This window comes from bacterium (assembly GCA_041649255.1).
Taxonomy (GTDB): domain Bacteria; phylum Hydrothermota; class UBA3073; order JACQXS01; family JAQTXJ01; genus JAQTXJ01.
In genome coordinates, this window is record JBAZNK010000007.1 from 57672 (window position 1) to 115342 (window position 57671).

General features: G+C 36.7%; 48 protein-coding genes (2 of these 48 cut by a window edge). 29 read left to right on the forward strand and 19 right to left on the reverse strand.

The window, feature by feature from the left end; translation table 11 throughout:
* Together WC614_06160 and WC614_06165 are read right to left on the reverse strand one after the other, a co-directional pair.
* On the reverse strand, positions 1-26 hold the start of the coding sequence (locus tag WC614_06160; protein ID MFA5032583.1) for a T9SS type A sorting domain-containing protein. Its footprint begins 1414 nt before the window's first position; 26 of the gene's 1440 nt are visible here — the first part of the coding sequence; the start codon lies at positions 24-26; its stop codon lies beyond the left edge, outside the window.
* Between the two features lies 1 nt (position 27).
* On the reverse strand, positions 28-2310 hold the full coding sequence (locus tag WC614_06165; GenBank protein MFA5032584.1) for a T9SS type A sorting domain-containing protein: 2283 nt from the start codon (positions 2308-2310) through the stop codon (positions 28-30).
* Between the two features lie 297 nt (positions 2311-2607).
* On the opposite strand from WC614_06165, the gene WC614_06170 reads away from it, so the two are divergent.
* The 12 genes from WC614_06170 (at position 2608) to WC614_06225 (ending at position 15164) form a co-directional block, all read left to right on the forward strand.
* A complete protein-coding gene (locus tag WC614_06170; GenBank protein MFA5032585.1) occupies positions 2608-4197 on the forward strand; it encodes an FG-GAP-like repeat-containing protein in 1590 nt (529 codons plus the stop codon).
* Between the two features lie 174 nt (positions 4198-4371).
* Positions 4372-5439, forward strand: coding sequence for a GTPase HflX (gene hflX, locus WC614_06175; GenBank protein MFA5032586.1), 1068 nt, complete (start codon positions 4372-4374; stop codon positions 5437-5439).
* A gap of 328 nt (positions 5440-5767) precedes the next feature.
* The gene (locus WC614_06180; GenBank protein MFA5032587.1) at positions 5768-6604 is read left to right on the forward strand and encodes a hypothetical protein; all 837 of its coding nucleotides are present in this window, start codon (positions 5768-5770) and stop codon (positions 6602-6604) included.
* Positions 6605-6912: 308 nt separating this feature from the next.
* Positions 6913-7569: a TetR/AcrR family transcriptional regulator gene (locus tag WC614_06185; protein MFA5032588.1), complete on the forward strand. Its 657-nt coding sequence runs from the start codon at positions 6913-6915 to the stop codon at positions 7567-7569.
* Positions 7570-7584: 15 nt separating this feature from the next.
* Positions 7585-8919, forward strand: a complete 1335-nt coding sequence (locus WC614_06190) for a TolC family protein (protein ID MFA5032589.1) — start codon at positions 7585-7587, stop codon at positions 8917-8919.
* Positions 8920-8929: 10 nt separating this feature from the next.
* Complete coding sequence (locus WC614_06195) at positions 8930-9337, forward strand: hypothetical protein (GenBank protein ID MFA5032590.1); 408 nt, start codon at positions 8930-8932, stop codon at positions 9335-9337.
* A 76-nt stretch (positions 9338-9413) separates the two neighbouring features.
* On the forward strand, positions 9414-10175 hold the full coding sequence (locus WC614_06200) for an efflux RND transporter periplasmic adaptor subunit (GenBank protein MFA5032591.1): 762 nt from the start codon (positions 9414-9416) through the stop codon (positions 10173-10175).
* A 212-nt stretch (positions 10176-10387) separates the two neighbouring features.
* A complete protein-coding gene (locus WC614_06205) occupies positions 10388-11296 on the forward strand; it encodes an ABC transporter ATP-binding protein (protein ID MFA5032592.1) in 909 nt (302 codons plus the stop codon).
* Positions 11297-11521: 225 nt separating this feature from the next.
* On the forward strand, positions 11522-12454 hold the full coding sequence (locus WC614_06210) for an ABC transporter ATP-binding protein (GenBank protein MFA5032593.1): 933 nt from the start codon (positions 11522-11524) through the stop codon (positions 12452-12454).
* 159 nt (positions 12455-12613) lie between these two features.
* Positions 12614-12784, forward strand: a complete 171-nt coding sequence (locus WC614_06215; protein MFA5032594.1) for a hypothetical protein — start codon at positions 12614-12616, stop codon at positions 12782-12784.
* Positions 12785-12874: 90 nt separating this feature from the next.
* The gene (locus tag WC614_06220; protein MFA5032595.1) at positions 12875-14020 is read left to right on the forward strand and encodes an ABC transporter permease; all 1146 of its coding nucleotides are present in this window, start codon (positions 12875-12877) and stop codon (positions 14018-14020) included.
* Between the two features lie 7 nt (positions 14021-14027).
* Complete coding sequence (locus WC614_06225) at positions 14028-15164, forward strand: ABC transporter permease (protein MFA5032596.1); 1137 nt, start codon at positions 14028-14030, stop codon at positions 15162-15164.
* A 224-nt stretch (positions 15165-15388) separates the two neighbouring features.
* Here the strand turns inward: WC614_06225 and ruvX are convergent, their stop codons facing one another.
* The 16 genes from ruvX to WC614_06305 all read right to left on the reverse strand — a co-directional run bounded on the left by ruvX (position 15389) and on the right by WC614_06305 (position 37666).
* The gene (ruvX, locus tag WC614_06230) at positions 15389-15799 is read right to left on the reverse strand and encodes a Holliday junction resolvase RuvX (GenBank protein ID MFA5032597.1); all 411 of its coding nucleotides are present in this window, start codon (positions 15797-15799) and stop codon (positions 15389-15391) included.
* A gap of 55 nt (positions 15800-15854) precedes the next feature.
* Positions 15855-16559, reverse strand: a complete 705-nt coding sequence (locus WC614_06235; GenBank protein ID MFA5032598.1) for a TrkA family potassium uptake protein — start codon at positions 16557-16559, stop codon at positions 15855-15857.
* Between the two features lie 15 nt (positions 16560-16574).
* Positions 16575-17912 carry a TrkH family potassium uptake protein gene (locus WC614_06240; protein MFA5032599.1) on the reverse strand — a complete coding sequence of 446 codons (1338 nt, stop codon included), beginning with the start codon at positions 17910-17912 and terminating at the stop codon, positions 16575-16577.
* 168 nt (positions 17913-18080) lie between these two features.
* Positions 18081-19511: a TldD/PmbA family protein gene (locus tag WC614_06245; GenBank protein MFA5032600.1), complete on the reverse strand. Its 1431-nt coding sequence runs from the start codon at positions 19509-19511 to the stop codon at positions 18081-18083.
* A 282-nt stretch (positions 19512-19793) separates the two neighbouring features.
* Entirely contained in the window at positions 19794-20375 is a 582-nt protein-coding gene (locus tag WC614_06250; GenBank protein ID MFA5032601.1) for an RnfABCDGE type electron transport complex subunit A, read from the reverse strand.
* 3 nt (positions 20376-20378) lie between these two features.
* Entirely contained in the window at positions 20379-20999 is a 621-nt protein-coding gene (locus WC614_06255; GenBank protein MFA5032602.1) for an electron transport complex subunit E, read from the reverse strand.
* Between the two features lie 59 nt (positions 21000-21058).
* The gene (locus WC614_06260) at positions 21059-21691 is read right to left on the reverse strand and encodes a hypothetical protein (protein ID MFA5032603.1); all 633 of its coding nucleotides are present in this window, start codon (positions 21689-21691) and stop codon (positions 21059-21061) included.
* A 657-nt stretch (positions 21692-22348) separates the two neighbouring features.
* Complete coding sequence (locus WC614_06265) at positions 22349-27742, reverse strand: FlgD immunoglobulin-like domain containing protein (protein MFA5032604.1); 5394 nt, start codon at positions 27740-27742, stop codon at positions 22349-22351.
* Positions 27743-28101: 359 nt separating this feature from the next.
* On the reverse strand, positions 28102-28383 hold the full coding sequence (locus WC614_06270) for a GIY-YIG nuclease family protein (protein MFA5032605.1): 282 nt from the start codon (positions 28381-28383) through the stop codon (positions 28102-28104).
* 150 nt (positions 28384-28533) lie between these two features.
* Complete coding sequence (locus tag WC614_06275; GenBank protein ID MFA5032606.1) at positions 28534-31233, reverse strand: tetratricopeptide repeat protein; 2700 nt, start codon at positions 31231-31233, stop codon at positions 28534-28536.
* Positions 31234-31575: 342 nt separating this feature from the next.
* On the reverse strand, positions 31576-31803 hold the full coding sequence (locus WC614_06280; protein ID MFA5032607.1) for a type II toxin-antitoxin system HicA family toxin: 228 nt from the start codon (positions 31801-31803) through the stop codon (positions 31576-31578).
* Positions 31800-32012, reverse strand: a complete 213-nt coding sequence (locus tag WC614_06285; GenBank protein ID MFA5032608.1) for a type II toxin-antitoxin system HicB family antitoxin — start codon at positions 32010-32012, stop codon at positions 31800-31802. Before WC614_06285 ends, WC614_06280 begins: the two co-directional genes overlap by 4 nt.
* Before the next feature lie 568 nt (positions 32013-32580).
* Positions 32581-34353 carry a FlgD immunoglobulin-like domain containing protein gene (locus WC614_06290; GenBank protein MFA5032609.1) on the reverse strand — a complete coding sequence of 591 codons (1773 nt, stop codon included), beginning with the start codon at positions 34351-34353 and terminating at the stop codon, positions 32581-32583.
* Between the two features lie 22 nt (positions 34354-34375).
* Positions 34376-34534, reverse strand: coding sequence for a hypothetical protein (locus WC614_06295; GenBank protein ID MFA5032610.1), 159 nt, complete (start codon positions 34532-34534; stop codon positions 34376-34378).
* A gap of 214 nt (positions 34535-34748) precedes the next feature.
* On the reverse strand, positions 34749-35030 hold the full coding sequence (locus WC614_06300) for a GIY-YIG nuclease family protein (GenBank protein ID MFA5032611.1): 282 nt from the start codon (positions 35028-35030) through the stop codon (positions 34749-34751).
* A gap of 197 nt (positions 35031-35227) precedes the next feature.
* Positions 35228-37666, reverse strand: a complete 2439-nt coding sequence (locus WC614_06305) for a tetratricopeptide repeat protein (protein MFA5032612.1) — start codon at positions 37664-37666, stop codon at positions 35228-35230.
* Positions 37667-38150: 484 nt separating this feature from the next.
* Between WC614_06305 and WC614_06310 the strand changes: the two genes are divergently transcribed.
* From WC614_06310 to WC614_06385, 16 genes are all read left to right on the forward strand, one after another.
* The gene (locus WC614_06310; protein ID MFA5032613.1) at positions 38151-39863 is read left to right on the forward strand and encodes a glycosyltransferase family 39 protein; all 1713 of its coding nucleotides are present in this window, start codon (positions 38151-38153) and stop codon (positions 39861-39863) included.
* Between the two features lie 202 nt (positions 39864-40065).
* On the forward strand, positions 40066-40851 hold the full coding sequence (gene rfbF, locus WC614_06315; protein MFA5032614.1) for a glucose-1-phosphate cytidylyltransferase: 786 nt from the start codon (positions 40066-40068) through the stop codon (positions 40849-40851).
* Between the two features lie 40 nt (positions 40852-40891).
* On the forward strand, positions 40892-41887 hold the full coding sequence (locus WC614_06320) for a GDP-mannose 4,6-dehydratase (protein MFA5032615.1): 996 nt from the start codon (positions 40892-40894) through the stop codon (positions 41885-41887).
* Positions 41877-43451, forward strand: a complete 1575-nt coding sequence (locus tag WC614_06325) for an N-acetylneuraminate synthase family protein (GenBank protein ID MFA5032616.1) — start codon at positions 41877-41879, stop codon at positions 43449-43451. Before WC614_06320 ends, WC614_06325 begins: the two co-directional genes overlap by 11 nt.
* Positions 43452-43477: 26 nt before the next feature.
* Positions 43478-44059, forward strand: coding sequence for a hypothetical protein (locus tag WC614_06330; GenBank protein ID MFA5032617.1), 582 nt, complete (start codon positions 43478-43480; stop codon positions 44057-44059).
* Positions 44052-45956 carry a thiamine pyrophosphate-binding protein gene (locus WC614_06335; GenBank protein ID MFA5032618.1) on the forward strand — a complete coding sequence of 635 codons (1905 nt, stop codon included), beginning with the start codon at positions 44052-44054 and terminating at the stop codon, positions 45954-45956. The genes WC614_06330 and WC614_06335 overlap by 8 nt, the downstream gene beginning before the upstream one ends.
* Positions 45957-45974: 18 nt before the next feature.
* On the forward strand, positions 45975-47069 hold the full coding sequence (locus WC614_06340) for a radical SAM protein (protein MFA5032619.1): 1095 nt from the start codon (positions 45975-45977) through the stop codon (positions 47067-47069).
* A 31-nt stretch (positions 47070-47100) separates the two neighbouring features.
* On the forward strand, positions 47101-48072 hold the full coding sequence (locus tag WC614_06345) for an NAD(P)-dependent oxidoreductase (GenBank protein MFA5032620.1): 972 nt from the start codon (positions 47101-47103) through the stop codon (positions 48070-48072).
* A gap of 12 nt (positions 48073-48084) precedes the next feature.
* The gene (locus WC614_06350; GenBank protein MFA5032621.1) at positions 48085-48579 is read left to right on the forward strand and encodes an NUDIX domain-containing protein; all 495 of its coding nucleotides are present in this window, start codon (positions 48085-48087) and stop codon (positions 48577-48579) included.
* A gap of 28 nt (positions 48580-48607) precedes the next feature.
* Positions 48608-49627, forward strand: a complete 1020-nt coding sequence (locus WC614_06355) for a radical SAM protein (GenBank protein MFA5032622.1) — start codon at positions 48608-48610, stop codon at positions 49625-49627.
* Between the two features lie 191 nt (positions 49628-49818).
* Positions 49819-50682, forward strand: coding sequence for a radical SAM protein (locus WC614_06360; protein MFA5032623.1), 864 nt, complete (start codon positions 49819-49821; stop codon positions 50680-50682).
* 161 nt (positions 50683-50843) lie between these two features.
* A complete protein-coding gene (locus tag WC614_06365; GenBank protein MFA5032624.1) occupies positions 50844-51755 on the forward strand; it encodes a radical SAM protein in 912 nt (303 codons plus the stop codon).
* A gap of 158 nt (positions 51756-51913) precedes the next feature.
* Positions 51914-52879 (forward strand): glycosyltransferase family 2 protein, encoded by a 966-nt coding sequence (locus WC614_06370; GenBank protein ID MFA5032625.1) that lies wholly within the window; start codon positions 51914-51916, stop codon positions 52877-52879.
* 58 nt (positions 52880-52937) lie between these two features.
* Entirely contained in the window at positions 52938-53333 is a 396-nt protein-coding gene (locus WC614_06375) for a GxxExxY protein (protein MFA5032626.1), read from the forward strand.
* 11 nt (positions 53334-53344) lie between these two features.
* Positions 53345-54655, forward strand: coding sequence for a lipopolysaccharide biosynthesis protein RfbH (rfbH, locus tag WC614_06380; protein ID MFA5032627.1), 1311 nt, complete (start codon positions 53345-53347; stop codon positions 54653-54655).
* 220 nt (positions 54656-54875) lie between these two features.
* The gene (locus tag WC614_06385) at positions 54876-55613 is read left to right on the forward strand and encodes a FlgD immunoglobulin-like domain containing protein (GenBank protein MFA5032628.1); all 738 of its coding nucleotides are present in this window, start codon (positions 54876-54878) and stop codon (positions 55611-55613) included.
* Between the two features lie 64 nt (positions 55614-55677).
* On the opposite strand, the gene WC614_06390 is transcribed toward WC614_06385, so the two are convergent.
* The gene (locus tag WC614_06390) at positions 55678-57327 is read right to left on the reverse strand and encodes a hypothetical protein (GenBank protein MFA5032629.1); all 1650 of its coding nucleotides are present in this window, start codon (positions 57325-57327) and stop codon (positions 55678-55680) included.
* Positions 57328-57494: 167 nt separating this feature from the next.
* Here WC614_06390 and WC614_06395 point away from each other — a divergent pair, with 167 nt between their 5' ends.
* On the forward strand, positions 57495-57671 hold the 5' end (the start) of the coding sequence (locus WC614_06395) for a MoxR family ATPase (protein MFA5032630.1). The gene runs 798 nt beyond the window's last position; 177 of the gene's 975 nt are visible here — the first part of the coding sequence; the start codon lies at positions 57495-57497; its stop codon lies beyond the right edge, outside the window.

Genomic DNA, 57671 nt, shown 5'->3' on the forward strand with positions numbered 1-57671 from the left:
TAATATAAAATAAATGATTTTTTCATGTTATTTCATTAAAATTAGTTTTTTGGTCTCTTTGTAGTTCCCGGATTGAAACTTCGCATAATAAATCCCCGTCGCCAATCCCTTGCTTGAAAAATTGATGTTGTAATTCCCCGCTTCTTTTTCCCCGTTCACTAATGTCTTTACTGCTTTACCTGAAACATCATATATCTTCAACGAAACTTTGCTCTTCACAGCCAACTGGTAATTAATCACCGTTGATTGAACAAACGGATTTTGACTTGCCCTGAGCGTAGTCGAAGGGGGGGTAATTTTTGAACTTTCTTCTACCCCTACGTAATCTTTAAGTACCCAAACCCCTCCCGAATTAATACAACCAACATATACCAAACTATTCTGAGAATTAACTGCAATGTGTTGTGGGTTTTTCCCGACAGAAATTGTTTGCACTAACGTATTGTTAGCCCCTTTAATTACCGAAACAGTGTTATCCGAATTTGATACATAGATTTTGTTTATTCTTTGATTTATAGAGATATTATTAAGACGGGAACACGAAGTAGTGGGTATGCTTATTGTATTAATAATCGAATCGGTTGCTCCATCAATTGTTGAAACCCAGCCATTATATCCTACTACGTAGATTTTATTCATAAGAGAGTTTAAACAAACATCGAAACATCCGGCCCCAATAGATACCATATCAACGACTAAATTGCTAACCCCGTCAATTACGGAAAGAAAAGAATTTGACCTCGCTATATAAATTTTATTCGTAACCGGGTTTACATACATGTTCTGGGCATATCCGGTACTATTTATTGCACTAATAACGGAATTAGTTGCCCCATCAATCACTGAAAGATTAGCTCCACTTTGGTTCGCTACATAGATTTTATTTGTGTTTGGATTTACACATATACTAATAGGCTGAGACCCAACGCTTACTGTGGTAATTACCGAATCGGTCGTTCCGTCAATTACCGAAACGTTGTTACTAAAATTATTTGCTGCATAGATTTTGTTCGTATTCGGGTTTACGCATATACCACTGGGATTACTTCCTACGGCTACCGTATCAATTACTGAATTATTTGTCCCGTTTATTACAAAAACGTTATTGCCGGGCCAATTTGCTACGTAGATTTTATTTGTGTTTGGATTTACACATATACCTTTGGGATAAACCCCAACAGTTAATGTGGCAACAACTGAATTATTCGTCCCGTCAATTACTGAAATATTATAACTCCCACAATTTACTACATAAGTTTTATTTGTAACCGGGTTTACACAGATATTGGAAGGCTTATATCCTACATTTACTTTTTCAATAATTGAATTATTTGTCCCGTCAATAACTGAAACAGAGTTGCTGCTTTGATTTGCTACATAGATTTTATTTGTTCTCTGATTTACATAAATACCCCAGGGGCAAGTCTCAACAACTATACTATCAACAACAGAATCAGTAGCCCCGTTAATTACTGAAACACTATTACCATTCCCATAATAAATTCCCTGCGCTACATAAATTTTATTTGTAACTGAGTTTACACAAATACCTTCAGGGGTACTTACGGCTATTGTTTTAATGACAGAATTATTAGTCCCATCAATCACTGAAATCTTATTATACGAATTATTTGACGCATATATTTTATTCGTGATTGGATTTGCGCAGATACTCACAAAACCATATCCAATATCTATGGTGTCAATAACTGAATTAGTCCCCCCATTAATTACTGAGATAGTGTGTCCGCCTGTAACATATATTTCATTTGTATTTGTATTTACACATATACCCTCAGGCCTATATCCAACACTTATTACGGCAACCAATGAATCTTTTGTCCCGTCTATTACGGAAATACTCTTGTTATCACCACTATTGTTATCATAATTTGTTACATAGATTTTATGCGTAACCGAATTCACGCAAATACTGCTGTTCTTATTGTGTACACCCATAGCTATTCTAGCAATAATTGAACCATTTGTTCCATCAATTACTGAAACATTTCGGAATTTATAATCGCTTAAGAGAAAATTATAGCCCGTGTCTACCGTATAAATTTTATTTGCAATTGTATCTACAGCTATTGCATTTGGGATTAATCCATTCCCTGTTTTTGGGCACAACAGTATACTGTCAAGTGTTACAACTTCTTGGTTTTTTTCAGAAGATGTTTTCAGGTTATTTCGGGTTCTAACTTCCTGGTTCTTTTTAGAAAACGTTATATCTGCATTAGCCCAACCTATTAGGGCAACTAAAATTCCCGACATTCCAATTATTATCCCTCTATAGTCTTTTCTTCCCATTTGTTCCTTTTGTCAGATAAAAGAAGATTACTACTACTAATTTAATATTTTATCCAATTTTGTCAAGCGGAAAAGTTTAGTAAAGAAATATAGACGAATCCTCAAAATTTGTCCCCCCTATTTCTAACATATTCCTTTTTCTCTCTTTTTTAACCATTTTCTTAATAGGGTGCAGTATACTATCTATACCGTCTAAACTTTCTGTTATCTATTTTTCAAAATTCCCTCTTGACAATAAAGGTATAGAAGAGTAGTTATAACATAGAAATATTTTGTTAAAATAAACAAGGAGAATTTATGAAAAAAGAAATGTTTGCTGTTGGTTTTTTGTTTGTATTTACTAATCCGGCAAGTTGTGCATACTTGCCATGGCCTATGCTTATGGGAAATCCCCAGAGAACCGGATTGTTTGTTGCTCAAAACGGCGAACGTGGAACAATGGACAGCGCATGGGTTAAATGGAAAAATGATACCTTCCCGTGCATATCTTCTTCTCCTGCTATTGGTGATGTGGATACCGATGACATAGTGGAAATAGTGGTCGGCGGAGAAGATGGAGTTTTGTACGCAATTAATGGGGGAGATGGTCAAATTAAATGGAGTAAACAGTTAGGAAGTGCATCTACTTACACTTCAGGCCCGGCAATAGGCGATATTGACGGAGATAGCGCAATAGAAATTCTGATAGGTGACCGTAACGGCATTCTTTATGCTGTCAAAGGAGATGGTTCTGCAATTAAATGGTCACGTAAAGTAGGAAACGAATTGTCTTCGTCTCCTGTCATCGGAGATGTTGATGGCGATACGAATACCGTTGAAGTGGTTGTAAATACGATTGATTCTACTAAATGTTTTATAGGCGCTACCGGTGCTGCAATGTGGACGTCACATACCGGGGAAACCGGAGGCACTAACGTTTATAGCTCTCCTGCAATTGGTAACGTAGATGGTAATCCCGGTACGGAAGTTATTATAGCGAGTAACGATGAAACGGTTTATGCCCTTAATGGCTTAACCGGAGCAACCGTATGGAGATGTTCAACCGAATATTGTGGCGTGAGCGGGACTCCGTCATGGTTGATTTTTGTGCCGACTTTAGGCGATATTGATTTGGACGGAATAGTAGAAGTTGTCGTGCATCATAGTTCTTCTATTTATATAATTAACGGCCAAAGCGGGGCGCTTATATTGAAAAAAAATTATGGAGTGCTTGCCGGAATCGGTGTAAATGAAGGCGTAAGTCTTGGAGATATCGCTAATGATAGCCGCCTCGAAATAATTATGAGAAACAATGGAATTAGGGCGCTGGATGAAGCTATGGGAACGGAGAATTGGAGCTACGCTTTCCCTACGTCACAGACGATTGGTTCCATCCCTATACTCGCAGATGTTGACGGTGACAGTAAACTTGAAGTTATAGACGCAAATCACGTAGGCTGGTTTGCCTGTCTAAGTGGAGAAGATGGAAGTTTGAAATGGGAATTACATGTTCTCAATAATGATGTTCACCCGACACACGGAATAGGAGATATAGATGGTGACGGCTGTGTGGAAATTGTAGGCATAGGAAACGATGGTCCCGTTTATGCCATAGAATCCAATTGCCCGACACCGGTTGAAGAAAAAACGACAAATATTGAAACCGTTGACTTAAATGTTATTTATCAAAATAACAAACCCGTGATGCTTTTAAGTATAAACCAATTATCAAACGTATCGCTTAAAATTTACGATGTTGCCGGAAATTTAAAACAGTTTGTATATGAAGGAAATTTGGGCAAAGGAAGTTATAGTTTTACCACAACTATCCCTAAAAATGGTATTTATTTTGTCTGCGCTAATATTGGCGGAAAAGCCTTAACTAAAAAAATTGTGCTGCTAAAATAAACTGTTTGCTGTTCTTTATCTGTGTGAATCTATGCTTGCCCCAGGTATGGCGGGACTAAAATTCTCTCTGTTTTTGTTCTCTGCGTTCTCAGCGACTCTGCGGTGAAAACTCTGTTGTCTGTTTTTGAAAGATTTCCTTGACTATACCTTTAATCCCATTATACTCAAACAAAAGTGCTAAACGAAAGACTATTTCTTGTTGGTGTTATAACTCAAAAAGAAGATAAACAGGAAAAGATTGACCTCCTTAATGAACTCGTTGATTTAGGCAAAACCTCCGGCGGCGAAGTCGTAGAAAAAATAATCCAGCGCAGGGAAAAAATTGACCCCCGTTATTTTATCGGAAAAGGTAAAGCCGAAGAACTTGCCAAAATCGCCGAAGAACTCAACATCAATATTTTTATTTTTGATACGGAACTTTCCGGTATTCAAAAAAGAAACCTCGAAGAAATTACAAACAGAAAAGTATTGGACAGAACAGAACTCATTCTTGATATCTTCTCGAAACACGCTAGTACTATGGGCGCTAAAATTGAAGTCGAAATTACCCAGCTTAAATACAGCAGGTCAAGGTTAACCGGTAAAGGTATTGAAATGTCAAGACTCGGCGGAGGTATCGGGACAATGGGCCCCGGCGAAAAAAAACTCGAAACTGACCGTCGTAAAATAAAGGATAGACTCCATACCCTTAATAAAAAATTGGAAATGATAGAAAAAAGCAGAATAGTCCAATCAAATCAACGCAGGTCTCTCAGACGAGTAGCCCTTGTAGGATACACGAATGCAGGGAAATCAACTATTATGAACAAACTTACCCGTTCAGATTTGCTCGTGGAAAATAAACTTTTTTCTACCCTTGATTCCACGACACGAACTCTTATGGGGCCGAATCTGGAAAAAGTTCTTGTTACGGATACCGTAGGCTTTTTAAGAAAACTGCCTCACGAACTCATCAACTCGTTTAAGTCTACGCTTCAGGAAGCGATTGAATCGGATTTGCGGTTGCACGTTGTTGATATTTCTCATCCTAATTGTGAGGAACATCTTGCCGCGGGAAATGCCCTGCTTGAAGAACTTGGCGTAATAAAAAGACCTATGATTTATGTCTTTAATAAAATAGATAAAGATGCTTTTCTCGTTGAAACGTTTAAACTTAAATATCCCGATGCATTGTTCATATCTGCTCATCAGGATATACAGCCTCTAAAAGACGCTATCTTCTCCTTCTTCAGCCTCACCTGATTTGTTCCCTGTTTCCTATTGGTTCTCCTTTTTGTCATTCTGAGCGTAGCGAAGAATCTCGTTTGTACTTTTTATCTTTCTGTTACTGTCTAATCTCGTACAATCTCTTGCAAAATATCTGCTAGCTGCTTTTATTTTCGTATCTTTCTGTTATCCGTTTTTTAATCTTGTTTATCTGTGTGCAGAATTTTTTGTTCTCTGTTTTTCTAATTCGTTAATCTTTTTTCAATCCGCACTCCCTGCCTACCGACAGGCAGGAAAAATCCCCAATCCCAAATTGGAATTCCGCACTTGACAAAATTTTTTTAATAAAGTATGCTACCAAAATATGGGTTTTATAATTTTATTTGCCGGTATTATTACCTCTATTTACGATTATAATTCTCCCGCAAATATTGATATCGGTTTACGTTTTAGTTGTCTCTATGGCGGAATGGCAGAAAGAGAATTGCAATACGTATGGAGACATTTTGATTCCCCTGTGAATTCTGGCGTGTTTACTCAAACTTATGGCGATAGCGGTGTATATGCTATAACAGGGGAAGATGCAAGGAACAATACTATATCGTCTGCCTTTATGCCTGAAGTCGTAATGGAACTTAATTTTCCCGGGAGAGCAGGAGGGATGGAATTATCCTGTGGTTTCTACAAAACAGGCTTTAGGATATGGGATGCAGATACTGTTGCTAAAGCTGCTCCTCCCCGAAATGGATTTGTAGAAATTACCGAGGGGTATGATGTGATTTCTATCCCCGTATCTTTTGTGGCTAAATATTTTGTCTATAACCAGCAACCGTTTACTTCTGTATGGATAGGTGGAGGACCTTTTTCTGCGTTCAATGTATGTAACCCGATAATGGATACTACATCTGATATATTTCTTCACGGAAAGTTTTCGTCGGTTTATGGAATTTCCTTAGGTGCCTGCTGGAGACAGAGTTTGGTGCCGATTTTGTCTGCGCTTGAAAAACCGATTGAAACGTCAAATATGTCTAAACTATGCTTTACCGTTGGTTTTTTATTTGACTATGTTACCTTAGCTACGGCAGATATTGAAGGTCAGGATGCGCAGGCGAGTTGGAGAGACGAACTTTACGAAAGCGTAGAATATAATCGCTGGGATATAAGAGCTTGGATTGGCTTCAGTTATAGCCTCATCCGCTAATCCTTTTAATCTTAGAATTCCTTTTTTTATGTTTGCGCGTCTCTATATCACCATGTGAATTTTTTACTCATTCTTCTCTGCGCCCTCTCGGGGAAACTCTTCTGTATTGTGTCCTCTGTTTGCAGTTTGTTTTACTCTCGACTTTCTGTTCTCAGTACTCTCTGTTTTTCCTCTGCGACTCTGCGGTGAATATTCTTTTGTTTAGTTTTCTGTATTTTGTTTTCTTTTTGTAGTTTTTTATTTAGTACAAAAAATCTCTTGACAATTTCTTATTTATGAATTAACCAATTGGTTAGTTAATAATCGAAATGGCTAATAATACTAATACGAAATACTCAACAAAAGAAAAAATCCTTAAATACGCTATTAAGGAGTTCCTTGAATACGGCTTCTACGGCGCTCGTATGCAGAGAATTGCCGACAAAGCAAAAATCAATAAAGCAATGCTATTCTACTATTATAAAAACAAAAAACAAATATATAAAGAAGCTTTGATAAGTATTTTTAAAACGGTTATTGAAAACCTTATTAATATAAGCGATGAAGATGTGTCTATTGAAAATAAAATAAAAGAAATTATAGATATTTATGTTGATTTTGCTTCTAAAAACCCGGATTACCTGCGTCTTGTTCAATACGAGTTCAGCCGTGGAGGAAAAGATTTTACAAAATATAACATACTGAAAGATATTTCAAAATCACAATTCTTTCCCCTTAACCCCGATACCGGTAACATATTTAAATACTTTGATAAAAAAATGAAATCAGGCGAGATAAGAAGTATTAATTTAGCTCATCTGATAATAAGTATTGCCGGGCAGGTAATGGCATCCTTTTTTGCAAGACCGCTGTTTGAAGCTATCGGCGTATATAAACCTTCCGACTTTGATAAATTTATAAAAGAAAGAAAAGAATTTATAGTCAAATTAGTACTTGATGGTATAAAACCTTCCTGCCGTGGGTAGGAAAGAGAGGTGAAAATGAAAAGAGTTCTTTACTTATTTCTATTTATACTATTTCCAATGCTTTCTTTCTCTAAACCCATTACCCTTGATGACTGCTTAAATAAAGCAATGAAAAACAACCCCGATATTATGAAAACTCAAAAAGAACTTGATGCCATAAGCTCAAAAATCTACCAGGCGAAAACTTATTTCCTGCCTACCCTTAGCTTAACCGGTCTTTATACCCATTTAAGTAAAGAGCCTCCTGCTTTTGATTTTAAGTCTTTCTTCACTCCGGGAGCCACAATTCCGCAAATAGCAGGAAATCCTTTATTGCAATATGCGCACCAAAACAACTACAGTGGCGGACTTAAACTAAACCAACCTTTATATCTGGGCGGACGGAATATGGCAGTGCTTAATTCTTATAAATCGGAATATAAAATAAAATCCGCCGAACTTGAAATGTCCAAAACGAAACTGAAAGTTGATGTCACAAAAGTCTTCTACTCCATCGTCCTTTCAAAAGAAATGGAAAAATTGATACAGGTGACAATAACTACCCTCCAAAAACATCTTGATTTGGTAAGGGAATTTGTTAAAAATGGTACTGCTACGGAATATGATTCCCTGAAAACGGAATCCCAACTCTTTTCCTGGCAGCCAAGACTCATAAAAACCCAAAGAGAAATGAAAACCGCAACCAAACAACTCGCTTTCCTTATAGGCGAAGAGATTGAAGATAGCCTTGTCATTGAAGGCGAATTAAAATATCATAATTCCGAATCGGAAATATCCCTGAAAGATGCAACGGATAAAGCCCTTGAAAACAGGTCTGAAATAGTGATTGCGCAAGAAATGAAAAAAATAAATAACGATATCAGGAATATGAAAAGAGCTTCTGTGCTCCCGCAAGTTGCTTTCCAGTATAATTATAACTTAATGGATAAAGATGCGGATTTTACTTTTAACGCGGATAACTGGGAAAACTGGTGGGATATAAGAATTCTCTTCAACTGGGAGTTTTTTGCCTTCGGAAGACATAGAGCTGAAATGAAGGAATATGACTTTAAAAAACAAGAATCCGACATAAATATTTCCTCTATTGAAAAGAGAATAAAAATTGAACTTGAAAATGCGTTCGATTATAAAAATGAAAACCAAATAACGCTTTCCCTGTGGGAAAAGAATATTGACGTTGCGAACAGGGCTTACGATATAGCAAACGATAATTATAAAAACGGGACAATGACAAATATGGATGTCCTTGATTCACATATCGCTCTGGCAGAAGCAAAGTTCCAATACCTGAAAGCTCTGTATGATTATAAAATTTCCTGCGCAGAATTAAATAGAATAATCGGTTATTAAATAGAGGAAAATGAAAAATAAAATAAAGTATTTGTTGTTCCTATTCATTCTTGGGATATTAGTAACCGGATGTGGCGATAAACCAGCGCCTCCTAATGATACTTATAATCTTGGGGGGGATGTGTGGTGGGGTACAAATAAAGTAGCCAACACACTTGTTGAAATGACAAGATGGATGAGTAATGATACAACTATTCCAGATGGTGCGCATATAAAAATAGATACTAGTGTTACTGCTTCAAGTTCAAGTTATTTAGGTAGTTATGATTTCTGGTATTTTTGTTATGAAAATGATAACGGGTATGGGCTAGATATGCAATATAAAGTTCGTGCAAAAGACAGTACCAACGCATGGTCATCTTTTCAGGTTGGTTCAATAAAGCCTAACGGAAATGTAACGGTAGATTTCCATTTATAAGCGGCTTTTAAAAAATGGAGATTGAGGGTAGGCAAGGCTTTAATGCCTTGCCCAATATAATAAAAAAGGGGGAAAAATGGGAAAAGGATTATATTTTCTAACTATAATTCTGATGTGTGTTTGTAATGGATGTAAAGAAAAAGATTACATAGAAGCTTCCGGTACCATAGAAATCAAGGAACTTGACGTTGCGTCAAAAATCGCCGGCAGGGTTACAAAAATATACGTTCAAAAAGGAGATAACGTCGAAAAAGATAAAATACTTGCGGAAATTGACGACAGGATAATTAATGCCCAATACGATGAAGCAAAAGCCGTTTATACTCAAGCAGAGGAAGACTTCAAAAGAGTCTCTGCTCTCTATAAGTCAAATTCCATACCCAAGCAGAAATATGACCAGTCAGAAGCTTTCTATAACCAGATAAAAGCAAAACTGACCCAGGCAGAAATAATGAAAGAAGAAACTAAAATAAAAGCGCCGTGGGACGGGACAATAATTAACAAATATGTAGAAGAAGGAGAACTTATATCCCAGCTTGCCCCCCTGTTTACGCTTGGCGATATGAAAGAAGTTAAACTTACCATATATATGCCGTTGAAAGAAATGGAAATAATAAAAGTCGGAGATGAAGCCGAAATCAGAATAGATGCCTATAAAGACAGAACTTTCAAAGGCAAGATTACTTACATATCCGATAAGGCGGAATTTACGCCCAAAAATATCCAGACAAAAGATGAAAGAATAAAAGAGGTCTTTGCAATTGAAATATCTCTTTCAAATGATGAAGGAATATTTAAACCCGGTATGCCTGCAGACGCAAGACTAAAGAAAAGATAAAATTAAAATGGAAAAAAGAAACTACATTACCACGAAAAACTTTTAAAACACACGGGTAGGGGCGGGGTGACGTCACCCCGCCTACCCTAGCTATGGTGGAAAGAACAGATAATAGATTGAGGACACAGAGGGGGAAGAATGCAGATTTTGGATTGTGGAATAACAGAGAGATTCTTCGCTACGCTCAGAATGACAAATTAGGGTAGAATAATATGAATACTGTATCAGTTAAAAATTTAACTAAGTTTTACAATAAACATAAAGCCCTTGACGATATATCTTTTGATATAAATACGGGAGAAATATTCGGCATAGTAGGTCCTGACGGCTCGGGAAAAACAACCCTTCTCAGAATACTTACGGGTATTCTTGAAAAAACGTCCGGAAAAATATCTATAATGAACTTTGATATTGATAAAGATTGCGAAAAAATAAAATACCATACGGGATATATGTCACAAAAGTTCAATCTCTATCCTACGCTTACCGTTGAAGAAAATATAAAATTCTTTGCAGGAATCTTTGGAGTCTCGCCACAAGAATATAAAGATAGGGGAGAGTACCTTCTAAATTTGACGGGACTTGCAAATTTCAAAACCAGACAGGCAAAAAACTTGTCCGGAGGGATGAAACAAAAACTTGCCCTCATCTCTACCCTTATTCATAAGCCCGATGTTCTCATACTGGACGAACCTACGCTTGGCGTTGACCCCGTTTCAAGAAGGGATTTCTGGCAAATACTACAGGAATTTTCACAGAAAGGGACTTCTATAATCGTTAGCACTTCTTATATGGATGAAGCTGAATTGTGCAATAAAATAATACTCCTTTTTGAAGGTAGGATTATAATCAAAGGTAATCCTGTTGAAGTGAAAAAAATGGATAACACGGTGATGGAACTTACCCCGGTTGAAGGAAAAAACATAGATGAAAAAGTAATTAAAAACGTAGAACCTTTTGTTGTGGATATTTCCTTCAAAGGGGAAAAAATAAGAGTAATACTTAAGAAAGATGGGAAAGAAGCGTTTACAAAGGAGTTTAGTAAATTGTTTCATATAAACGAAATATCCCCGTCAATAGAAGATGTGTTTATGAGAGCGATGGGAAATGATAAATGCTGAATAAAAAGAGAGTGGAAAAAACGTTAATCGTATATTCGTTAAAAGTTATTCGGGATATGGAGAATTTTGGATTTTAGTCCGCCTGAGGCGGACTGGATTTTGGAATGAATGAAAAAATTGTAGGGCAAGGTGGAATTTATCCCGCTCTGGCGGGAGCCTTGCGTATTTTGAATAAATACATTTATTAAGCGTTCGGTTAGTAGTGGGCAGCAAAAAATAATAACTATGGAAAAATATAGCATAAAAGTCCAAAACCTGACGAAAAAATTCGGGACGTTTACGGCGGTAGACGATATCTCCTTTAACGTAAAAGAAGGTGAAATTCTTGGATTCCTTGGACCAAATGGCGCAGGCAAAACCACGACGATAAAAGTGTTATGCGGGTTGCTTATCCCGACAAAAGGAGAAGTATCCGTAGAAAATTACGATATAAAAAAAGATGTTGAAAAAATAAAAACAATTATCGGGTATATGTCACAAAAATTCTCGTTATATACGGACCTTACTGTTTATGAAAATATAAAATTCTATGCCGGGATATATGGTGTCGATGGGGAAGAGGCAAAAATAAAAGAAATCATAGAAATGCTCGATATAGAAGAATATAAAAACACCATAACTGCCGAACTTCCCGCGGGAATTAGACAAAGAGTCGCTCTTGCAACCGCTTTTATTCATACTCCTAAAATCCTGTTCCTTGATGAACCGACTGCCGGAGTTGATCCCGTATTAAGAAGAAAATTCTGGGCAATAATAAAAAAATGGGCGCAACAAGGCACGACTATACTCGTTACTACCCATTATATGGATGAGGCGGAAAATTGTAATAGAATTGCGTTGATAAACCAGGGGAAACTTGTCGATATTGGCGAAATAGATGAAATAAAAGGGAAATTCATAAAAGGAAACATTCTATGCGTTGAACTTTCCGAAAACTATGTAAAAGAATTTAATACGCTGAAAAAAATAGAAATGCCCGTAAAAGACATATCCTTGCACGGCTCTATTGTCCATATTATACAGGATATTGATATTGAAGAAGCAAAGAAAAAAATAAAAGATTTTTGTAAAACTAAAGAAATAAAATATAAAAGTATCTTTGAAGATAACCCTTCGCTGGAAGATATCTTCATAAACCTTATCAGGAAAAAGAACTAAAAAAATGTTTATCACGAAAGTTCTAAAAACACGAAAGCACGAAGAAAAGACAGTTTTTGATGAACTCTCAAGCAAAATTATAAATTTAAATATGTTTTTCGTGACTTTCAGAATTTCTTTGTTTTTTCGTGGTAGAAGTAATAGATAAAAGGATTTAAAATGGAAAATAAATACATTACCACGAAAGTTCTAAAAACACGAAAGCACGAAGAAAAGACAGTTTTTGATGAACTCTCAAGCAAAATTATAAATTTAAATATGTTTTTCGTGACTTTCAGAATTTCTTTGTTTTTTCGTGGTAATATGTTTTTTGTGGTAAGAATAATATGAACAATGTACTTGTAAATTATTTGTTTTTCGTGTTTTCTATAATTTCTTTGTTTTTCGTGGTAGAAACTTTACAATAGAAGGTAAAATAAAATGCTAAATTTTCAGAGAATATACGCTTTATTTAAAAAAGAATTCGTGGAAATTGTAAGGGATAAACGATCTCTTGTTATAGTCTTTATAATGCCCATAGTAATGATTCTTATTTATGGCTATGCCGTAACCTTTGACATTAAAAATATTGATATAGGCATAATAGACAGGGATAACTCATCCTTATCAAGAGGATATATAAACAAAATAGTCAGCTCGGGATACTTTATTCCTTACGAAAATGCTTACAACAATATGGATGAGAATATCAAAGCATTAAGAAGAGAAAGAATAAAAGTCATAGTAGTAATACCTTCGGATTTTAGTTTTAACCTGAAAAAGGGAAAAGATGTAAAAATACAATATATTGTTGACGGCAGTATAGCGAATACGGCAATAATCGGTGTCGGGTACTTGCAGGTTTTAACTTCTAACTTTGCAAATAATATTAAAATGGATTTCGTCAAAAGCAAAGGCATAAATTCCAAAAAATTCCCCTATATATCGCCGGAAATAAGAGTCTGGTATAACCAGGAACTCAAAAGCGCTAATTTTGTAGTACCGGGACTTATCGCAATTATAATGATGCTTGTTGCTGCTTTGCTCACATCTTTAACGATAGTCAGGGAAAGAGAAAACGGCACTTATGAGGAAATAATGTCAACGCCTGTGACTTCTGCAGAATTGATTATCGGCAAACTTACACCTTATATTATAATAGGCATTATAGATGTCTTGCTCGTCACTTTCTTTGGAATATTGTGGTTCCATGTGCCTTTCAGGGGGAATATAGTTACGCTTTTGTTCTTTTCTTTCCTCTTTATCTTATGCGCGCTCGGTATGGGTATGTTAATGTCCAGTATAGCCAAAAAACAGGAAGAAGCCATTATGATGACGTTTTTCTCTACCCTGCTCCCTTCTATCCTTTTGTCAGGCTTTGCCTTCCCTTTAGAAAGTATGCCTAAAGCTATACAGGTATTTTCATATTTTGTGCCTGCAAGATATTTCTTGAACGTTTTGCGGTCTATCTTCCTTAAACAGGACGTTACTATTTTAATGCTTTATAAAGAAGCATTGTTTTTAATGGCAGTTAGTGTCTTTTTCCTTGTTGTTTCTGCAAGGGTAATTAAAAAGAGAAAGATTTAAGCATAAAATGAAAACAAGCAAAAGCAGAATATTGAAAATATTTCAAAAAGAAATCCTGCATATAATAAGGGGACGTATGCTGCCGCTTCTTGTAGTTGCGCCAATCCTTCAGATGCTTGTATTCGGGTATGTCGTTACGACGGAAATTAAACATATCTCCATAATGGTAGTGGATAGGAGTTTGAGCTCTTATTCAAGACTTCTGATTTCTAAGTTTTCCAATGTAGAATATTTTGACCTGAAATCCGTCTCAAAAGATAAAAATGATATACAAATGGCTTTAACTAAAGGTGATGTGAAATGTGTTTTAAGCATACCTGAAAATTTTGAGGAGAAAATAAAAAAAGGAGAAAAAACGAGTTTGCAGTTTATTACCGATGGAAGCAACTCCAATGTCGGCAGCGCAGCAATTAATTACGGTTCAATTATAATTTATAATTTTTCAAAAGAAATCTTTAGTGATAAAATGAGACAGTTCGGAAACATTATAGGTCATATCCCTGATATAACTATTGAAGAAAGAATATTGTTTAACCCGGAACTCAAAAGCACGGATACGATGATACCCGGGATTATCGGGCTTATACTTATAATAGTTACAATGGTTATCGCCTCTCTTTCTCTTGTTAAGGAAAAAGAATACGGGAACATAGAACAACTTATCGTTACCCCTATAAAACCTTACGAACTTCTTCTGGGAAAAATTATCCCGTATATAATAATCGGCCTTATAGATGTCGTGTTTATAACGGTTGCAGGAATCCTTATGTTTCATGTGCCTTTCAGGGGAAATATTCTGCTTTTGCTTCTTCTTTCTTTGCTTGCGATATTCGTAAATCTTGGTATCGGCACTTTCATATCGACTATTTCCGCGACTCAACAGCAGGCAATGATAAGCGCAATGTTCTTTATGCTTCCCAATATGCTCCTATCGGGGTTTATCTTCCCGATAAAAAATATGCCCCAGATTATACAATATATAACCTACATAATGCCGTTGAGATATTATATTGTAATATTAAGGGGTATATTCTTGAAAGGATTGACCTTTATGGAATTACTGCCCGAAGTAACGGCGCTTTTCATATATGGGCTTGTCGTCTCCGTACTTGCCCTCAAAAAATTCAAAAAAACGGTAGGTTAAACCAACTAGCTCTAATTCTTTTTAATTACCCCGTCCTTTAGGACGGGGGAAAGTCAATCAAAAATATTCTCTCGGGCTTTAGCCCAAAACAGTTTGTTTATGTTTCTGTTTGGCTGATTTCAGTTTTTGGGCAGAATACTATCTTTTCCGTCTAATCCTGTAAATCCTGTCCGAATTTATTTTAGTGTTTTTATTTCGCGTTTTTGTGGAAAAAACTCTCCTGCCTACGGCAGAGAAGCAAGATATTCTTCAAGTATCAGCGTAGCGGCATACTTATCTATGTTCCCTTTTTCTTTAGATGGATGTTTTCCGAGGTCTTTCAATATGTTTTCTACATCTACGGTGCTGTATCTCTCATCCCATAATTCAACATTGATATTGAATTTAAGTTGAATCGCTTTCGCGAATTCTCTTGCTTTTGTAGTGGTTTTGTCATCTTTCCCATCCGTTCTCAATGGAAGCCCGACAACTACCGTTTTGATATCATATTGTTGAAATACTTCTTCCAACCCTTCCCATAATTTCTTGCTTTCCAGAGTTTTCAACGGTTCAACCATTTTGAATCCCGGTATTGAAATCGCTAACCCTATCCTCTTTTCCCCGTAGTCAATTGCAAGAATTCGTTGTTCGGGCATAAAATAAATATTATGGATTTGGTTAGAAAATTAAAATATAGATATTCGGATAAAATTATTTTATCTTGCCTAATCGTTCTATATCTTTATTTGACCCGATTATTACAAGTCTGTCGAATTTTATCAACTCGGTTTTTGGGGATGGTGCAATTATAATATTCTCGCCTTCCCCGGTGGGCTCTAATTTTCCGTCTTTTCTTATTTGGATTTGTCCCTGTTTTCTTTTTATTGCTATAATCTGTACCCCATATTTTGTTCTTATTTCCAATTTTTCAATGTTGCGGCCCACAAAAGTATCCGGCACTTCCGTTTCTACTATCGAATAATCAGGCGCAAGTTTTATATGCTCAAAAATATCCGGTTCAATAAGCCATTCGGCTACCTTTTCGCCCATTTCCTGCTCGGCATAAATTACTCTTGTTGCGCCTACTTTTTCCAATACTTTTCCTTGTAATGGTGTAGTCGCTTTTGTAATAACAATTGGCACGCCTAATTCTTTTAAAGAAAGCGTAACCAGTATGCTTGAAGAAATATCGTCTCCCATTCCGACAATTGCTGCATCTACTGCGGCTACACCGCTTTCCTTAAGTGCTTCTATATCCGTTGCGTCCATTTCAAGCGCTTTTGTTACTAATTCTGCCGCCTGTTCTACTTTTTTACCGTCTTTATCTATGCCTATTACCTGCATTCCTTTTTTGATTAAAGCATTTGCTACTGCCATTCCAAAATTTCCTAATCCAATAACTGCATATTGTCCCATAATTCCTCCGTCCCTTTATCCTACCAAAACTTCATCTTTTGGATATTTTATTATTTCTCTTTCCGGTAATGGTAAAAATAGTGTTCCTACAATAATTGGCCCCACTCTGCCAATTAACATAGTTATAATAAGAACTATTTTACCTATATCAGTAAAATCATAAGCAAGACTGCAATAGGGATTAATTTTTGACCCCATTGACAAACCTACCGTGCCAAATGCAGATACGTCTTCAAAAACAAGAGCAACAAACGACTGCCCTTTCTCGGAAAGGGTAAGTATCATTATACCTGTAATCACGACCAGTATCGCCGTAAACGTAACGGCATAAACTTTTTCAATATTCACGTGCCCCATCTTTCTGTTGAAACAAACTATATCACGTTTTTTCTTCATAAACGCTACCAAACAAAGCCATATAGTTGCGGCGCTTGTCGTTTTTATACCTCCACCGGTTCCCCCGGGAGATGCTCCGATAAACATTAAAATTATAGTGAGCAAAAGGGTTGCGGATTGGTAATTTCCTACGTTAACTACCTGAAACCCTGCTGTCCTTGGAGTAACGGACTGGAAAAAGGATGCCAGAATCTTCGTCTTTACGGGAAATGCCCCTAAAGTTCCTGACCATTCAAATGCAAGAACCCCGATTATTCCTATACCTAGCAATATTAGAGTTGTAATTATAACGAGTTTTGCATTTAGATCAAGCCTTTTCTTGTGAAGTATATTCTCCCTTATGTCTTTCCATACAACGAAACCTAATCCCCCGGATATAATAAGAAACCCTATTGTTAAAACGATTACCGGCGAGTCTACGAAACTACATAAATTATCTGAAAATAACGAAAACCCTGCATTGCAAAATGCGCTTACCGAATGGAATATACCTTTAAAAATAGCTCCGGGAATTCCTTTTACTGCAAAATAAGTACTTAATATAACGGCTCCTATTAACTCGAAAGTTACCGTAATTTTAATGAGTTTTACCATAAATTTTTGTATCTCACCCGAAGAATATCCTATGGATTCTTCCGTTAAAGTGGTTTGTCGAACGGAAAACCGTCTTCTAAGTAGGAAAAACAATAATGCCGCTATGCTCATATATCCTATACCGCCTATTTGTATTAACAAAAGCATAACTATTTGCCCAAAAGTGGTAAAATCGTTGGGAGTATCTTTAATATTAAGCCCGGTTACACACACGGAAGAAACCGCGGTAAATAAACCATCTACAAAACTACATTCTTTTCCCTGGGGAGAGGAAATTGGTAATGTAAATAATATGCCGCCTACCAGTCCCAAAGTTAAAAAACCAATGAAAATAATTTTAGAAGGAGTAAACCATTTAACCATATATATTATTAACTTGGTATGCTAGCATAATAAAGAAACAAGTCAAGAAATAGTGTGTGTATAACGCAATTAGATTGTTTTGTGAGTGTAACTTAAGCTTCCCTGCCTACCGTCAGGCAGGCAGCTTGAGTCTCTGTAGCTTTAACTTAAGCTTCTATGTGTGGACCCTTATTTCTTCCTGAATATTCCCGTTTTTACGTTTCTGAATCTTGCCGGTGTAGTTCCATGCCCAACAAACATTGTTTGTCCCGGTTCGCCTTTCCCGCAATTTGTTACACCGTGTATTTGCCAGTAATCGGCATTACAGATTGCATCACAATTTCCCCAGAATTCGGGTGTATATCCTGTATAAGTAGCATCTTTTATTGCCCCACACAATTTTCCGTTCTTTATCTTTTGTGCATATTCTGTTCCAAACTGGAAGTTTTCCCGCATATCGTCTATACTCCAGGATTTGTTGGATTGTAAAAACAAACCGTCTTTTGTATCTGCAATAAGGTCTTCAAGTTTCCAGCTGCCGGGTTCCATATTTACGTTTGTCATTCTTATTATGGGAATGCGGTCCCAACCGTCTGCTCTCATGGCGCCTGAACTATTTCTCCCAATTATAGAAGCCGATTCACGTGAAGATAAATATCCTACGAATATACCATTTCTTATTATAGGAGTAACTTGAGCAGGCACGCCTTCATCGTCCCATCCCGCCGTTCCTAACCCGTCTTTTGTCATAGCATTTGCCGTTATGTTTACGATTTCAGACCCGTATTTGAATTTATCCAACTTCTCTGTAGTAACAAAAGAAGTTCCCGCATAAGAAGCTTCCGTTCCAAAAACTCTGTCAAGCTCAACCGCATGCCCGATAGATTCGTGAACCTGCAGCACAAGCTGTTCGCTGTCTAATATTATCGTATTGCTTCCCGAGGGGCAGGGTTCCGCAGTTAACAATTCACAAGCTTCTTTCTGGACGCGGGGTGCATTTTCAACTAATTTTAAGTCACGTACAAACTCGTACCCGGATGTTCCATAATTTCCATAGGAACGGTTTTGCATTTCCCCGTCTTTTATGGCTATGGCATTAATCCCTCCACCGGAAACTAAAACCGTCTGCTCTATAAATGAACCTTCGGTTGAAGCAAATATCTTGTAAATACGTCGAAAAGTAAGATGCGAGGAAGATATTTTAACGTTTTCCTTTCGTAAAATCTTATCCGCTTCCAGTAATAATGAAATTTTCTCTTCGAAAGATAACTTAAACGGGTCTTCTTTGTAAGGAGTGGTGTATTCACCGGTAACGGGCTTAACTCCGGACAATTTTACCCCGGTAACGTTTTTTGCAAGAGACGAGGCTTTTGCTATGTCAATGGCTTGTTTCATAATATTGTCTATACCGGCGTTATCCATTTTGAAACTGCTTGCAAATCCCCAGCTTCCGTTTAATAAAACACGAATTCCGAATCCCAAATCTTCCGAACTACTTATGGCTTCAACTTGCCCGTTCTTTACCATCATACGTTCGGAATTTTCTAATATAACCCTAACATCCCCGTATTCAATATTTTTCGGGAATTTTGACACTACGGATTTAGCAAAATTTTTCATAATCAAACCTCCTATGTGCTTAAAAACTCAACCACAGAGAACACAGAGATGTCTATTTACCTCTGGCATCTGTGACCTCTTTGTTTTTTCCCTCCCTGCCTGCCGAAGGCAGGTGTGTCCCCTCTGCTTTCTATCTCCATTCTGTTTTTTTAATTCTAAAACGTTAATCTATTATTTGTTAACCTGCGAAAACCTGCGTCCTAAAAAATTTTATTCACCTCTGCGTTCTCTGCGCCTCTGCGGTGCAAATTTTTGTTATCTGTTTACAAATCAATCAACTTTTTAAAGCCCAAATAACCCGCTAAAACCAAGAAATGCAAGTGACATCAGCGAAGCCGTTATGAAAGCAATTGGTGCGCCTCTTAAAGAAGGTGGAATGTCTGCGGTGTCTATTCGTTCTCTTACGCTCGAAAGCATAATCATCGCCAGCATAAACCCTAGCGAAACGCCTAATGTGAAAACTATACTCTGTATGAAATTATAATTATAATCGATTATTAAAAAAGCTGCGCCAAGAATTATACAATTTGTTGCCATTAATGGGAGGTATATTCCCAATGATTTATATAACGCAGGTCTATTTTTCTTCAAAAATAAATCCACAAACTGCACAAGTGTGCCGATAACAAGCACGAAAACCATCGTTCTCAAGTATACCAGTCCCATTGGAAGCAGTAAAAAATTATAAATAATCCATGTAACGGACGAAGATAAAAGCATTACAAATATGACCGCAACTGACATTCCTAGAGCAGGACCAATACGATTAGATACTCCAAGCCATGGACATAACCCGAGGAAACGCATTAAAACAATGTTGTTTACAAGAAAAGCAGATATAAAAATTAAAAATAATGATTGCATAATTTACTTTTTCTCCTTATTAGAAAGCCAGTTTCTCATTCCCATTAAAAAAGCTATTACAAGAAATCCACCGGGAGGAAGTATCATAAATGCTATCGGTGATGCCGCAAACGCTTTACCTAAAACCACTTTCCCGCATATCGTCCCGTTTCCCAATATTTCTCTTATTGCGCCCATTAAAAATATGACGATTGTAAACCCGATTCCGATTCCAAATCCGTCAAATAAAGAAGCAATGGGGTTGTTTTTGGAGGCAAAAGATTCCGCCCGTCCAAACACTATACAATTTATTGCAATTAACGGCAAGAAAATGCCGAGTTGAGAATGAATAACAGGCATAAATGCTTGCAAAACATAATCCGTAATCGTAACAAAAGTTGATATAATAACGATAAATACCGGAATCCTTATCGCATCCGGGATAACGTTTCTTATTAGTGATATTAAAACATTAGAACATACCATAACAAAAGTGAAAGCAATTCCCATCCCGAGCGCGTTTAAAACATTCGTGGATACGGCAATAACGGAACATAATCCCAGCATTAATACAAGAACGGGATTGTTTATCGTTACTCCATTACTAAAATGTTTCCAGGCATTTATTCTTCTTGCAATCATCATTTGTTTATAAGCTCTTATTTACAGCAGAGCTTTGCTGGGTTTCTCTGTTCCCCGATAACTTATAAAGAATCCTGACGGCTTGTTTCAATAACTTTTGCTTCGGTAATTTGTTTTGTTTCCAGTAAATATTTATATGTATTTATGTTTTCTCTTATACTGTTTATCATAACGCGAACTGACATAGCAGTTGATGGGGCAACCTCAATCGTGCCGCCATCTTTTTTGAGCAAAATATCCGTTTCTTTTTTATTTATGAATTGGCTGAGCCACGAGTCATTGGATTTTGTTCCCGTTCCGAGGCCGTCTACTGTATTTGTCCCTTTTATTAGTGTATCAGTTCCTAACGCAACATAAGTCTCAACGGTTCTCCCGAATTTATATTGGGAAATCTTAAACACTATTCCGGTCATTTGATTATCATTGGCGTATATTCCCCAAACGGTATCAGAAATAAGCGATTTTAGCGAAACGTTTTTTGTGATTCCTGAAGTTTCAGAGAGGGTATAAAAACCCGGTTTGTTAGTCGGAAAAAAGCTTTTAGCCCCGGGAAACATTGCCTCTAATAAATTGAATTCCAATCTTCCTGCTTTATCTTTTTCTATTTTTGTATTTGTTATCTGGTAAATTCCCGCAAGCGAAAAAGCAGAGACAAGACAGACAATAGTGAGGGATAAAATCATCTTCAACTTCATTATAGCGAATATTATGTATTTTTAAAAAATTGTCAAGGTTAAATTAAAGTCTGATTTTTATCTTGAATCTTTGGTTGAATCAGCATCAGGAGATGCTTCCCACATAATAACTTTTATAATCTATTGTCTCTGACCTTGAATTGGTGGGCTGTTAATTTGTATATTTAATATTTGAATTTTGATATTTGATTTTGCTATTCTATCTCATTCTCTTCCTTTTTTTGTTTTCTCCGTAGTTATTCGCGACTATTCGTGCCTGCCTGCCGAATATTATTTTTGCAGATTCTATATTTCATATTATTCACAGCTTACTGTATAAGGCATGGTTCATTCGCGGATAATTCTTTTTTTCTGTTAGTTTTACAAATAGCTGCTATTTTTGTGTTTTTGGGTGCGCTGTTTTTAGTGCCTTAGTGTTTTTGTGGCAGGTCTTTTCTCTGTGTCCTCTGTTCTGTTATCTGTGCGCTCTATGATTTTAATCTGTTTTTCGTGTTCTTTTATATTTTCGTACCTTTCGTGGTAATCTTTTCTCTGTGGTCTCTGTGGTTGAATTTGAATTATCTGTTTAGTGGGTTTTAGTGCTTTTGTGGCAGATTATTGGATTTTGAGCTTAGGATTTTATTTGATTTTTGAATTTTAATATTTGATTTTGCTGTTCTACCTCATTCTTATCAGCTTATATGTCAGCTTCCCGTCTGTCTTTAACCTGCAGAAATATTCACCGCTTCCTAATGTCTTATTCCTTGCATCTTTTCCATTCCAATATATGGTGTAAGGCCCGGGTTTCTGTTTTTCGTTTACAAGAATTTTAACTATCTGTCCTGCTGAATTATAAACTGTGATATTCACATAAGGGGCTGCTGAACTACTTGGTACGGTATAATTGATTTTTGCGGTTCTATTACTTGGGTTAATGCTTTCAAGTTTCAACGAGAGCGGAAAATCCTTCTCAAGTCTTGCGGATGCAGATACCGGGTTGTACCAGACGGTATTGCCCGAATTATCCATAGCTCCTAATTTATACCAGTAAGTAAGTCCCGGTGTTATGGTAGAATCGGGATATACATAACTATTAGGTCCTGCTCCTTTTGCGGGTATTTCTGAAATTTGGGTATAATTATCTTCTTTGTTTTCGGACCGTTGCAGTAACCATTTTAAGTTGTCTTTCTCTGTCTCGGTAAACCAGTTTAACTGTATGTAACCTACTTCCGGATTGGCTGTCATACCTGTAAATTCAACCGAGAAAGGACTCCCGCAAATATCCCTTAATGTTACAGTGTAATCGGCAAAAGTAGGAGTGTAAGAAGTAGTTATGCTTGTTCCTAAATCTCCAACGGAAGAGCTAATCGAAGGTGTCGTATAGGAAGGAGTAGAAAGATTGTCTGTGGTAGTTACGTTATCGCAATCTGGCATATCGCCGTCGGTTTGTGCTTTTAAGAAAAGCACATCATAACCGGAATTACCAAATTGGGCATAACCACCTACTACGTATGTGTTGTCAACATCCTGGATGACAGAACGCGCCATGTCGGGATTAGCCAGAGTCCCGGCACCACTACAGGCATTAATGGCTTTTGGAGCTGCCCATGTTTCACTTCCATCGGTGTTCAATTTTACTAAGAAAACATCATTATCAGTTCCCCCTTCATCACTATTACCCGCTACTACATAACAACCGCTTGAAGCCTGGATAATAGATACAGGCTCATTGTCGGCAGCGCAGGAAAGGTTTTTTATCCAGCTTATACTTCCATCCGAAGCTAATAATTTTACGACTACTATAGAAGCGCCGGTCTTTCCCTTAGCACTACCGGAAGAACTTGCATACCCTGCAACTACATAATAATCAGTTGCACTCTCCCTAACTGCTATAATGGAGTATCCTACATTGGTAACGGCAGAGTTTAGATGTACGCTTTTTTGCCATGAGACCGTTGCCCCATCACTTGACACTCTCATAACAAAAAGGTCGGATCCGGCTGTAGTTCCGTTGGCGCCAGTTATTCCATAATAACCGGCTGCATCTTCTGCAACGGCGTACCCTATATCGTAATGAGTGGCATCTGAAAGCTCATAGCTTTTTGCCCAGCTTACGGTTAAATCCTGGTTCAATTTCATAAGAAGAACGTCAGTATTGCTTACAGCTTGAACATAAGCTCCCGTTGCTATATAATAACTGCCGTCTACAATAATTGAACGTATTCCTACGGCACCTGAAGCAGATACACTACCATAACGATATGCGCCGACTACGGTTGCATCGTCTTCTAATTTTATGATAAGGTTCCGAGTATAACCACTGAGTGTTACTTTTCCTCCTAATATATAATAATCAGTGCCTGATTCTGAACTCTTGCAAACCGTATATCCTGTGGCTGTAGCATCGCTTGACATATACTTGGAAAAAGTAAGAGAAGCGTTGTCAGCCCATTTCATAAGTCCAAGACGACTATTGAGTCTTCCTATCCCAAGATACCCTGACCCCAAACTTATAAGTTGGTATAGTTCGTCGGTTTGTGCGGCATCGATTGCTCCGGTATAATAACCGAATTCCCCGCTCATTTGGTCACCAACACCCTCGATGGAGAAATCCGCATCACTTGTATCTCCGTAAGCGCTGGTGCAGGTAGGTCCATCAGTACGAAGTACTCTTACCCTTCCGGTAGTTGTCGTTACCTCCGGGACCGGTGACCAGTTATAAGAACCGGTCTCAGAAGTACTGGCAATTATTGAAGTCCAGCTTGTTCCGCTGTTTGTGGAATAATCTACACTCACATTTCCGCCCTGTCCTGTGGCATCCCATGTTATAGTGTAAGGTCCGCTGGCGGCTACCGATTCCCCGCCATTCGGAGCCGTAATGTCTATTTTTCCTAATACCTTTCCTGTGCATACACCGGATGAGTTTGACCCACAGGTGTTTGATGCATATATCTGGTAAGTATAAGACCCTCCCGTGGATATATTATCAACATAAGTCCCTGTGTTAGCAACTGCAGACCCTACATTTACACCATTACGGTAAATAATAAATCTGTCTTCATTGCTTGAAGCATCAGTCCAAGTTACCGTTACTTTGGTACATTCGTCGCTGCTCGCCGCAGCTCCCGTCGGAGCAGTTGCACTAACTGATGCTGTTCCCGTGCATACGCCGGATGAATTTGACCCGCAAGTGTTTGATGCATATACATAATAAGTATAAGGTCCGGCAGTAGTCAGAGAAGCGTCAACATAATTTGTTGCGTTGGCCGCCGCAGAACCTATATTTGAACCACTACGATAAATAACGAATCGAACTTCATCGCTTGAATTATCTGTCCACGTTACTGTTATTTGGTTGCAAGCTCCGGTTGCTGTCCCGATAGTGGGAGCAATTGCGTTAATTTGTGCCGTTCCCGTGCATACGCCGGATGAATTTGACCCGCACGCATTTGATGCCCATACCCTGTAAGTATAAGGTCCCGCAGTGGTAAACGGCGGATTGTCAAGATACATTGTTGCCCCGGCAACCGTATTTGCTAAGTTTACATTATTTCTATAAATAAAAAATCTGGTTTCATCGCTTGAATTGTCTGTCCATGTTACCGTCAACCCGGCACCACAACCTCCCGTCGCCGTCCCGATAGCCGGAGCCGTGGGAGTAAATGATGCCGTTCCCTGGGCTGTCCCGGATGAGTTTGACCCGCAGGTGTTTGATGCGTATACCCTGTAAGTATATGGTCCCGCGGTAGTTACGTTATCAACATAACTTGTTGCGTTGGCAGCTATTGTAGACACTAAAGCTGTTCCATTCCTGTAAATAACATATCCTGTTTCGTTTGAGACGTCTGACCAGCTTATGGTTATTGTGCCGCAATCACCGTCTGGTGCGGACATAGTTGGGGCGCTTGCGCTGACTGCCGCCGTTCCCGTGCATATCCCGGATGAGTTTGACCCACACCCGTTTGATGCCCATACCCTGTAAGTATAAGCGCCTGCAACAGTTAAAGCATTATCCGTATAAATTTGTGCTCCGGAAGCAGCAGACCCTACGTTTGAGCCATTTCTGAAAATAACAAATCCTGTTTCATTGCTCGAGGCATCTGTCCACGTTACCGTTACGCTGTTACAACCCCCGGTCGCCCCGGCCCCTGTCGGAGAATTTGGAAAAGTTGTCGGAGTTCCCGTGCATACGCCGGATGAGTTTGACCCGCAGGTGTTTGATGCCCATACTACATAAGTATAAGACCCTGAAGTTGCTGCATTATCAACATAAGTTCCCGTGTTTGCAACTGCAGTCCCTAAAAGTGCTCCATTCCTGTAAATGGTGAATCCTGTTTCATTTGTTGACGCATCAGTCCACGTTACGGTTACATTGTTACAACCTCCGGTTGCCGCAGCCCCTGTCGGAGCAGTAGGCTTAATTGATGCAGTTCCCGTGCATACGCCGGATGAATTTGACCCGCAGGTGTTTGATGCATATACCCTGTAAGTGTATGGTCCCGCAGTAGTAAACGGTGGGTTATCAACATAATTTGTTGCGTTGGCAGCCGTAGACGCTAAAAGTGCTCCATTCCTGTAAATTACGAATCCTGCTTCATTACTGGAACCATCTGTCCATGTCACTGTTAATCCGGCATCACAAGCTCCGGTTGCCGTCCCTATAGTCGGGGCAGTCGGAGTAACCGATGCCGTTCCCGTGCATACGCCGGATACGTTTGACCCGCAGCTATTTGATGCATATACTACATAAGTATAAGGTCCTGCAGTAGTTAAAGAAGTATTGGCATAACTTGTTGCATTGGCAGCTACAGACCCTATATTCGCAGCATTCCTGTAAATAATGAATGCGGTTTCATTGCTTGAGGCATCGGTCCAGCTTACCGTTATCTGGTTACAAGCTCCGGTTGCCGTAGCTCCACTCGGGGCAGTTGGTGTAACCGATGCCGTTCCCGTGCATACGCCGGATGAATTTGACCCGCAGGTGTTTGATGCCCATACTACATAAGTATAAGGTCCTGCAGTAGTTAAAGAAGTATTGACATATTGTGTTGTGCCGGCAGCTAGTGTAGCTAAAGCTGCGCCATTTTTATAAACGATAAATCCCGTTTCGTTGTTTGAAGCGTCTGTCCAGCTTACCGTTACCTGGCTGCAAGCCCCGGTTGCCGTGGGACTGGTCGGAGATGCAGGCTTGATTGATGCTGTTCCCGTGCATACTCCGGATGCATTTGACCCGCTTGTATTTGATGCCCATACTTTATAAGTGTAAGGTCCAATAGTCGTAAACGGAGGATTGTCAGTATAACTTGTTACATTGGCTGCCGCAGACCCTATATTTGTGGCATTTCTGTAAACAACGAACCTGTCTTCGTTGGCTGAATTATCGGTCCACGTTACCGTTAATCCGGCATCACAAGCCCCGGTTGCCGTTCCTATGGTCGGGGCATCCGGTCCCGTACCACTAATTTCTATCTTGAAAGCGGCCATTTGCACGTCTCTTGAGCCGGCTCCGGGAGCAGTAGTTGTCATATTTCCTGAAGAAGTTTTATACATATGTCTATTGGTAGTCGCCGTGGTCTGGTAAACCCAACCCGGTTGGCTTGCAGCGGGCCAAACAGTTTTACCCCAATCGTTATCAATCATAACGGCTAGATTATTTGTTCCGTCGTAAGAAAATGAAGTGCCTAATGTTATAGTATTCCATCCTACTGCAAGTGGTAAACTCCCACTATATACTGAATTTAATCCGGTCGTTACCCAGTCACCGGTACCTGTAAAAGTTGTCTTACTTGTAGTTCCTAAATAGACTTTTAAAGTAGTAAAAGTAGTAAGAGTGCTGACATTATTATAGAAAAACACTTTAGAGATACTTCCTGCGGATCCTACTTCACTTTGGAGATAGATATATTCTACCATACCATATATAAAAGTAGAAGTTTGGAGCGCAATAACATGGTTCGCTTTACTAGCAGTGACACCTCCGACATAATCTACTACTACCCTTTCAGCAGCTCTAGTATTGGAGAATGTTCCTGCTAAGCTTAAACACAATATTAAAAACCTAAATCTTTTCATTATTTATCTTTTTTTTCTCGTCCTCAAAACCCTCATCATTCTATATATAAGACTAATAATATAATACTAATATCATATTTGTATCTATTTTAGCATCTTGTCAAGCGAAAAAGATGATTTTTCCCTTATTTTTTGTTTGGTCCCAGTTTTGTCATTCTGAACGAAGTGAAGAATCTCATAGAAATAGATCCTTCATTCCGCTATGCTCCATTCAGGATGACAAATAAAAACACTTTGTTATCTTACGCCGTTACCTGAACGAAGTGAAGGGGAAGAATCTCTCTGTTCCCCCTCCTTTGTCATTCTGAGCGTAGCGAAGAATCTCTCTGTGAAATATTCTTCACTCCGCTGCACTCCGTTCAGAACGACAGACTCAAATCTTTCCATTCAGGATTAACGGACTTTATCAAAGCAATCTTCTTTATTCGTAACCATCCTTTAATTTGCTTTTCTCTCTCAATTGCTATTCTTACATCGTTTGTTGATTCATAATATACAAGTTTAGTAATGTTATACCTTTTTGTGAAACCACGAATCAGTTTACTCTTATGTTCAGATACTCGTCGTTCAATGTCATTTGTTATACCAGTGTATAATGTTTTTGACTTGTTGGTCATTATATAAACATAATATTCTCTCATTTTTTAGAGATCCTTCACTTCGTTCAGGATGACAGACAAATGTTGCTCTGTCTTCTCGGTTTTGTCATTCTGATCCGCCTCAGGCGGAGAAGAATCTCGTAGTTTGTCATTCTGACCTGCTAAGGCAAAGAAGAATATCTCTTTAGTCTGTTATTTCCCTATTCTCTCTTCTGTTTTCTTCAAATTCTGTTTCACCGCTTCATTATTCGGGGCTATTTTTAAAGCTTTCTTGTACTCGTCTCTGGCTAATTCAAGTTTTCCGCTCGCTCTATATACGTTCCCGAGATTATTATACGCTTCCAGATAATCGGGTTTTAGTCTTAATGCTTCTTTGTACTCTTTTATTGCTTCTTCAAATGATTCTTTCATTGTGCGGATGTCGTTCTGACTGTTATGTCCTTTTACCGCGTAACCGTTGCCAAGATTATTGTGCGCCTCTGCAGAAGTAGTATCCACTAACAATACTTTTTTATATTCTTTTATGGCTTCGTCAAATAACCTTTTATTTTGATAGAAAGTGGCAAGATGGGTACGCGCTTTTACGTAATTCGAATCTAACTTTAACGCTTCTTTGTATTCCATTATTGTTTCTTCTATTAGCCCCTGTGCTTTATAAACATCGCCAAGATTAATGTGCGCCTCTATGAGTTCGGGATTTATTTTTGTCGTATCGTTATACCCTTTTAGGGCTACTGCTCCCGCGTTTTTAGGAATAGTATGCATACCCGAAGTATTCTGCACCTTTTTGTATTCTTTTATTGCTTCTCCCGGCATTCCCTTGCTTACATATATATTCCCTAAATTATTATGCACGTTTGGATAATCAGGCTCTAATTTTAATACTTCATTGAATTCTTTTATTGCTTCGTCTAATATTCCTTTTTTCATATATACAACTCCAAGATTATTATGGATTTCAGGTAAATCCGGATCTAATCTTAACGCTTTCTCAAATTCTTTTATTGCTTCATCGAACATTCCTTTGCTTTCATACATAACTCCAAGATTGCCATATACTTCGGTATAATCGGGATTTAATAATAGCGCTGTTTTATATTCTTTTATTGCTTCATCTAATAAACCTTTTGCTGCGCAATAGGAACCAAGGCTGTTATGCGCTTGTGGAAAGTAAGGATTTAACCGTAATGCCTCCCTGTATTCTTTTAGCGCTTCGTCCAACATTCCTTTGCTTGCATATGTATTCCCGAGATTATTATAAACGTCCGGAGAATTAGGAGCTATTTTTAGCACTTCTTTGTACTCTTTTATTGCTTCATACAACATCCCTTTGCTTGCATAAGCATTGCCAAGATTATTATGCGCTACGGTATTGTCAGGATAATATTTCAACATATTCCTGCATATCGTAAATTCGTTCTTCCACACCCTGTTTTGTTTTATCGTAAGTCCTGCATACATAATAATTATTGCGGTAAAAACCGATATTATAACATATTTAAGTTTTGATAATGATGGCATCTCGAGCAATTTTACGATGCCTGTAGCTAAAATCATAAAAAACCCTACGGATGGGAAATACATCCAATGCTCAAGCATACTCCTTGTTAATGATAATAAGATGTTGGAAGTGGGAATAAAAAATATCAGGAACCAAAACGCTCCAAAGAAAATAATCTTACCTTGTTTACCTGTCTTGAACGAAGTTGAAAGATATGAATAAATTACTCCTGTCCCGATGATTAGTAATAAAAGAATAGACACCAAAACCTCAGGATTAAGAATGGAAGTTGCCGTCGGTATTGTCCTGTCCATATATAAATTAAACGGGAGTATAAGTAATTTGAAATATAAAACAATGCTTTTTAAGGTGGTAAGAATCCTCAAATATAAATCAGTACTGCTTTCCGTAAAACTTCCCAAATTTCGGGCATGAAACCTGAACCATATATAAGCTAAGCTAATTATGAAAAAAGGCGAGTAACTATATACTATTTTCTTGACCGGTTTTGGAACATCTGTTCGCCCCAATGAATAATCATACAATATTAGTATAAATGGAAACATTACTGCCATTTCTTTGGATAATAGCGCTAATATGAAAGATAGAATTGCGCCGGCATAATAAAGCCGTGCATGCTTGTCCGACTTTTGTTTGGTGGAAGGCGGAGAAGAATCTCTCACTTCTTTCAGAACAGTGTCCTCTTTGTCATTCTGAGTGAAACGAAGAATCTCTCTTTTATTAGATTCTTCATTTCGCTTCGCTCCATTCAGAATGACAGAAGGGGGTGTTTCATTCTGAATTTTAGCTTTTCTACAAGACTGTGTATATTTAATATACAGCATAAGCGCCAATAACAGGAAACTGCTTGCCATCGGGTCTGTTCTGGTAGAAATAAACGTTATTGCCTCCGTATGCATCGGATTGACTACGAAAAGCAATCCTGTAATGAATGCGATTTTCAGATTGCCGGAAATTAAATTGACGAAAAAATATACCAGTATTGCAGTTAACAAATGCCATAACAGATTACCGAGATGGTATCCGAATACGTTAAGCCGCCATAAGGAGTAGTCAAACATATAAGATACAACCTGGAGGGGACGATAATAAAAAAGAGCGGTTTTTCTTGAAGAGTCTGGCTTAAACTTAAATAAGTCTTTAAATAAGTTTTTTTCAACACAGGCTACATCCATATTAAAGACTTTAAATAAGTTGTTCCATTTCTTGATATATATATTGCGTGCTACTAAAATGGTATCGTCGTAAACGAATTCATTCTTGAAAGAATTTGCATATATAATAGCGCCGAGAACGATTATAAGAGAGATAGGAATAAAATGTTTTTTTTGCACAATGCCTTTCAGTCTTTTCATTATCCCGCTTCTCATTCTGCAAATATCTTAATTAAAGAATTTCCTAAGTCAAGTCAATTTTGTCCCCTGCCTTCGCCCTTTGTCATTCTCGCGAAAGCGGGAATCCATCTTATCTAATCTTTCTTTTCCTCTCTTTGCTGTGGAATATAATCTCTTATGCCTAAGTAGTTTTTCTGCTTTTATTTTCTTAATTCTTGGCGGCTTTGCGACTTTGCGTGAGAATTTCTGTTTTGTAAAGCTTCTTATCCAGCTTGCTGGACATTCTGAACGAAGTGAAGGGGAAGAATTTTTCTGACGTCCCTGTTTGCATATTCTTGGTAGGTTTTTGAAGAAGAATCTCACAGCAAACAGTTCAGTCTATTCCATTAATTCTCTGAATTCCTCTGCTGTCAATCCACTTTGCCGTATAATAGCTCTCAAAGTTCCTTTAGCAATTTCTTTATGGTTTGGCACTGTTAATCTGCGATAAGGTGGGTTTTCATTTCTTAGAATAATATGGCTTCCCGTTTGATGGTCTATAAAGTAGCCTATCTTAGCAAACATCTTGCAAACTTGTTTGCCTGAAATTATTGGTAATTTACTCAACTTGCGACCTCAACAATTTCTTCTTGAATTGATGGCGGAATAGGTTCATTATGCTTTTTTAAACTTGCTATATATCCATCAATTGCATCTTGAATATTCTCAATAGCTTCTTTCCGTGTTTTCCCTTGGGAAATACATCCCGGCAAAGAAGGACACTCAACGACAAAAACGCCATCCTCATCTTGTTCGATTAAAATTCTATATCTCATAAGATTTCCCCTTTTCGTGACAAAATATATCCTAAACTCCAAAAGTCAATTTTATTTTTATCTATTTTTTTAGACATTTGTCTATTCTATTGTACAGCCTTTGTCCGATTAAAAGCAGATTTCATAAAATAATCGCATGTTTATTTAACTCGGAATTCCCTGTTTTACCTGGATCGGATTGCAACATGGGTTGTTTTAATTTTTGTGTAATTTCGTGTTTTAGCGGCTAATTTTTTTCTAATCCGTGTCTAAAAATTTTTTCTGTTGATTTGTATCCTTTTATCCTGATTTTCTGATCCCCTGATATATTTTCTGCGTTATTCTGTGCAATTCTGTGGCTAAATTTCTTTTTTCGTGGTTTCTTAGTTTTTCGTACTGGAGTTTATCCCGCCCTGGCGGGGTGGTAATCTTTCCCTCTGTGTTCTCTGCGGTTTTTCTTTTTGTGTTTTAGCGGCTAATTTTTTTCTGTTGATTTGTATATTTAATATTTGATATTTTTAGAAACCCTTTGGCTTTAGCCATTAGGGATTCTTATCCAGCTTTGCTGGGAATATTTAATTTTGCTGTTCTACTTCATCCTTATCAACTTATACGTCACCTGCCCTTCTGTTTTCAGCCGACAGAAGTACTCCCCGCTGCTCAATAATTCGTTTTTACTGTTTTTCCCATCCCAGTAAACAATATGATTTCCAGGTTTCTGTCTTTCGTTTACAAGCGCTTTTACTACCTGCCCTGCGGAGTTATAGATTGTAATGTTTACATAAGCAGCCGTTGAACTTCCCGGTACGGAATAATCAATCGTTACTATTCCATTGCTCGGGTTAAGACTTCCAAGTTTTAACGAAATCGGAAAATTAGTCTCAAGTCTTGCAACTGCAGATACCGGCGTATGCCATACAGTGTTCCCTGCATTATCCACATCACCAAGTTTATACCAATAAGCAAGTCCCGGCGTTACTGTAGAATCGGTATATGTATAACTGTTCGGTCCTTTTCCTTTTGCGCTTAACTCGACAATCTTCGTATAACCGCTTTCCCGGGTGGTAGACCGTTGAAGTATCCATTTGCAATTATCTTTTTCCACTTCAGTTAACCAGTTTAGATTTATTCGCCCTATTTCCGAATTAGCCGTCATCCCTGTAAATTCAACTGCAAATGATTGGGTTGATTTCCCAAATACTAAATTTGCATAATATGGCCATGGGCCATCAGTATCACCCGTTTGAACGGCAGTAGTAGTCATTGAAGCGCTTGTTCCGAAATCCGTGTCCGGGTGAGAATGAGTTTCGGAAACATTTCCCTTGATTGCAGTAACGTCTGCGCCGCTTGCTGTAACCGAATTGCTATTAGCCAGATTGTCAGTAACGGCAGCAACCGAAATGTTTCTGCTGCCGGCTACACAAGCTGCATATCCTATCTGGTGTGTATGAGTCCCCCCGCCGCCTGTAGTTCCATAAGTAGAGGAAGGCTTAAATGTTCTTAAATAAAGCGCCCCTGTCGAAGAGTTGGATATGGTAGTCCAGTTGCTTGAGGCAATAGTATTATCAAACATTGCAATCATATTTTTAGGGATATAGTCCCCGCCGACTTTGGTTAACTTAAAGATACGAACCGTTATATAGTTTGGCTCCGCGGCAACTCCGGCAGTGTCTGTTGAATAAGTTCCTGCCGTAATAGTATGAGTATGGTTTTTTAAAATATAATTACCGGAAGTGGCTGAAGCCGCTGTGCCCGCGCTCATAAAATTTCCACTTGAAATGGTATGATTATGAGTTAGGTTTCCTCCTGTTGTCCCGACTTGAGTCAATGTATCTCCTCTTACAAATTTGCCGTCTTCATAAGCGACTTGTTCGGTCCAGCTTCCCGCCGGGTCAGGTCCGCTTGCATCAAATAATGCAATAATTCCCTCGGGAAGATACGGTTCCTCTCCTCCGGCTGTTGGCGTGATAAAAGCAAAATTTCGGTAAGGCGGTTCCGGATATGATGTGGTTGAGGATGTTAAGTTTACTCCCGGTGTACCGGCAGGATGAGTATGTGTGGCTAAATTATAATATCTGCCGCCGACTGATTTGGCAACCTGAGTCGAAAATGTTCCTGTCGCAGCTCCAAGTGCAGGAATAGTAAAACTATGAGAATGCCCGCCCCCTGAACCTCCCGTTACGTTACACCCTCTTATGAATTTTTGATAGTAAGTCCCTGTCCCGGGACCGGAACAGTTTTTCCAGTTAGCTGGAGCGCTTGCCCCATCCCATAATAAAATTATATTTGTAGCGGCAAGATTCCCCGCTACTGCTGTAAGTAACATAAATATAAACAAATACTTCATTCTTTTTTCTCTCATTTTTCTCCCCCATAAATATTTTTTATTCATAATTAATTACTATCCTCTTAAGCGATTCTATTATATATATGCTTCTTTTTCCCTTATTTGTCAAGTTCTTTCTATCCTTGCCTTTTGGATTTACTCTGTCATTCTGAACGAAGTGAAGGAGAAGAATTTTTCTGACGTCCCTGTTTGTCATTCTGAGTCCTCCTTTGTCATTCTGAGCGTAGCGAAGAATCTCTCTGTTCCCCCTTTTGTTTACAAGTTCATTTGGCTTTTCTTATTCAGTTCCACTGGACATTCTGAACGTACTGATTACAAGCCCTTAATTTATTATTTAGGGCTTTGTTATCCAGAAGCGTAGCGTAGGAAGAATCTCATAAAAATAGATTCTTCACTCCGCTACGCTCCGTTCAGAATGACAGACTCAAATCTTTCCATTCAGGATTAACAGACTCTATCAAAGCAATCTTCTTTATTCGTAACCAGCCTTTAATCTGTTTTTCTCTCTCAATTGCTATCCTTACATCGTCTGTTGACTCATAATATACAAGTTTAGTAATATTATACCTTTTTGTGAAACCACGAATCAGTTTGCTTCTATGTTCAGATACCCTTCGTTCTATGTCATTTGTTATGCCAGTGTATAATGTTTTTGACTTGTTGGTCATTATATATACATAATATTCTCTCATCTCTTTTTGTAGTTAGGAATGTTAACAAAGAATCTTATCACAAATAGATCCTTCGCTCCGCTCAGGATGACAGACAAAAACATTCTGTTCTCGTCCACCGTTTGTCATTCTGAACGAAGTGAAGAATCTCTGTCTCTTTGTTTGTAATTGTCCCGAGCCTTTTATGGAATATTTTCCTTCCCTGCCTACTGTTCTAATTATTGCTTGATTCCCATCTTTAACAGATTTTGCTTGGCTGTCTCGGAGTTGGGGTTTATCTTCAATGCCTCGTTATACTCCTCTATCGCTTTATTTAACAAACCTTTCTTCCCATAGGCATATCCTAAATTATTGTGCGCATCCACATACTTAGGATTCAAGCTTATCGCTGTGATGAATTCATTTATGGCGTTATCTAATGATCCTTTCTCCAGATAAATGGCTCCCAAATTATTATGTGCCTCCGGATAATTAGGTTTTATCCTCAATGCTTCCCTATATTCCTTCTCCGCTTCGTCAAATAACTTTTTTACATAATAAGCATTCCCAAGATTACTGTGTACATCAGGAAAATCGGGTTTCAGTCGTATTATCTCCTGGTATTCTTTTAATGCCTCGTCCAGCATTCCTTTCTTACCGTAAATATTCCCGATGCTGTTATGTATTTTTACACTGTCAGGCGCTAACCGGAGTACTTCTTTATATTCAGTCATTGCATTGTCCAATAACCCTTTTGCCTCATAAGCATTGCCAAGTTTAGTATGAATTTCTATTATACCGGTGGGACTTAATCCCAATGCTGTCGTATATTCTTTTATTGCTTCATCTACTAATCCTTTCTTAAGATAGGCATTCCCAAGGTTAACATGCGCATCTACGTTCTTCGAATTTAATTTTAATAGTTTTGAATTTTCGATTATAACGTTGTCAAATTCGCCTTTCTCTGTGTAAGCGCACGCAAGATTATTTATTATTGTTATGTCATCGGGATTTAGTTTTAAGGCTTTTTGATACTCAATTATGGCATCATCCAGTAACTTCTTTTTCGCATAATAAGTCCCGAGATTATTATGGGTTTCTACGGAGTTTGGGGCTAATCTCAGTGCTTCCTTGTATTCTTTTAATGCTTCATCCGATAATCCCTTGGCATCATAAGCAAGTCCAAGATTGTTATGCGCCTCAGGAAAATCCGGTTGTAACCTCAATGCTTCTTTGCTCTCCGCTATGGCCGCATCAAGCGAATCTTTTGCCGTATATATTCTTCCAAGGCTGTTGTGTACCCCTGCATTATTAGGAGTTATTTTTAATATTTCCCCGTACTCTTTTATGGCATCGTCCAGCAATCCCTTTCTCCAGTAATAACTTCCAAGATTATAGTGCGCCTCGACATTGTCGGGGCGATATTTTAACATATTCTTACATAATGTGGCTTCATCTTTCCAGATGGTATTTTGTCTTATGGTTAACCCGCTGTAAAGCCCTAAAAGTACAATAAATACTGCGTTTGAAATAAAAGAAGGACATACTTCCTGTGGTAATTCCAGAATTTTTGCAATCCCGAACCCGAGGATTATAAAGATACCTATGGATGGCACATATGCCCAATGTTCAAGCATCCCTCTCGGTAACTGCGTTACTACGTTTAATGTCGGAAAGAGAAATACTAAAAACCATACAATACTTAAAAATAAGGTTTTATTGTATTTATATGCCTTTACTGCCAATATTCCAATAATTATAAGTAAGACAATGGAAACTAAAACCGGAAAATTAAAAATGGAAGTTGCTGCTGATATAGTTCGATCCATATATAAATCGAATGGTAGGAAAAGTAACTTAATATAAAGAATAACGCTCTTGCAGGCCGTAAGAATTCTTAGATATAAGTTAAGCCCGCTTTTCAGAGACCATGGACCGAAATTCAGGATAGAAAATCTTAATGCAGCATAGATAATATCAATTATTATGAAAACCAAAGACCTTTTTAACAGATTAATTATAAACTTTATGTTTTTCTCTTGCTTGCTGAATAACCAATCATAGAGGATTAATATAAAAGGAAGTATTACTCCTGTTTCTTTTGATAGAATCGCTAATATAAAAGATATTACCGAACCTGCATAATAATAATTTCGTTTTGGTAAAGGGAATTTTCTATACTGGATGAACAGAATAAATGAAAGTAATAAAAAACTGCTTACCATAAGGTCAGTTCTGCCTGCAATAAAAGCTACCGCTTCCGTATTAATGGGATGCGCTACAAAAAGTAGCCCCGCAATTAATGAGACTTTTAAGTCCTTAAATAAAAGATTGACCAGAAAATAAAGTAATATTGCTGCCAGTAAATGCCATAACAGACTTGTCAGGTGATATCCCAAAACGTTAAGTCGCCAGAATGAATAATCAAACATATTGGATAAAGCTTGTAATGGTCTGTAATAATACGCAACGTTTCTACCCTGTTGGGGAAGGTCTTTAGCGCAGAATATATCCATATTAAAAAGTTTGGGAAGATTTTCCCATTTTTTAATGTAAATATTGTTTGTAATAAAAATGGCATCGTCATAAACAAAATCGTTGTTTAGGGAGTTTGCATATATAAAGATGCCAAGCCCTACGATAAGAAAAATAGGAATAAAATGTTTTTTAAGTTTCATTAAAAAATTCCCTGTCTACAACTAAATTAGAGCCATTATCCTGATACGCTTTTGTTTGTCAATAAAATTTTACAGAAAAAGCTTTACGGGGAAAATTACTTCTGAGGTTTGCTCATTTTTTATCCGTTCATCTCTAAAATATCAAAATATTGGATAGTTGGAAGCACATGTTCCTCTCTATTATTCCATTTGTAGGAAATGGTTTCAAACCATTCCTAATCTTTAATTTTTGCGTTTTTCCGTTCTTTAATCTTTGCTTTTCTGTTAATATTATTATCCTGAACGGAGCGAAGAGATTTTTTCTGTGCCGTTCTGTGGCTAAATTTATTTTTTGTGCTCTGTTTTTAGTGCTTTAGTGCCTTTGTGGCAAATCTTTTCTTATCTGTATTGTTTTTTTTCTGATCTGTCTGTTCTATTTTTTTTCTCAGTTTTAAACTTTACATCCTTGACATTGGGAACACTTTAATGTAACTTGTTTATAAAGATGAGAAAAAGAATATTTGACTTTAGCCTGACTGCCAACAAACGTGTCCAGATAGTTCTTGTTGCTATTCTTCTGTTTTCTATTTTCCTCCAGACAGTTTTAAGTATGAAAAACAACTCTGCAACTTATGATGAAGTCGCCCATTTGCCGATAGGATACTCGTATTTAAAAACAGGTGACTTTCGTATGAACGTAAATATGGGACACCCCCCCCTGATAGAAGAATTGTGCGCTTTGCCTTTGCTTTTCTTAAATTTGGATTTCCCGGTAAATCGTGAAGCCTGGAATGCAAGCGATGTATGGAGTTATGGACTCTCATTCCTTTATAATAATAAAATAGATGCGGATACAATTCTTTTTATAGGAAGAATTCCCGTAGTTATACTTTCCTGCATACTTGGATTGCTTTTGTTTTTATGGACTAAACAGCTTTTTGCCCCCGGGGCAGGATTATTTGCTTTGTTCCTTTATGCACTTTGCCCGAATATTATTACACATTCTTCCCTTATTACTACGGATTTGGGCGCAACACTGTTTATATTCCTTGCTGTATATACCTTCTGGAAATTTCTGAAAAAACCAGGTTGGCTCAATGCCGTTTTCTGGGGCGCCAGTACGGGATTAGCTATGGTTGCTAAATTTTCCGGTATTCTTCTTTTTCCAATATATATCGCTATCGGGGTAATATTTTATCTAAAAGAAAGAAACCTGAAAGGTATCTTCCGCCCACTCCTTTTAGCTGTCGGGATTGGTCTTTTTGTTATGGCGGCAGTTTATAAGTTTACTTCTATAGGTTCATATTTTTATGGGTATAAAGAAATGTTGCATACTATTAGTGGCGGGGCATCATTTCTTATGGGGAAATACAGTAATACCGGATGGCGACATTATTTTCTTATCGCTTTTCTTCTGAAAACACCAATACCGTCTTTGTTGTTTATTTTCTGTGGCTTATGGCTTTGCCGAAAACATAAAGATATATACTTTATCTATATTCCTATAATTTTCTTCTTTTTGTTTTCTTCATTCAGTAACAAACAACTTGGCTTAAGATATATGCTTCCCATATATCCTTTCTTATTCCTTTGCGCAGGCAACGTTATAAATTTTGTTTTCAAACAATGTAAATTAATCATCTGCCGACAGGCAGGATTAGTTGCTTTTTTTATTCTTTGTGGATGGGGCGTGTTTTCTCAGGTAAAGATTTTTCCCCATTATTTAGCGTATTTTAATGAATTTATTGGCGGACCTGATAATGGATGGAAATATCTGAGTGATTGTAATATTGACTGGGGACAGGACTTAAAGAGGCTGGGGACTTTTCTCAAAGAAGAAGATGTAAGTGATGTCATACTTTGTTATTTTGGGACTCCTCCTCCGGGGTATTATATTCCAAGGTTTCAGAGTTTCATAAGCATCCCTCTTATTGATTACAGGGGAGCAACTGTTAACTCCTTGACTCCCAAAAAAGAATATTTAGCCGTAAGCGTTACTCAACTAACGGGCGTCTATTTTATGGACCATAATGTTCTGGGCTGGCTTCGGAAATATAAACCCGTAAAAAAAATAGGCTACAGCATATTTGTATACGACATAACAGACAACGTTTGGGCACATCTACAACTTGGACAAATTTATGAAAGATACGGGGAACAAGTCCTTGCTCAAAGAGAATATTCCCGTGCCCAAATTATATACAATAACATAAAATAATTCCTTTCTTTGCTTTTCCTCTCTGTTCTCTATGGGGAAACTCTTTTATTTATTTGTTAATTCTAAATTTTATTTATTATTTTTTCTCTGCGTTCTCAGCGTCTTTTTGTTCTGTGCAATCTTGTTCCGTGATTTTGTGCCTTTGTGGCAGGGAATAAATTGAAAACTTGACAAAAATTTTTAACAAAATAATATTCTAAAAATGCTAAAACCAAAGGTAGTAATATTATGTGGCGGTAGAGGAACAAGACTTAAAGAGGAGACAGAAACTTCTCCCAAACCTTTGGTGGAGATTGGTGGGAAACCAATTCTATGGCATATAATGAAAACGTATGCGTACTATGGATTTAATGAGTTTATATTGTGTTTGGGATATAAAGGTCGGATGATAAAAGAGTATTTTCTTAACTATGAAACAATAAATAGTGATATAACTTTGAATTTAGGTAAAAAGGATATTAAAATACATAATCAAATTCAGGAAAAGGATTGGATAATTACTTTTGCAGAAACAGGCGAAGATGCGCAAACCGGCTCGAGAGTGAAGAAAATAAAAAAATATATTGATGGCGATGTATTTATGCTGACTTATGGAGATGGTGTGGCAAATATAAATGTTAAAGACCTTCTTGAATTTCATAAGTCGCATAAGAAAATAGGCACAATTACGGGTGTGAACCCATTGTCGAGATTTGGGGAACTTGTTATAAAGGGAAAACAAATAGTCGAGTTTAGCGAAAAAACTCAGGTCAGGGAAGGATTTGTCAACGGGGGATTTTTTGTATTCAATAGGAAGGTTTTTGACTATCTGAAAGATGGTGATAATTGTTATCTCGAAAATGAACCTCTGGAAAAATTAGCTTCAAGTGGGGAGTTAATGGTATATATGCACAAAGGGTTCTGGCAATGTGTGGATACGCAAAGAGAACTCGGGATACTAAATAATTTGTGGAAATCCCCTAATCCACCGTGGAAAATTTGGAAATAAAAAGAAAACAACAATGCCACAAAGTCACAAGAGACAAGAAATGAACAATAATTTTTGGAAAGATAAAAATGTTTTTGTAACTGGATGCACTGGGTTGCTCGGCTCCTGGCTTACTAAAGCTCTGGTCGAAAAAGAGGCTAATGTTGTAGGGTTAATAAGAGATTTAGTCCCTAAATCAAACTTAAATTGGTCTGGATTTAACGATAAAATCAATATTGTCAGGGGAGAAGTAGAAGATTATTTTCTTCTGGAACGTACTATAAACGAATACGAAATTGATACGGTCTTTCATCTGGCAGCACAAACTATAGTTACAACTGCCAACAGAAACCCGATTTCTACTTTTGAGTCAAATATAAAAGGAACTTGGAACATATTAGAAGCTTGCAGGAGAAATCCGTTAGTTAAAAGAATAATTGTAGCTTCAAGTGACAAAGCTTATGGGGACCAGGAAAAATTACCTTATAACGAAAAAAACTCTCTTGAAGGCAGACATCCTTATGATGTCTCTAAAAGTTGCACGGATTTAGTTTCGCAGTCGTATTATCATACATACAATCTTCCGGTTTGTATAACTAGATGTGGCAATTTTTATGGTGGGGGAGATTTGAATTTTAATAGAATCGTTCCCGGGACAATTCGTTCCGTATTTAATAATGAATCTCCGATTATAAGAAGCGATGGAACGCTTATCAGAGATTATTTTTATATTGAAGATGCCGTAGAATCATATTTACTACTTGCTGAAAAAATGGAAAAATTGAAAATCCAGGGCGAAGCCTTTAATTTTAGCAATGAAATCCAGATAACCGTTTTGGAATTGGTTAATAAAATTATAAAACTTATGGGAAGCGAACTAACTCCCAAAATTTTAAATCAGGCTCCCAATGAAATAAAACATCAATATTTGTCCGCAAAAAAAGCAAAAGATATTTTAAGTTGGACACCCCAATACAATTTGGATGACGGATTAAAAAAGACGATCGAATGGTATAAAGATTTTTTAAATAACTCCTTAAAGCAGGGTGAAAATTAATTTATCTGCCACAAAAATAGAAAACGAACATCATTTAATTACAGATAAAAAAATGGATACTATTTTTAATAACTTATTTGTTTTTGAAATGGCTAATAACCATATTGGAGACGTTGAACATGGCTTAAAAATTATTAGAGAAATATATCAGGTCAGCAAAAAATTTTCAGGCAGAGGCTTCAAATTTGGATTTAAACTTCAGTATCGACATTTAGATACTTTTATCCATCCGGATTTTAAAACGAAAACCGACATAAAATACGTCAAACGTTTTCAAGAAGCCCGCCTGAATGAAAATCAACTTGAAAAACTAAAAGATGAAATTACTAATCTTGGATTTGTCTCAATTTGCACTCCATTTGACGAAAATTCAGTTGATTTGATAGAAAAACATAAATTTGATATTATTAAAATCGGCAGTTGTTCTTTTACAGATTGGTTTTTATTGGAAAAAATTGCTAAAACGAACAAACCGATTATTGCTTCAACAGCCGGGGTATCTCTGGATGAAATTGATAAAGTAGTAAGTTTTTTCAAGCATAGAGGAAAACAATTGGCAATTATGCATTGTGTCGGAGAGTATCCTACGAAGGCAGAAAACTTACAATTAAATCAAATTGATTTATTCGTAAAACGATATCCCAATATACCAATTGGTTTTTCAACCCATGAAGACCCTGATAATATTGATTCCATAAAAATTGCGATAGCTAAAGGGGCGAGCGTATTTGAAAGGCACGTTACCGTTGTTGCAAAAGAATTCCCCAAAAACGCTTATTCATCAACTCCTGAACAAATTTCAAAATGGCTGGAGTCTGCCGATTTAGCTCTTCAAATATGCGGTATTTGTGGTGAGAGAGCGAAATTTACTAAAAAGGAATTGGCAGACGTTAGACAATTTAAACGTGGCGTTTTTGCGAGTAAGAAAATTTTGAAAGGTGAGAAGATAGATTTATCAAATACGTTTTTTGCATTTCCTAATCAGGATAATCAAGTGGTTGCCAATGATATGTCAAAGTATACCGAATTTAATGCAAAAAAGAATTTTAATGCTAATGAGCCAATAATGTCTGAAAATGTCAAACTAACGGAAACAAGAGAAAAAATTTATTCAATTGTGCAGAAGGTAAAGAAATTATTAAAGAAAGGAAAAGTAGTCGTTCCCGGTCAAACGGATTTGGAAATTTCTCATCCCTACGGAATTGACCGTTTTGATGAATACGGAATTACTATGACTACGGTGGTTAACCGGGAATATTGTAAAAAATTAATTATTATTCTGCCTAATCAAAAACACCCTGAACAATATCATAAAGAAAAAGAAGAAACTTTTGTCGTTATTTATGGGGATATTTTGTTGAGTCTTGACGGAAAAGAAAAAAAATACGGTTCGGGGGAAATTATAACGATAAAACGTGACGTAAAACATAGTTTTACCACAAAAACAGGCGCTATAATTGAAGAAATCTCATCTACACATTATAAGGATGATTCTTATTATACGGACAAAACAATATTAAAAAATAAGAACCGTAAAACCTTCCTAAGCTATTGGATAGAGTAGTTTGAATTTATAGGTATAAATTAAAAGTGAAGACAATTATATGGGATGTTGATGATGTACTTAATGATTTGATGAAATCCTGGTTCGAAAATATCTGGCTGCCGTCGAATCGGGGATGTCACTTAAGTTATAAAAATCTGACAAGTAATCCACCGAATGAATTGTTAAACCTAAAAAAAGAAGATTACTTTAAACTGCTGGATGAATACAGAAACTCTGATAAAGCAAGAAATATGAAACCGGACAAAAAAGTAATAAAGTGGTTTGAAAAATACGGTGAGAACTTCAGACATATAGCATTAACCGGAAGACCAACTCATACGGTTTCTGCGGCAGTGGAATGGGTTTTGTGCTATTTTGGGAAATGGATTAGAACGGTCAGTTTTATACCATCCGCTCGCCCAAAAGTATATATGCCAAGCTATGATAAAGATAAAATAGAATATTTGAAATGGTTCGGGAAAGCGGATTTTTTTATTGATGATAAAACCGATGATATTGAAGGTGCAAAGAAATTAGGAATAAAATCGTATCTGGTCTCTCAACCGTGGAATAATGCGAAATTAACTTTACCTGAGATTTTAGATTTATTGACAACAAATGAATAAAAAATTAAGCAAACTTTCGGATTTTGTTTTCAATTTTATTGAAAGTATTGGCGTAAAATATGTTTTTATGCTTCCCGGGGGCGGATGTATGCATCTCGTCGATTCTTTAGGTAAAAATCGGAAATTGAAATTTATTGCCAATTTGCATGAACAAGCCTCTGCTATTGCTGCAGACGCTTATAGTCAATATACAAATAATATAGGGGTAGCTCTTGTAACTACCGGTCCCGGAGGAACTAATGCCATTACCGGGGTTGTTGCTTCGTGGATTGATTCTGTCCCTGTGCTTATTATTTCCGGTCAAGTTAAAAGATCGGACTTGCTTGTTGGGAAAGGTGTTCGTCAAATGGGACCTCAGGAAGTAGACATTATTTCATTAGTGAAACCGATTACTAAATATGCAGTTACTGTTATGAAACCTGATGAAATAAAATTTCATCTTGAAAAAGCCTTTTATTTAGCAAAAGAAGGACGCCCTGGCCCTGTATGGATTGATATACCTTTAGATGTGCAAGGGGCAATTATTGATGAAAATAAATTAATTGGGTTTAAATCGACAAAAGTGGTAGGACACTTGTCCTCCTTTTGTTTGGAGGAGACATTTGGAATCCGCCTTAGGCGGAGCGGTGACTTGTCTGTCAAAGATTTTACACAGAAAACAACCGAAACAATCCGATTATTAAATCAATCCGAAAGACCGGTAATACTTGTTGGAAACGGAGTAAGGCTTGCTAATGGGATAGAAGAATTTCGGAAACTTATAAATATTTTACAGATCCCCGTTCTAACTACATGGAGAGCTTTAGATATTTTACCTGAAGATAACGACTTGTATATTGGTAGACCCGGTTCTATTGGCCAAAGAGGAGCTAATTTCGCTCAACAGAATGCAGATTTAATAATCTGTATCGGTGCCCGCTTGGATGTGGGACAAATAGCTTTTAGTTATAATAACTTCGCCAGAGGAGCTAAAAAAGTTATTGTTGATATTGATAAAAATGAAATAAATAAAGTAACGACTAAAATTGATATTGCTTTTAATATTGATGCAGGAATTTTCTTGAATGCTCTTATAAAACAGAGTAATAAAATAAAGATAGATACTTCAAAATGGCTCAAAAGATGTCAAAACTGGAAGAAAAAGTACCCGGTTGTCCTATCTGAATATATGGAACATCCGTCTACCTCAGGCGGAGCGTCGAAAAAAGAAAAAGGATATGTAAATACTTATGCATTAGTTGAAACATTATCAAAATTATTAACTAATAACGATGTGATTATTCCGGGAAGTTCAGGTAGTTGTAGTGAAATAACTTTACAAGCTTTTAAAGTAAAAAAAGGTCAAAGAGTTTTTAATTCTCCGGGATTAGGGGCAATGGGATTTGGACTACCTGCAAGTATTGGTGCTTGTATTGCGAGTGGCAAAAAAAGAACTATTTGTTTAATAGGGGATGGGGGACTTCAACATAACATTCAGGAATTGGAATTATTGAAAAGATATCAACTGCCAATAAAATTATTTGTTTTAAATAATAATGCTTATGCATCAATCAGAACTACTCAAAATAGATATTTTAATGGCAATCTGGTAGCTTGCGACCCTTCCAGTGGCTTAACATTGCCGGATACAATAAAAATATCAAACGCTTATGGATTAAAAACATTTAAAATAAATAATCAGGATAAGATGGAAGAAAAAATTAACACGATGCTCAATTATGATGGACCGGTTATATGTGAAGTTATCGTAAACCCTGATTTCTTAACTCAACCTAAAATATCATCAGAAATTAAGTCGAATGGCAAAATAGTTTCAAAACCTATGGAAGACCTATGGCCATTTTTAAATAGAAAAGAGTTTAAAGCAAATATGATTGTAAAACCTATAGAAAAATAAGACATATTTAACGATTTTATGATTATACAAACGGTAAATTCAAAGGACGAGAATAACAAAAGAAGTCTTCTAAAAAAAGAAAAACCCTACGTTTATGAAAAAATCCTTAAGTTTGATGAAAAAGTTCGGCGTGGCGAAAGTATTGCAATAGTTCAGATACAATACAATTATAGCTGTAATATGACTTGCCAACATTGTTCAATAAAAGGTTTGCAGGGACAAAGAATAGGCAATCGTCGTATTATGACACCCGAAGCAGTCAAAGATTTAGCACGACAAGCCGATGAACTGGGACTCGCCCGCTTTGAGATCAATGGGGGTGAGCCTTTTGTCAACAAAGATTATGATGCAATAGTCGAGGCGATTGACCCACAAAAGTTCTATATCAACAGTGTTACTAATGGCTGGTTACTTGATGATAAACGCGCAAAACATTTGAAAGCCATAGGAGTTGATAGAATTCAGATTAGTATTGACAGCCTTAATCCTGAAGAACATGATTCTTTTCGCCAACGAAAAGGGTCACATACAAAAGCGCTTCAGGCAGTTGAAGCCTCACGTAAAGCCGGGTTAGCGGTTTTTGTAAGCACTGTGGTAACCAAGCAGCGCTTGTATTCCGATGAACTTATTGAATTTATCAAGTATTTTAACAGTAGAGATATTGGCGTTTTTTTGACTTTTGCAAAGCCCGTTGGAGCATGGCAAGGAAATTTTGACGTATTGATTAATCGTGAAGATTTTGATTATGTAAAGGATATGGAAAAGAAGCATAAGATTTTCAACCACTTAACGCCTGCTTATGGACTTAACTTGGGATGCACGGCTGTAAAGGGGATGGTCTGCGTTACTCAGTATGGTGATGTTTTGCCCTGCCAGTATATTTTTGTTTCCTTGGGTAACATTTTTAAGCAATCCTTGCGGGAAATCATTCAAACAGGTTTGAATATTAAATATTTTGGCGAATATGTTGATACTTGCCTTATCGCTGAAGATAGAAATTTTATTAATAAATATATAGTGAATAAGGTATATAATAAACCATTGCCGGTTCTATATACGGACGTTTTTACGAGCGAAGATATAACGGAAATTCCGTTTAATAAGTCACTGTGATATTATCATAATTCGAGAGGAGTGTGTATAAATGAATATTGTCATTATGGGCGCTACGTCTCATGTTGCTAAAGGTTTGATTAATCAGTTTCTCCAAAGTAACGATTTTCACTCGCATCTCTTTACGCGTTCGGAAGATAAACTTCAAAATTTTTTGAACGCAATCAACAAACCTAAAAATGTAAATTATACTATTTGTACCGACTACAACCTCTTTTCGTCTTTTTCTTACGATGTAATCATCAATTGCGTTGGCGTGGAAACAAGAAATAAAAATAATTGTGATTTTACAAGATACTTTACAGTAACCGAAAAATTTGATAACATTGCCATTGAATATTTGCAAAATAAAAATCCTGCTGCATTATACATCAGTCTAAGTAGTGGAGCTGTATATGGCATTGGGTTTTCTACTCCGGCGGGAGAAAATTCCGTTAATCATCTTCCTGTTAATCATATTGTCCCGGAGGATTATTATGGTATTGCACGAATCAATGCCGAGGCAAAACATCGTGCCCATAGTAACCTCAGGATAATTGACCTGCGGATTTTTTCCTACTTTAGCAGGTTTATAAACCTTGAAGATGGCTATTTTATCACGGATTTGATGGAAGCTATCCTGAATAAAAAAATCCTTATTACCGATAATACAAATATTGTCCGTGATTATCTTCACCCTAAAGACCTTTTTGTAATGATTGTGAAATGTATTGCTGCCGGAAACCTAAACTTTGCTTTTGATGTAAATAGTTCTCATCCGGTAACAAAACAGGAAATTCTTGATTACTTCGTCTCGGAATACGGATTGAAATATGAAAACCGACATTGTTCGCAGAATGTCAGCGCTACCGGTCCTAAAAGTAATTACTACTCAACTAATGATCAAGCTTCCCGTATTGGTTATATGCCACAATTTAGTTCTCTGGATACGCTTAAGTGCGAAGCTAAATACATTTTGACAAACAAACGGATAAACATTGAAAAAGAAAGTCCAACGGAATAATTAGGAGGGGACTTGAACATTTCGGATGCTATAGCAATTCTGGATAAACAAACTTTAAATCCATCAACGGGTTTGCCCGAAGAATTGTTCTTTTACATCAGCAGGACAACTCCTTTGGTTAACGTTGACCTTCTTATAAAAGATGAAAATAAACGTACACTTTTATCATGGAGAGATGATAAATATTGTGGAAAAGGATGGCATTTGCCGGGCGGAATTGTTAGATTTAAGGAAACATTGGAAACAAGAGTTAAAAAGGTGGCTGAAACCGAAATAGGTGTTGATATGGATTTTAATACGACTCCAATAGCATTAAACCAGGTTATAATTCCTGAACACAATATAAGAGGACATTTTATTTCTATTTTATATAAATGTTTTCTCCATGGTACATTTATTCCTGAAAACAAAGGGCTTTCTCCGGAGGACGTAGGTTATCTTATGTGGCATGATTTTTGTCCTGATAATTTGGTGAAAGTTCACGAAATGTATAGGAAATATGTATAAAAATCATAAAATTTAAAGGAGTTATATATTGAAAGCCAGAAATATTAGCGGACAAGCACCCGGGGGAAAAAGAACAGTATTAGCAAAAGTCCTTCCTCTGGATACTCCTATTTTGGTGCAGATATTTCCAATCTATGCTTGCAATTTTAAGTGTAATTATTGCGTTTTTTCAGTGGATAAGAAGAAACGGGGGTTTATTTCAGATAAAAATATAATGGATTTTGGTTTATACAAAAAATGTATAGACGACATTGCTCTATTCCCAAACAAATTAAAAACATTGCGTTTTGTAGGAATGGGAGAACCACTTTTACATAAAAATATAACAGGTATGGTTAAATATGCAGTTTCGAAAAATATTGCAAATAGAGTAGAGATTCTTACGAATGCATCACTTTTAACTCCTAAACTGTCAGATTCTCTCATCTCTGCCGGGTTATCAAGATTAGTTGTGTCTTTACAAGGAACAACAAAAAAAGAATATCAAAAAATATGCAAGGTAAATGTAGATTTTGAAAACTTGGTCGAGAACTTGAAATATTTTTTTAAAAATAAAGGCAATACCCAAGTATATATTAAAATTATAGATTGTGCGATAGGTAGCAAGGACGAGGAACAAAGATTTTACGAAATTTTTGGAGATATTTGCGATACTATTGCAATTGAACATGTTGGTCCCATCTTTCCCTATGTAGACTATAAACACTTGTTAAAAAATAAGAATCTCAAACTTACTCAGTTCGGATTGCCTGTATCGGAAGTTCAAATTTGTCCACAACCCTTTTTTACCCTGCAAATTAATCCGGACGGGAAAGTAGTCCCTTGTTATTCTATTATATATCCAACTATTATGGGCGATTGCAATAACCAGTCTGTATGCGAAATATGGAATGGTAAACAGTTTCAACATTTTAGACGCGAGATGCTTGACGGAGCTAAAAATGTCTGCGATATCTGTGCGGATTGTAAAATCGTTAAACATAGATTATTTCCCGAAGATGTCTTGAATAATGATGCCGAACGGCTTAAAAAGTTTTATAAATTTTGAAAATAAAAAATAAAGGGTAAAAAGAAGATATAATGTCACGCTTTTCATATTATATTGAAATGTCAAAAGAAATACACCTGTTAAAGGCGACACCCAAAGTTTGGAATTACATAAAGTATCGTTTTTTAAAGCGAAAGGCTTTGATGTCCGTGCGGCGGTATACACCCCAGATTGCCTCATTGTTTCTCACTATGCGATGCAACCTAAATTGCGGGTACTGCAATTCGGCAAAAATCTTCCGGGAAGGAAAAGTGAACTGGCGTGAAAGTGAAGCAACTCTTGGAAAAGTCAAGAGTATTTTTGCAAACCCATTATTCGCGAACTGCATATTTGTTGATCTATCTGGAGGAGAACCTCTATTGGTACAAGATCTGGACCATATTGTTGCTTATCTGGCAAAACGTGGACATACTACGAATGTTATCACTAATGGGTTATTATTGAATGAACGCATTGTGGAGTTGAAACGTGCCGGAGTTTCACGAATCAGTATCTCTCTATATGATGAAAACCTGTCGGCTATGAAAAATGAACTCGAAGAAATTAATAAAGTTTTTCCTGTACATACAAGTATTGTGCTATTACGAAGTGCAATAGAAAAAAATTCTGATAAAATTCTTGATATGGCACGTTTCGCATATAAGTCCGGATGTCTTAGCCTGCGTTTCTTTATGTATCGACCGTTAGGTGTAGATCCGGATATTAAAGAAATAATCACCGATACATATCCTGCCTATATAGAATTCCGTCACATGATGGAAGATGCGTTGCCGGAGTTTTGTGTCTGGCCGGCAGTGATTAAGACAAAAACTGTGAAGAAACTTTGCCCGCAGTTGTGGCAACGTATCAGTTGCGATATGCTGGGAAATATGCTAATATGTTGTGGCACCGATATGATGCTACAGGGAAAGAACAGTAACCTTTTTCATAGTGAACCGGATATTCTTTTTAATCATTCTACCTTGTTGGATATGCGTAAACAACTTCTATCCCCCGGATGTGAACCACCGGATATCTGTAAAACCTGTAATTTATTAGGAGATCCGGGCTGGTAGCCGAATTATAAAATAATATGACAGAAGAACTTAAAAAAAGGAAAACTTTGATGTCGAACTTTTCGTTATATATTGAGATGTCAAAAAAAATACGCTCGTTACAAACGGCACCTAAAGTTTGGAATTATATAAAATATCGCTGTCTAAAGAGGAAGACGGTGATGTCTGTGCGACGGTATACGCCACAAATTGGTGCACTCTTATTAACTTCGAGATGTAACCTCAATTGTGGATATTGCGGAGCGGCAAAAATCCTCAGGGAAACTAATGGTAGATTGTTAGAAAACGATGCCAATCTTGAGAAGGTTCAACGTATTTTCACTAATCCATTATTTGCAAATTGCTTGTTGGTTGAATTGCAGGGGGGCGAACCATTATTGGTTGAAGATTTGGACCGTATTGTTGCGTATCTTACAAGACGGGGACATATTACCAACATAATTACGAATGGGTTGCTTCTTGCTGACCGTATTGCTGATTTGAAAAATGCCGGAGTTTCACGAATAGAAGTTTCCCTCTATAATGAAAATCAAACAGTTATGAAACGTGATCTTGCAAAAATTAACAGGACCTTTCCCGTAAATACAAGCATTATGTTGTTGCGGAGTATGGTAGAGAAAATGCCTGACAAGCTTCTGGAAACAGCTCGTTTTGTCCATGATACCGGATGTCGTGGTTTGCACTTTTTGATGTATCGTCCAATAGGTTTGAATCCAAAACCGGAAGAGGTAATTAGGAATACCGATCCTGCCTACTTGGAATTCCGCCGCAGAGCGGAAGATGTTTTGCCGGGATTTTGTTCATGGCATTCAACGGTCAATTCCGGAACAGTAAAAAAACTTTGTCCACAGTTGTGGCAGCGTATAATGTGTGATATGTTGGGAAACGTAGTAATTTGTTGCGGTATAGGGGAGACATTGAAAGGACCAAATAGTAACTTATTTAAAACTGAACCGAATATCTTGCTTAACCATCCAATGCTGGTAAATATGAGAAAACAACTTATAGATCCTAAATGCGATTCTCCGGATATATGTAAAATATGTAATCTATTGGATGATCCCGGTTGGTAATAGCGCTATTACCAAAGTTTTTTGCCCCCAAAACAATGGCTACAATTTTTTCTTGTCTAACAAGGATGTAAGCTTTATATTGACAAAATAGAAGATATCCTATAAATGTAAATTTGGTTGTTCTCTTTAGTATGGAGGATATTAAGACATAAAGACATATGAAAAAGATTTCAGTTATTACCAGTTGTTATAATGAAGAGGAAACCATTAGAGATGTGTATGAAAAAATTAAAGAAATATTTGTTGATTTGAAAAATACTTATGAATACGAACATATATTTATGGATAATTGTAGTACCGATAAAACCCTTTCTATTTTGAAAGATATTGCCGCTAACGATAAGAAAATAAAAATTTTGTCATATTCCAAAGATTTTGGTCCCTTGAAAAGCGCAATGGTTGGCTATACCTATGCAACCGGAAATGCAGTAATTAATTTTGAAGCAAACTTAAAAGACCCTCCCGAATTAATTAATACTTTTATAAAATACTGGGAAGAAGGATTTGATGTGGTCTATGGTATAAGAAAAAAAACCGGGGATAAGTTCTTTATGCGTTTTATGCGTAGATTCTTTTATTGGTTCTGTAATGTTTTATCCCGGGAAAATCTACCGTTAAATGTGGGCGGATTTTCCTTGATAGACCGTAAAGTTGTTAACGAACTGATTAAACTGGACGACCACAAACCATACACCCGGGGTCTAATAACATCAATCGGGTTTCAACAGATTGGCATTGAATACGTAAGAGGAAAAAGGCCAAAAGGCAAATCTAAAAGCGATATGGATTATCTTATTGATTTTGCCATTAATGCAATTATTAGTTATTCCATTAAGCCAATTAGGTTTTGTACTTTTATAGGAATGGGGTTGGCAGGATTGAGTTTTATGACTGCAATAGTATATTTTATTCTCAAATTGTTCTTTTGGCATGCGCAGATTCCTGCTGTATCTGCCTTGATTATGGCGGTTCTGTTTTTTGCGGGAATTCAACTTTTTTTCCTTGGAATAATAGGCGAATATGTTGGCGCTATCCATTCTCAAGTGCGTAAAAAACCGTATGTTGTTGTCAGAGAAAAGATTAATTTTGATGAAACCGAGGACAATAAAGGAAAAGAAAAATAGTAAAAGATTTAATACAATGACAGGATTTACAGGATTAGTTTAATACAAAAATAATTTGATGAAATACGAAAATATAACAAACAATATATTAAGCGCAGCATTTAAAGTTTATAATACTCTTGGCTTCGGATTCCTTGAGAAAGTATATCAAAATGCTATGCTGATTGAGTTAAAGAAATATAATTTAAAAGTGGAATCTGAGAAATCAATAAAGGTGTATTATGAGGAGACTATTGTTGGTGAATATATGGCAGATTTAGTAGTGGAGGATAATATAATTGTGGAATTAAAAGCAGTCGAAGGATTGAATAAAAAGTTTGAGGTACAGTTAGTTAACTACTTAACAGCAACTGGGTTGGATGTTGGGTTGTTGTTAAACTTTGGGAAAGAGAGTTTAGAATACAAACGGAAAGAAAGATTCTTAAATAAAAATCCTGTTAATCCTGTCAAATAAAGTTTTAAATAATGAACGAGAAAAAACTTAGACAAGAGATTTTTGATAAGGTAAAAAAACTATACAAACTAAGAAATCAGGAAAAATTTGTTCCCGGAAAAACAAGAATTAATTATGCCGGAAGAGTTTATGACGAAAAAGAAATAGTTAATCTGGTAGATGCTTCTCTTGATTTCTGGCTTACAGCAGGAAGATATGCATCAACATTTGAGAAAAAATTTGCACAATTTTTAGGATTAAAATATTGCCTTCTGACTAATTCCGGTTCCTCGGCTAATCTTTTGGCGGTTTCTGCTTTAACTTCTCCTAAATTAGGAAAAAGGAGATTAAAAACAGGCGATGAAGTTATCACTACTGCCTGTGGATTTCCTACGACACTAAATCCAATTATTCAGAATAATCTTATCCCGGTTTTTATTGATGTGGATTTAGAAACATATAACATTCAAGTAGATAAAATTGAGAAAGCAATAACAAAAAAAACTAAAGCAATATTTGTTGCCCATACATTGGGTAATACGTCTAATCTTGATAAAATTATGGAAATAGTAAAAAAACATAATTTATGGTTTATTGAAGATAATTGTGATGCGTTAGGTACGAAATTTAGAAATAAATATACCGGAACATTTGGGCATATATCAACTTGCAGTTTTTACCCTGCCCATCATATTACAATGGGAGAGGGCGGCGCGGTCTTAACAAATGACCCATTATTGAAAAAAATAATTGTTTCTTTCAGGGATTGGGGACGAGACTGTTGGTGTGAACCCGGCAATGATAAAACTTGTGGAAAAAGATTTGACTGGCAATTTGGGAAACTTCCGGTTGGCTATGACCACAAATATATTTATTCCCACATTGGATATAATCTTAAAATTACTGATATGCAAGCATCCATAGGAGTAGAGCAGTTAAAAAAATTGCCTTCTTTTATTGAAATAAGAAAAAAGAATTTCAAATTCCTCGCTGAAAAATTAAAAAAATATGAAAAATATTTTCTTCTCCCACAAGCAACAAAAAATTCTGAACCTAGTTGGTTTGGTTTCCCTATTCTAATAAAAGAAAATGTTCCATTTTCGAGAGCAGATATTGTAAATTATCTGGAAAAAAATAAGATTGCTACGAGGATGCTTTTTGGGGGAAACCTGACAAAACAACCTGCTTATGAAGTGATAAAATATAGACTTGCAGGCTCATTGAAAAATACAGACTTGGCAATGAACAATCTCTTTTGGATTGGTGTATATCCGGGGATGACAGAAGAGAAATTGAATTACATAATCAAAATATTTGCCCAATACTCACATTTGGTTAGGTAAAGCTAAATTACAATCTTAATCCATAATTTTATTCTCTTGACTTCATTATATTTTAATATAAAATATCGCAGGAGGGAGAATTATGAAAAACCTTTTTTTAGCATTACTTTTATCCGCACCGCTTAGTGCTGAATATGTTGCAATTGGCGATACCGGTACGCTATCCTTGAATAAACCTTTTTGCGGTTCTTGAAACTTTAACCTAAGGTACCAGGTTCTGGTGCTTAAAAATGAAATGCCGGCGGATTCAGTAAAAGTAAATCAAATAGCTATATTTTGCAATGATTCTAACTACTTGAATGCAAGTTTTTACAATTTTAACCTCTATGCTATCCATACATCTTTATCGGAATTGACAGACTCTTTTGCTAGCAATTATGTCGATACGCCTTTTTTAGTTATGCATAGAGATACTTTAGATTTCCAATGCATGTATAATCAATGGACGGCTTTGACATTTGATAGTGTTTTTAAGTATAACGGAACGGATAATCTTATATTTGAAATTCAATGGAATGGTTCAAATGCAGGTTCGGTTTATAGTCGCGCATTTGTTACAAGCTCGCCTAGAGTTCTTGATGGGTACATAAATTATCCAATCGGAACATTGCACTCTTCTATGAATAGTTTGCAGATTTACTACTCAACCTATGGAGTAGAGGAAAAATCGAAGAGTATTGCCTCCAATAAAAAATTGTATAATTATCCTAACCCATTTATAAATTCAACGGAAATCAACTATGAACTTCCGTACAACACAGATGTGAATATTGCAATCTATAATCTGTCAGGACAAAAAATAACAACGCTTGTAACCGAATACAAAAAAGCAGGTTGTTATACTGTGAAATGGGATGGAAAAGATAATCATAACAACAAAGTAAATACGGGGACTTATTTTTATACTCTTAAAATTGACAACTATAGGATATCCAACAAGCTAACAATACTGAAATAATATAACGAAAATATATACGATTTAAGAATTGTTTAGAAAAAAACAATTCTTAGGGTTGGGGTATTTATTCTTGCCAATTTGTCACAATCCACCGTTGTTCAGTCCCGTCATATACAAGAGTTACGCTACCTGAACCATTGGTGGTTATGTCTGTACCTCGTAATGTATATATTCCATTGACTGGATTTATTCCACTATTATTCTTAATTATCATATTTTGATTAGTGGAATTGTATATTATAATTACTTTATTTGCAGTTATAGGTGCAAAACCATTAATTGAAAAAGTTTGAGTAGGTCCGGATATTCTAAAATAAGTTTTATCGGATAATATTATATCATTATTGTTTTCATTTGATAGTAAAAGTTCGTCATTAGATAATATTAAATTATTATTTGCAATTAAATTGCCATTTACTTTTACGTTTCCTGCAAAATATCCTGCATAGTTCTTACTTCTTGTTGAGGTGCTACAAAATAAGGCAATGCTGTCTGAAATAAAATGCCCACCATATGCTACTCCACCTGTTGAAACTGTGCAACTTGATGTTGCTTTTACTCCATAAATATTAGTTTTTCCCATCCCGGATGCTCTAATATTTACTCCGTATCCATTTTGATTCTCTACGGATGTATCATAACTCATTGTAAATATTCCGGCAGACATAGTACCACTCGACAAGCCAGTCGCTTCTCCTTTTATTGCGTATTTTGATCCACGCCCAGAATTGTTTCCAGTTCCAATTTGAAACAATCCACCATACTGGGAACCATTTCCTTTATTATATGATTGTCCTAATACGCCTACTGTGGTTAAATCTCCTACCTTGCCATTTCGTAAGTCTACCCAACCACGTAGACCTTTTACCGGACCACCATAAATTGAATCACTTGTGTAGGAAATCATGCCCCCCTCAAATGCTTGACAGGGAGCTGTATGTCCCCAAAGTTCTCCCCACACACTACCGGCTTGATAGTCTTGAACAGGAGTTCCATCCGGCAATGTGTCAAACCCATTATAAGATACCACAACTCCTAATCCTTCCCATCCACTTGTTCTGTTATTAACGGGATCCAACTTGATTCTAAGCGCTGAATTTATTCCTTGTGGGATGCTGTCAGGATTAGGCGCTATATATTGATGCCAATTATTCGTATCTGGTCTATCAATTCGCCAAAAATAGGGGCTGGTTGAGTCCATAAGTACATAAGTTGAACGGATAAACGCATATTTAACGGTATCTGCATAAGTTGAATGTTCTGCTCTCATTGCATAAGGAGTACTTACTAATTTTTTTCTCGGCGATAAGATCTGGCTGTCTATCTGTGTTTCAAGCCACAAAGGAGTTCCTGTAAATATAGATGTGGGGATGGGATTGATACTCCCCAGTAAAACATTGAATATCCCTTTAATAACCGGTACACTTGTTTGAGTTTCATTCCATAAAACGCTTCCTGTAGTAGAATCATTGTATAGAGTAAATGTCATACTGAAATTTCCCATAATGTCTAAACCCAATGTGTCACTTTTTTTCTCAAGATAACCCTGATAATTTATTTCTTGAGGAATTGTCTGCACTGATTTATTGATGAGCGTGAGGGTTGTTGTTTTATCTAAAAGTTTGTTGGGAATCTTCTGATTTTGATTTATGGCTTTTGCTTGTAATCCAAAAACTATTGTATTTATTAAAATACTAATTATAATCCATCTCATCTTATCTTATCTTATCTCCTAAAGCATATTGTAAAACAAAGAGTCTTTAAGCTTGGATATATAATTTGTCAATACTTTTTTTCATATATTCATTTAAGCGCAATTACAACAAGTAATTCAGTTTTATTTCATTTGACAATATTTATTAAAGTTATATTCTTGTAAAAATGAATGATATTGAATATGTTGAGAAGCTTGTTGCCGCCAAAAAACAAATTATTGCGGAGCTTAAAAAATGTATTGTAGGGCAAGATGATGTAATAAACCAGATTTTAGTTGCCCTTTTTTCACAGGGACACTGTATTTTATTGGGAGTGCCGGGTTTAGCAAAAACCTTGCTCGTA

Excerpts from the sequence above, each read along its gene's own strand:
- WC614_06165 (MFA5032584.1), bottom strand. The coding sequence starts at position 2,310 with ATGGGAAGAAAAGACTATAGAGGGATAATAATTGGAATGTCGGGAATT.
- WC614_06170 (MFA5032585.1), top strand. The coding sequence starts at position 2,608 with ATGAAAAAAGAAATGTTTGCTGTTGGTTTTTTGTTTGTATTTACTAAT.
- WC614_06180 (MFA5032587.1), top strand. The coding sequence starts at position 5,768 with ATGGGTTTTATAATTTTATTTGCCGGTATTATTACCTCTATTTACGAT.
- WC614_06185 (MFA5032588.1), top strand. The coding sequence starts at position 6,913 with ATGGCTAATAATACTAATACGAAATACTCAACAAAAGAAAAAATCCTT.
- WC614_06190 (MFA5032589.1), top strand. The coding sequence starts at position 7,585 with ATGAAAAGAGTTCTTTACTTATTTCTATTTATACTATTTCCAATGCTT.
- WC614_06195 (MFA5032590.1), top strand. The coding sequence starts at position 8,930 with ATGAAAAATAAAATAAAGTATTTGTTGTTCCTATTCATTCTTGGGATA.
- WC614_06200 (MFA5032591.1), top strand. The coding sequence starts at position 9,414 with ATGGGAAAAGGATTATATTTTCTAACTATAATTCTGATGTGTGTTTGT.
- WC614_06205 (MFA5032592.1), top strand. The coding sequence starts at position 10,388 with ATGAATACTGTATCAGTTAAAAATTTAACTAAGTTTTACAATAAACAT.
- WC614_06210 (MFA5032593.1), top strand. The coding sequence starts at position 11,522 with ATGGAAAAATATAGCATAAAAGTCCAAAACCTGACGAAAAAATTCGGG.
- WC614_06215 (MFA5032594.1), top strand. The coding sequence starts at position 12,614 with ATGGAAAATAAATACATTACCACGAAAGTTCTAAAAACACGAAAGCAC.
- WC614_06220 (MFA5032595.1), top strand. The coding sequence starts at position 12,875 with ATGCTAAATTTTCAGAGAATATACGCTTTATTTAAAAAAGAATTCGTG.
- WC614_06225 (MFA5032596.1), top strand. The coding sequence starts at position 14,028 with ATGAAAACAAGCAAAAGCAGAATATTGAAAATATTTCAAAAAGAAATC.
- ruvX (MFA5032597.1), bottom strand. The coding sequence starts at position 15,799 with ATGCCCGAACAACGAATTCTTGCAATTGACTACGGGGAAAAGAGGATA.
- WC614_06235 (MFA5032598.1), bottom strand. The coding sequence starts at position 16,559 with ATGGGACAATATGCAGTTATTGGATTAGGAAATTTTGGAATGGCAGTA.
- WC614_06240 (MFA5032599.1), bottom strand. The coding sequence starts at position 17,912 with ATGGTTAAATGGTTTACTCCTTCTAAAATTATTTTCATTGGTTTTTTA.
- WC614_06245 (MFA5032600.1), bottom strand. The coding sequence starts at position 19,511 with ATGAAAAATTTTGCTAAATCCGTAGTGTCAAAATTCCCGAAAAATATT.
- WC614_06250 (MFA5032601.1), bottom strand. The coding sequence starts at position 20,375 with ATGCAATCATTATTTTTAATTTTTATATCTGCTTTTCTTGTAAACAAC.
- WC614_06255 (MFA5032602.1), bottom strand. The coding sequence starts at position 20,999 with ATGATGATTGCAAGAAGAATAAATGCCTGGAAACATTTTAGTAATGGA.
- WC614_06260 (MFA5032603.1), bottom strand. The coding sequence starts at position 21,691 with ATGAAGTTGAAGATGATTTTATCCCTCACTATTGTCTGTCTTGTCTCT.
- WC614_06265 (MFA5032604.1), bottom strand. The coding sequence starts at position 27,742 with ATGAAAAGATTTAGGTTTTTAATATTGTGTTTAAGCTTAGCAGGAACA.
- WC614_06270 (MFA5032605.1), bottom strand. The coding sequence starts at position 28,383 with ATGAGAGAATATTATGTTTATATAATGACCAACAAGTCAAAAACATTA.
- WC614_06275 (MFA5032606.1), bottom strand. The coding sequence starts at position 31,233 with ATGAGAAGCGGGATAATGAAAAGACTGAAAGGCATTGTGCAAAAAAAA.
- WC614_06285 (MFA5032608.1), bottom strand. The coding sequence starts at position 32,012 with ATGAGATATAGAATTTTAATCGAACAAGATGAGGATGGCGTTTTTGTC.
- WC614_06290 (MFA5032609.1), bottom strand. The coding sequence starts at position 34,353 with ATGAGAGAAAAAAGAATGAAGTATTTGTTTATATTTATGTTACTTACA.
- WC614_06295 (MFA5032610.1), bottom strand. The coding sequence starts at position 34,534 with ATGACAAACAGGGACGTCAGAAAAATTCTTCTCCTTCACTTCGTTCAG.
- WC614_06300 (MFA5032611.1), bottom strand. The coding sequence starts at position 35,030 with ATGAGAGAATATTATGTATATATAATGACCAACAAGTCAAAAACATTA.
- WC614_06305 (MFA5032612.1), bottom strand. The coding sequence starts at position 37,666 with ATGAAACTTAAAAAACATTTTATTCCTATTTTTCTTATCGTAGGGCTT.
- WC614_06310 (MFA5032613.1), top strand. The coding sequence starts at position 38,151 with ATGAGAAAAAGAATATTTGACTTTAGCCTGACTGCCAACAAACGTGTC.
- rfbF (MFA5032614.1), top strand. The coding sequence starts at position 40,066 with ATGCTAAAACCAAAGGTAGTAATATTATGTGGCGGTAGAGGAACAAGA.
- WC614_06320 (MFA5032615.1), top strand. The coding sequence starts at position 40,892 with ATGAACAATAATTTTTGGAAAGATAAAAATGTTTTTGTAACTGGATGC.
- WC614_06335 (MFA5032618.1), top strand. The coding sequence starts at position 44,052 with ATGAATAAAAAATTAAGCAAACTTTCGGATTTTGTTTTCAATTTTATT.
- WC614_06340 (MFA5032619.1), top strand. The coding sequence starts at position 45,975 with ATGATTATACAAACGGTAAATTCAAAGGACGAGAATAACAAAAGAAGT.
- WC614_06345 (MFA5032620.1), top strand. The coding sequence starts at position 47,101 with ATGAATATTGTCATTATGGGCGCTACGTCTCATGTTGCTAAAGGTTTG.
- WC614_06360 (MFA5032623.1), top strand. The coding sequence starts at position 49,819 with ATGCGATGCAACCTAAATTGCGGGTACTGCAATTCGGCAAAAATCTTC.
- WC614_06365 (MFA5032624.1), top strand. The coding sequence starts at position 50,844 with ATGTCTGTGCGACGGTATACGCCACAAATTGGTGCACTCTTATTAACT.
- WC614_06370 (MFA5032625.1), top strand. The coding sequence starts at position 51,914 with ATGAAAAAGATTTCAGTTATTACCAGTTGTTATAATGAAGAGGAAACC.
- WC614_06375 (MFA5032626.1), top strand. The coding sequence starts at position 52,938 with ATGAAATACGAAAATATAACAAACAATATATTAAGCGCAGCATTTAAA.
- rfbH (MFA5032627.1), top strand. The coding sequence starts at position 53,345 with ATGAACGAGAAAAAACTTAGACAAGAGATTTTTGATAAGGTAAAAAAA.
- WC614_06390 (MFA5032629.1), bottom strand. The coding sequence starts at position 57,327 with ATGAGATGGATTATAATTAGTATTTTAATAAATACAATAGTTTTTGGA.